The organism is Streptomyces sp. BK239 (assembly GCF_004217285.1).
In the GTDB taxonomy this organism is placed as follows: Bacteria; Actinomycetota; Actinomycetes; order Streptomycetales; family Streptomycetaceae; genus Streptomyces.
In genome coordinates this window covers 283612-340478 of sequence record NZ_SHKS01000001.1, presented here as the reverse complement: position 1 = coordinate 340478, position 56867 = coordinate 283612, and the positions used below count along the sequence as shown (strand labels likewise).

Genomic DNA, 56867 nt, shown 5'->3' with positions numbered 1-56867 from the left:
CCTCCGCGACCCGCCCCGACGACGCCTCGCTCGCGGCCTCCCAGGCGGCCAGCCGCTCGGTGCTGGCCGCCCTGCCGCAGGGCACGCACCCGCAGCAGGCCATGCACGAGGCGATCGTCGCCGCCTCCCACGCCGTCAACGCCCTCGCCCAGGAACCGGCCACCGCCCGCGAGCACGCCCCGCACCAGAACGCCCCCGCCTGCACCATCGTCGGCGCGATCGTCACCGCGGGCCTGCTGGTCGTCGGTTGGGTCGGCGACAGCCGCGTCTACTGGGTGCCGGCGGACCGCAGTTCGGCCCCGGCCCGGCTCACCGAGGACGACTCCTGGGCCGCCCAGATGGTCGCCGCGGGCCTGATGAACGAGGCCGAGGCGTACGCCGACGATCGCGCCCACGCGATCACCGGCTGGCTGGGCGCGGACGCCTACGAACTGGAGCCGCACACGGCCGCGTTCAAGCCCGACCGGCCCGGTGTGGTCGTCGTGTGCACCGACGGCCTGTGGAACTACGCGGAGGCCGCCGAGGAGATGGCCGAGGCGCTGCCCCTCGACGCCTCGGCACGGCCGCTGCACAGCGCCCGCGTCCTGGTCGGACACGCGCTCGACGGGGGCGGGCACGACAACGTAACAGTGGCCGTCGTCCCGTTCCCCGCCCCCGCCCAGGGGGCAGGATCGGCCTGAGGCCGCGCGCCGGACGCACTCGGCGCGCACAGCCGTACACCTGGCTCATGACACGGGGAAGCCGGGCGGACCGGAGGGGACCGGTCCGCCCACAGTCGTCACCCCACGGCCGTGGGGTTCGCGAGGGGGATGTGAGTAGGCATGGCCAATTTCTCGAAGTCGAACGTGCCGCAGTTCTCGGTGGACGTCTACCAGAACGAGTACCTGCCGGAGGGCGGCCGCGAGGTCAACGCGATCGTGACGGTCAGCGCCACCGGCGGCGGCACGATCGGCACCGCCGTCTCCGCGCCGCACCTGTACTCGCCCGGCGAGGGCCCGTCAGCCGCCGTGGCGATCATGGTCGACTGCTCGGGATCGATGGACTACCCGCCCACCAAGATGCGCAACGCCCGGGACGCCACGGCCGCCGCCGTCGACACCCTGCGCGACGGCGTGCACTTCGCGGTGATCGGCGGCACGCACGTGGCCAAGGAGGTGTACCCGGGCGGCGGGCGTCTCGCGGTCGCCGACGCCCGCACCCGCGAGGAGGCCAAGAAGGCCCTGCGCCGGCTCAGCGCGGGCGGCGGCACCGCGATCGGCACCTGGCTGCGGCTGGCCGACCGGCTGCTGTCCAGCGCCGACGTCGCCATCCGGCACGGCATCCTGCTCACCGACGGCCGCAACGAGCACGAGTCGCCGAAGGACCTCAAGGCGGCTTTGGACTCCTGCGCCGGCCGTTTCACTTGTGACGCCCGCGGCGTGGGCACCGACTGGGAAGTGAAAGAAGTCACAGGGATCGCCTCCGCCCTGCTCGGCACCGCCGACATCGTCGCCGACCCGGCCGGCCTCGCCGCCGACTTCACGCAGATGATGGAGACGGCGATGGGCAAGGAGGTCGCGGACGTCGCCCTGCGGCTGTGGACCCCGGTCGGCACCACGATCAAGTTCGTCAAGCAAGTAGCCCCGACGGTCGCGGAGTTGACCGACCGCCGCACCGAGTCCGGTCCGCGCTCCGGGGACTACCCCACCGGCTCCTGGGGCGACGAGTCCCGCGACTACCACGTGTGCGTCGAGGTCCCGGCCGCCCACATCGGCCAGGAGATGCTGGCCGCCCGGGTCTCCCTGGTCATCCCGCAGCCCGAGGGGGCGGCGCAGAGCCTGGGCGCACAGGGACTCGTGAGAGCCGTGTGGACCGACGACATGGCCGCCTCCACCTCGATCAACCCGCAGGTCGCGCACTACACGGGCCAGGCGGAACTGGCCCAGGCGATCCAGCAGGGCCTGGACCTGCGCAAAGCGGGTGATATGGATGGAGCAACGGCCAAACTGGGCAGGGCGGTCCAGCTCGCGAGCGCGTCGGGCAACGCGGATACTGCGAAACTGCTTGCGAAGGTGGTGGACGTGGTCGATGCCACGACAGGTACTGTGCGACTGAAGACGAAGGTCGCGGAGGCCGACGAGATGACGCTCGAAACCCGGTCCACCAAGACTGTCCGTGTGAAGAAGTGACCTGGTCCGACGCCAGTGGGACGCAGAAGGAAGGGGGACGCGCCGACATGCCGACCTGCCCGAACGGACACCAGTCGGGTTCCGACGACTGGTGCGAGGTCTGCGGTCACCGCATGGCCGGTGCCGTACCCCCGCCTCCGCCTCCGCCCCCTCCGGCCGGCGGGGGGTACGGCTTCCCGCCGGCCCCGCCCGGCCCCGGCGGCCGTCAGCAGCCCGGTGTGCCGAACACCGAGCCCGAGCTGTGCCCGCAGTGCCGCACGCCGCGTGAGGGCGGTGCGCCGTTCTGCGAGGAGTGCCGCTGGAACTTCCTGACCAACACGGCGACCTCGTACACCCCGGCCGCGCCGCGTCCGGGCGGGCCCGGTGGCGCGGGCGGTCCCGGTGGGCCTGGTGGCCCCGCGGGTCCGGGCGGGCCCGGCGGGGGCTTCGGCGCTCCGGGGGCCGGCCCCGGTGGGCCGGGTGGCTCCGGCTTCGGCGGTCCCGGTGGGCCTGGCGGTCCCGGTGGCTCCGGCTTCGGCGGTTCCGGTGGGCCCGGGCGTCCCGGTGGTCCCGGCGGTGGTCCGGGTGAGCGGTTCCAGCCGCCGCCCCCGTCGTTCGGCGGCAGCGACTCCTTCGAGTACCAGAGCTCCCGTCCCTCCCAGGTGAACCGTCCCGCCGAGCCGATCCCGCCGGGCCCGCCGTTCGGCGGCGAGCCGTCGCGTCCGCAGGGCCAGGGCGGCCCGGGCGGCGGACAGCCCCCGTTCGGCCGCGAGCCCTCCAGCCCCGGCGGCGACCCCTTCAGGCGCGGCCCCGCCGGCCCGGGCGGTCCTTCCGGTCCCTCCGGCGACCCCTTCGGGCGGGAGCCCTCCGGCGGTCCGGGCGGCGATCCGTTCCGGCGTGATCCCTCCGCCACCTCTCCCGGCGACCCGTTCCGGCGGGAGCCCTCGGGCGGCCCGTCCGGCGACCTCTTCTCGCGTGAGCCGTCCGGTCCGGGCGGCCGTCCTCCGGGTCCGCCCGGCGCGGGTCCCTCCGGTCCCGGCGGCGGCCCGGGCGGTCCGTCCGGCTTCGGCGGTCCCGGTGGCCCGGCCGGTTCGGGCGGCCCTGGCGCGGGTCCCGGCGGTCCCGGCATTCCGCAGGCCTACCAGCCGTCCGGCTTCCCGCAGGAGACCGGCCGGACGCAGCCGGGCGGCGGTCCGTCCGCTCCCCCCGGGCAGTCCTTCGGCGGCGGTGACGACGACTGGGTGATCTCCCCGCCGTCGCACACCGGCCCGAGCGGTCCCGGCGGTCCCGGCGGTGCGCAGGGCGGCGGTTACGGCTACCCCCAGACCGGCGCGACGCAGGCCCCGCCCCCGTCCGGCCCGGCGTTCCCGCAGCAGCCTGCGACGTGGACGGCGACGATAGGCCCCGACCGCGAGTACTTCATGGCGATGATGCACCGCTCGGGTCCCGAGGCCACCGGCCTGAACCTGCCCGCGTACTCCCCCGAGCAGCAGCGCACACTCACCGGCAACCAGATCACCATCGGCCGCCGGCGCCACTCCACCGGCGAGACCCCCGACATCGACCTGTCGGTGCCGCCGGAGGACCCGGGCGTCTCGCACCAGCACGCGGTGCTGGTGCAGCAGCCGGACGGCAGCTGGGCGGTCGTCGACCAGAACTCGACGAACGGCACGACGGTCAACGGCGGCGAGGAGCCCATCCAGCCGTTCGTGCCGGTGCCGCTGCGGGACGGCGACCGCGTGCACGTCGGCGCGTGGACGACGATCACGGTCCGCCGGGGTTAGGTCCCTTCCCGGGGTCGGGTCCCTCGCCGGGGTCCGGCCCCTGCGCGGCGACCGGTTCCGGCGCGAGCGGTTCCGGGAGGGCCCAGGCGTACGGCCCGTCGGGGGCGTCGAGCCACGCCCACGCGTGCTCGCCGTCGACCGTGACGCCGTACCGCTCCCGGCCGGGCCTGTCCTCGCGTTCCCACAGCGCGTACGCCGCCTGCGGGTCGAGGGCGCCCCGGGTCAGGGTCAGCAGGAACCGGAACAGGTCGCTCCCTCGGGCCCGCTGCGGGATCCCGCCCAGCGGCACCGGTTCCGGCTCGGGCCGCCCGCCCCCGCGCAACGGCACGAAGTAGGCCGGGGTGTGCAGGAAGCGCCCCTCGGCGTGCGCGGCGTCCTGGACCGTGAGCGCGACCAGGCCGGTGGCCAGCGGCGCGAGCACGAGCCCGCCCGGACGGCACTGGGCCGTCCACGCGCGCGGGATCGTCGTCAGGGTGCAGGTCACGATGATCCGGTCGAAGGGCGCCCGCTCCGGCACCCCGCGCGCCCCGTCCCCGGTGACGACGGCCGGATGGTGGCCGGCCTCGGCGAGATGCCGGCGCGCCGACGCGGTGATCTCCGGGTCCAGGTCGACGGTGGTCACGTTCTCCTCGCCGAGCCGGTACGACAGCAGTGCCGCGTTGTAGCCGGTGCCGGCGCCGATCTCCAGCACCCGGTCGCCCTCCCCGACCCGCAGCTCCGCCAGCATCAGCGCCATCAGGGAGGGCTGGCTGCTGGAGGAGAGCAGTTCGCCGTCACGCACCCGGGTGGCCAGCGGGACGTCCTCGTACGCGCCCCGCAGCCAGCGCTCACGGCTGCGCGGGTCCGGGCTCCCGGCCCACCGCCGCTCGTAGCCGCGGGGGCCGCTCACGTAGTAGTACGGCACGAAGAGGTGGCGCGGCACCGCCGCGAAGGCCTCTGTCCACCCCGGGTCGGCGGCGAAGGCCCCGTCGGCCTCGATCCGCCGCACCATCGCCGCCCGCTCCGACGCGGCGAGCACCGCGAACCCCCCGCCGTCACCGCCGAGCGCGTCCATGCCCATGCCTCCACTGTCCTGCGGCGGAAGGCCTCACGCGAACACCATGGCTCGCTCGGGACGGGTCCTAGGGCTGGAGACCTCGGTCGGCGCGTCTGAGAGCATGGAGGGCGTGAAAGAGATTCGGCGCGGCACGCTTCAGGAGCAGACCTTCTACGAGCAGGTCGGCGGGGAGGAGACCTTCCGCCGGCTGGTCCACCGTTTCTACGCGGGAGTGGCCGAGGACCCGCTCCTGCGGCCCATGTACCCCGAGCAGGACCTGGGCCCGGCGGAGGAGCGCCTGGTGCTGTTCCTGATGCAGTACTGGGGCGGCCCGACGACGTACAGCGAGAACCGCGGCCATCCGCGGCTGCGGATGCGCCACGCCCCGTTCACCGTCGACCGGGCCGCGCACGACGCCTGGCTGAAGCACATGCGGGACGCGGTGGACAGCCTCGGGCTCTCCGAGGAGCACGAGCAGACGCTGTGGAACTACCTGACGTACGCGGCGGCGTCGATGGTGAACACCCCGGAGTGAACGGGCCTGGACCGGCCGGGACTTGGACCGGCCGGGCTGGGGTTGGCCTGACTGCGGCCGAGGCTGAACGGACCCGTCAGGGCGCCCGCTTCAGCGCACGCTGAGGCCCAGTCCCCCGCTCCCCGCCCGCCGTACGGCGATCGACCCGTAGGGCGTCCGCAGCCGCAGCCACGCCCCGGACGAGAAGAGTGCCGCGTCCTGCGCAGCGCCCCGTGTCCCGCCCGCGGCGGCCGGGCCGGCGGTCGGCCGCAGGAAGCCGAGGGACTGAGCGGCGTGCACCGCCCGCACGGGGAGACCGGTGTCGCCGACCGTCCGGGACCAGATGTCGCGGCCGATCCGGTCGAGTTCGGCCCGGGTGCGCCGCTCGGGCGCCAGCTCCTCCGTACGCCGCCGGAACTCGCCGACCGCCGCGCCGACCATCGCCCGCAGCTCGCCGGCCGCCGGAAGCCCCGCCTCGGGACGCCAGTCGCCGCGCGGCGGCAGCACGCCCGCCCACGGCGGTCCGGTGACCGCGGCGGGCACGGCCGCGGTCACCGCCGTCTCCGCCACGCCCTCCAGCAGCTCACCGGCGGACACCGTCACGTCGAGCGTGACGTCCAGCCCGCTCTCGTACGGCTTCGCCAGCCCCACCGCGCGCACCGCCAGCACCTCGAAGGACGGCGGCCGTCCGAAGACGGCGAGCGCGGTGCCGGCCGCCTGGAGGCGGACCGCGGCTGAACGGTCGTAGTGGAGCAGCCGGGAGAGGAAGGCAGCGAGGTCCGCCGCCTCCCCCTCGTCGGCGAGGTGGAGCACCGTCATGCGGCGACGGCCTCCTCCGCGTCGTCCCGGTACTCCGCCAGGAACTCCCGCTCCTCGGCGGTGATGCGGCGCGGGCGCTGTGCCTCGAAGTCGAACGGCACGATCACCGTCGAGGCGGTCACGTAGACGTGGTCGCCGTCCTTCACCTCATAGGCGATGGTGAAGGACGCCGCCCTGACCTCCGTGACCCACAGCTCGACGTCCACGGGCGTGTGCCGGTGGACGAGCTGCCGCTTGTAGTCGATCTCGTGGCGCGCCACCACGGACCCCTGCTGGAAGTCCTTCTCCGGGCGGAACAGGAAGTCGATACGGGCTTCCTCCAGGTAGCGGAGGAAGACCACGTTGTTGACGTGGCCGTACGCGTCCATGTCCGCCCAGCGCAGCGGGCAGCGGTAGATGTGCCGCAAGACCGATCAGCCCCGGGTCAGCTTCTTGTAGGTGGCGCGGTGCGGACGCGCGGCGTCCGGTCCGAGCCGCTCGATCTTGTTCTTCTCGTACGACTCGAAGTTGCCCTCGAACCAGAACCACTTGGAGTCGCCCTCGTAGGCGAGGATGTGCGTGGCGACCCGGTCGAGGAACCAGCGGTCGTGGGAGACGACGACGGCGCAGCCGGGGAACTCCAGCAGCGCGTTCTCCAGCGAGGACAGCGTCTCGACGTCGAGGTCGTTGGTCGGCTCGTCGAGGAGCAGCAGGTTGCCGCCCTGCTTGAGGGTGAGCGCGAGGTTGAGGCGGTTGCGCTCACCGCCGGAGAGGACGCCGGCCGGCTTCTGCTGGTCGGGGCCCTTGAAGCCGAAGGCCGAGACGTAGGCGCGGCTCGGCATCTCCACCTGGCCGACGTTGATGTAGTCGAGCTCGTCGGAGACGACCGCCCAGAGGGTCTTCTTCGGGTCGATGTTCTCGCGGCTCTGGTCGACGTAGGAGATCTTGACGGTCTCGCCGACCTTGATGTCGCCGGCGTCGGGCGTCTCGAGCCCCTGGATCATCTTGAACAGCGTGGTCTTGCCGGCGCCGTTCGGGCCGATGACGCCGACGATGCCGTTGCGCGGCAGGGTGAAGCTCAGGTCGTCGATGAGGACCTTCTCGCCGAAGGCCTTGTTCAGCTTGCTGACCTCGACGACGACGTTGCCCAGGCGCGGGCCCGGCGGGATCTGGATCTCCTCGAAGTCCAGCTTCCGCATCTTCTCGGCCTCGGCCGCCATCTCCTCGTAGCGGGCGAGACGCGCCTTGGACTTGGCCTGACGCCCCTTGGCGTTGGACCGCACCCACTCCAGCTCTTCCTTGAGCCGCTTGGCGCGCTTGGCGTCCTTCTGGCCCTCGACCTTCAGACGGGTCTGCTTGGTCTCCAGGTAGGTGGAGTAGTTGCCCTCGTAGGGGTAGGCGCGACCGCGGTCGAGCTCGAGGATCCACTCGGCGACGTTGTCGAGGAAGTACCGGTCGTGGGTGATCGCCACGACGGTGCCCGGGTACTTGGCGAGGTGCTGCTCCAGCCAGTTCACGGACTCGGCGTCGAGGTGGTTGGTGGGCTCGTCGAGGAGCAGCAGGTCGGGCTGCTCCAGCAGGAGCTTGCAGAGCGCGACGCGGCGCTTCTCACCACCGGAGAGGTTGACGACCCTCCAGTCGCCGGGGGGGCACCCGAGCGCGTCCATGGCCTGCTCGAGCTGGGCGTCGAGGTCCCAGGCGTTGGCGTGGTCGAGCTCCTCCTGGAGCTTGCCCATCTCGTCGAGCAGCGCGTCGGAGTAGTCGGTCGCCATCAGCTCGGCGATCTCGTTGAACCGGTCGAGCTTGCCCTTGACCTCGGCGACGCCCTCCTGGACGTTCTCCAGGACGGTCTTCTCGTCGTTCAGCTTGGGCTCCTGCATCAGGATGCCGACGCTGTACCCGGGCGAGATGAACGCGTCACCGTTCGAGGGCTGCTCCAGCCCCGCCATGATCTTCAGAACGGTCGACTTACCGGCGCCGTTCGGGCCGACCACACCGATCTTCGCGCCGGGCAGGAAGTTCAGCGAGACGTCGTCAAGGATGACCTTGTCGCCGTGTGCCTTGCGCGTCTTGCGCATGGTGTAGATGTACTCAGCCAAGAGAAACCGTCCGGCAGCTTGAAATCTGGCAGTGGGCAGATACACCCCATCTTGCCGGACGGCCACCCCTGGGGGGAAACCCGTCCGGGCGGGGGGCGCTGACCTGGGCTTTCATCGTTGCAGGTGGGGGCGGCTGTCCGGCGGCGGTCACTGAGGGGCGTCGACAGGTGGCTCCAGATCCCCGGCCGGTTCTTGACGGGTCCCCCCGGCAGGCCCCGTGGGCGGGTGACGCCGGGCGTGTGTCATACGTGAGGATTTTCTGCGGGACGGGACTACTGGCGGTGAATCTGACTTTAATGAAGAAACGCCATCCTCAATGTTTTCACCGTCAGGGTCACTCATTCGCCACGTATCCGGAGCGGAGCGGGCGGCGTTAGCGGGGCATGACGAAAGCTAGGTTCCATGGCTTGCCTCACCGGGGGGTGGGGGAGGGCGATCCGCCCGCGGCCCGTGACGCGGCGGCCGGGAGACGTGCGTACGCCGATGTGACGCGCTCGGCGCTCCAGGCGTGCGGCATCCTGCGCGGGAGCGCCGCGCGGACCGAACCGCGGGTCACCGATTCGCTGCTGCGCGAGTTCATGACTCTGCTGGAGGCCGCGCAGAACGAACTCGATCAGCGGTGGAACAGGCAGGGAAACTCCGGCTGCCGCGCGGACCACGTGTAACGGGGCGGATGTGCATGAATCACGAGTATGCGGATCCCTCTTTTCTACGGAATGAATGGTATGCCGACCCATATTCATATGGGCCGGGCATCGGACAGCCCGGCGGTCCTGTCGACGCGCCGCACACGGGCACTCCGCTCACCCCTCCCGACCCGGGCTGGGACCCGGTGGAGGAACTCGCCTACCTCTTGCAGGAGGCGGTTCCGGCCGAGCAGACGGCCACGGTGCCGGCGCCGCGCAGCGAGTCGCCGCCCGGCGGCGACAGCGCCGACCCGATGGAGAACCTGGCGCACATCACCGCCCAGTTGCCGCCCATCCGGCGTTCCCCCGCCGGGCATCGCAAGATCCGGGTGCACAGGCTCCGGCGCGGGTGGCTGCAGACGGGCAGCCTGGTGATCATCGCGTTCGTCGCCGTCATCGCGGCGGCGGTCAGCGTCTTCTGCGGTGTGGTCGCCTACAGACCGCTGCAGAACATCACGTCGGACCCGGAGAGCGGGGTCACTCCCTGGTGGCCTCTCCTGGTGTACGGGCCCTGGACGGTGGCCTCCCTGTCCATTCTGCGCACCGCCCTGCACCAGCGCCGCGCCTGGCACTCCTGGTTGATCGTGCTGATGTTCTCCTCCGTCGCGATGATGCTGTGCGTGGCCCAGGCCGACAGGACGTTCACCGGCGTCGCCGCGGCCGCCCTGCCCGCTCTCGCCTGCCTGGCGTGCCTGCAACAACTCGTCCGGCAGATCACCCTGACCCTGGCGCCCCGGCAGAGCTCGCCCCGGCCGCGACGCCGTCCGTAGCGCGGAGGTGCGAGGCCCCTGTCAGTCCCGCGCCTCGTTCTCCTTGCGGCCGACCAGCACCAGGGCTGCTCCACCGATCACCACCAGCCCTATCGCGGTGCCCGCGATGTAGGGGGTGGCGTTGGAGCCGCCCGTCTCGGCCAGGTTCGTGGCGGTGATCGAGCCGCCGCCCACGGTGGCGGGGCTCGGCTGGGACAGGGTCTGGGTGGTGAGGCCCGTCCTGGTCTCGGCGGACCTGGTCCGGCAGTCGAGGACGCCGGTGAAGCGGGCGCCGCGGATGGTGAAGTCGTAGGCCTGGTCCTCCTGGAGGGGGATCGTCACCGTCCGCGAGGCGCCTGCCGGGATCGTGTACTCGAAGCCCATCAGCTTGAAGGTGAACGGCGCGTCGCCCCGGTTGGCCGCCGCGATGTCGACACCGTTCGCGGCGCAGTTCTTCGCCGCGGACAGCGCCGGTATCGGACCGCCGGCGGCCCAGGTGGCGCTCGCCCCGGCGGAGACGGTGGACTCGCTGGAGCCGGCCAGTATCTGCGTCTGGCTGCGGCTCTCCGAGGTGAAGGCGCGGCCGACGGGGACGGTCGTCGAGGCCTGCACGGTCAGCTCGGCCGTGCCGGCTGCGGCGTCGGCGGGCACGTCGAAGAAGAGCTGGCTGCCGTCCTGCGCCGAGGTGACGGCCTTGCCGTCCTTGCCGACGATCCGCACTCCGCTGATGGCGGCGTCCGGCGGCGGCGCGACGGTGACCGCGCTCGCGTCGGTCCGCACGGTCACCGGGCCGAGCGGTGCGCCGGGGCGGCCTGAGACCGCGGCCCCTTCGAGGGTGAGCGAGGCCCTGGGTTCCGCCGCGTCGCGGGCGGCTTTCTGGAGGTAGTCCGCGAGCCGTTCGGCCTGCGGGTCGAGGGCGTCCACGTCCGCGCCGTCGGAGTAGCGCCAGATGGCCACCTGGGTACCGGCGGCAGCGTCCTGCTCACTGAGGCCACCGCCGATGCCGGCCTTCTTCGCCAGCGTGGCCAGGTCGTTGACCTGGGGGTAGGAGTTCTGCAGGATCCAACGGACCTTGCCGGCGTCCTTGTTGACGCCGAGCGAGGTGCCGCTCCAGGGCGTCTCGCCGTACTTGGCGTCCCGTTGCGTGGGCGTGTGCAGGTCGACGCAGTACGTCTGCAGCGTGCCGCCGCCCTCGACGGACATCTCGAACAGCCCCGCCGGGACCTCCTGGTCCCCGCTGTCGGCATGGAGGACGGCGGTGCCGTAGGTCTTGAGCCCTCCCATGGTCGCCGTCGCTCCGCCCTGGCTCTGCGGGGTCTCGTCGGCGACGGCCGTGCCCGCGGCGGTGGCGACGACACCGGCGGCGACCACACCGGACACCAGTGTCCCGGCGGCGAGGCGCACCGCGCCCCGACCTCGCGTGAACGGCGCGGCGAACGAAGAAATCACGCAATTCCCCTTCGAGCAGGACCGGTTGTCGTGGGGGGTACGGTCCCACCAGCAGAATCAGGAGCCCCTTGTGCTTTGTTCGGCATCCTAAGGACGCGGCACACCACCCTTCCCGACAAGCTCATCCGATGGGCGATCCGACTCGGAATCGTTATCCCGAAGATCGTCAACAGGCTTGGCTTATCGACAAATCCACCGGCCCGGGCCGGCGCGGACCGGTCGATAAGCCACTGTTCGCCCGTGTGCGGTCAGATGCTGGCGCTTGCTGACATCCCGTCACCGCCGCGTGCTCGGGTCACCGCCGTCCGCTCTCGTCGGCGCCGTCCGCTCTCGTCGGCGCCGTCCGCTCACGTCACCGCCGCCGGTTCACGTCACCGCCGCCGGTTCACGGTGCCGGGTGCCGTCTCGTTCTGTGTGGTCCGCGGCCGGTGTCAGCCAGTCGGGCTCGGGATCGGGCTGCGCTGCCGCCGGCCCCGGCATCCCTGCCACCGCGGCCGCCGGATCCGGCCTGACCGTGCGGCGGAAGGCCGCCGTCCCCCGTGCGAGGTCGTGGCCGATCGACACGGCGTCGATGTCGGCCGAGGTCCAGCTCTGCTGCCCCTCACGCGTCTCCGTGCGCACCTTCAGCCTGCCCTGCACGATCACCGGGTCGCCGACGTTCAGTGAGGCCGTCGCGTTCGTGGCGAGTTGTCGGTTGGCCCACACCGTGAAGAAGTTGGTGTGCCCGTCCGTCCAGGCGCTCTTCTCGCGGTCCCAGTAGCGCGAGGTCACCGCCAGCCGGAACCTCGTCGACGCCCCTGCCGCCAGCTCCCGGAACACCGGCTGCGTCGCCACGTTCCCCACCGCGCACACCATCGTCTCGTTCATTCGAGCCCCTCCCTCGCCCGGTCCACGCCGGGCCGACACACGTACGGGCCCGTCCCGTACGGAAAGCGTCCGGCCGCACCAGCCGCACTCCCGCGGCTGCCGCACCCACCGCGACGGCCGTGTCACCGCGACCGCCGCGAAACCAGACTGCCTCCGTCGAGCCGGGCCCGCCGGGCTCTGTGGACCACCGCCCGCCTGTGGACAACTCCCTCACCTGATCGAGGGGTCGAGAGATCGAGCGGTGAAACCAGAGGTTCCGGGACCGAGGAAGGCGTCACCCCGTCCCGGCAGCCACCCCCGTCGCGCTCGTCATCCCCGTCGCACTCGTCATTCCGGTCACCCGCCCGTACTGCTCGCGGACCTCCCGGTACCGCAGCAACTCGGCGGCCAGGGAGTCCAGGACCCTCGCCCGGCCGCAGCTCGCGGCGGCCTCCCGCAGTCTGCGTTCCGCGTCCTGGCCGTATCTGCGCGCCGGGCCGCGCGCCGCCATCCGGCAGCCCCACTCCACCAGCGGCCCACCGATGATCCCGGCCAGCATCAGCAGCACGGGCACGCCCAGATTGGGGGACATGACCCCGACGATCTGGCCGAACAGCCACAGGCCGCCGATGACCTGAAGGATGGTCATGGACGCCTGCGCCATCACCGCCGCCGGCCACCACCCCGGCCGCGGCGGGCGCCCCGGCGGCAGCCCTGCCTGCGCCGCGAGCTCGTCCAGCGCCTCCGGGAGCCCCTGCGCACCGCGCACGGCCGCTTCCCGTACCGCCTGCGCCCAGGGCGCGGGCAGGCCCGCCGAGGCCCGCTCGGACACCGTGCGCACCGCCTGTTCGACACGCTGCCGCGCCGTGGCCTCCTCGTCGGCCTGCGCGCGGAACGGCATCCGGCCGGTCGGAGGGTCGCACCGGTCCTGGTACCAGCGCCACAGCCGCAGCCACGGCGTGCCGCACGCCCGGTTGGCGTTGCGCAGCCAGGCGCGTTCGGCCGCCTCGCCCGCGGCGACCGCGCCCACCGCGTCGGCGAGCCGGGCGGCGAACTCGTCCCGCGCCTCCTCGCTGAGTCCGGTGCTCCGCCCGGTCACGTACACGGGCCGCAGCTCCCCCGCTGCGGCGTCCACGTCGGCGGAGATCCGCCGTGCCGCGGCGCCTCGCTCGGTGACGAACTGGCCGAGCAGTTCACGCAGTTCGCCCACGCCGTCCCCGGTGAGCCCGGACAGCGCGAGGACGGTCGCGCCCGGTTCGCCGTACTCGCCGAGGGCCACGCCGTCCTCGTCGAGCAGCCGCCGCAGGTCGTCGAGGACCATCTCGGCGGCCTCGCCGGGCAGCCGGTCGATCTGGTTGAGGACGATGAACATGACCTCCGCGTGACCCGCCATGGGCCGCAGATAGCGCTCATGGAGGACGGCGTCGGCGTACTTCTCCGGGTCGACGACCCAGATGACGGCGTCCACGAGTGCCAGGATCCGGTCGACCTGCTCGCGGTGCTGCACGGCCGCCGAGTCGTGGTCGGGCAGGTCGATCAGGACGAGCCCCTGCAGCTGCGCCTCCGCGTCGGCGCTCTGCACCGGACGCCTGCGCAGCCGGCCCGGGATGCCCAGCCGGTCGATGAGGCTCGCCGCGCCGTCGCTCCAGCTGCACGCGATGGGCGCGGCGGTGGTCGGCCGGCGGACGCCCGTCTCCGAGATGTTCACCCCGGCGAGCGTGTTGAACAGCTGGGACTTGCCGCTGCCGGTGGCGCCGGCGATGGCGACGACCGTGTGCTGCCCGGACAGCTTGCGGCGCGCCGCCGCCTCGTCGAGGACCCGGCCGGCCTCGGCGAGCGTCTTGCTGTCGAGCCGGGCGCGGGAGAGCCCGACGAGTTCACGCAGGGCGTCGAGCCGGGAGCGCAGGTGGCCGTCGTAGGCGAGCGGGGGGACGGCCTGGGGGCCGCCACCGGGACGGACCTCACCGACGCCGGGGGCCGTGACGGTGACGGTGGCGGTCTGCTCGGCGGCCGTGGCCTCGTTCACCCGGCGGGCGATCAGTCCGTCGTCCCAGAACTCGCCGCCCTCCTGGGGCGTGGAGGCGTCCCCGGCCGACGGCTGCATCGCCGCGGGAGGCCGCCCGCCGCCTTGGCGCACGCGCGCGGGGCGCTCGTCACTCCGACCACGGGAGGAGGCAGCACCGCCCCGCGCGTGGACGCCGCCTTCCACCTTCCGCACGTGTACGCCGCCGCTGTCATCCCTCATGCGTACGTCCCCGTTGCCCTCACGCGTGCGTGCGGGGCGGTCGTCGTCCTGGGCCCGTACGGAACCGTCGCCGTCCCGGGCGTGTGCGGAGCGCTCCTCATGGCGGTCGCTTCCCGGCGCCGCGCGGTCTGCGGCCGGGGTCCGGGCCTTGCGGTCGCTCGCGCCCTTCCGTGCGGCGCGGTCGCCCTCACGCCAGCGCGCCCACCCGACGCTCATCCGCCCCCGGGTGTGCTCATTGCCCTTCCGCGAGGACGGATGGTCGTCCGCGGGCGGTGAGGCGTCCTGGGCCGCCCCGGACGGCCCCTCGGCGTCCGCGGCGCCCTCACCGCCGTCACCGTCGGAGACCGCTTCCTCCCCCTCGTGCGCTTCCTCGCCCCGCACGGGTGCGCCGTTGGTTCCGGCTTCCCCGCCGGAGGCGCCTTCGCCGGACCCCGCCGGACCGTGATCGGCGTTTCCCGTGTGGTCCTGGTCTGTGACGGCGGTCACCGGTCACCTCTCCTTCTGCAGTACGGACAGCGCGGCGATGAGTTCGGCCTGCGGCTCGACGTGGACGTCGAGGCCGTCGAGCGGGGCGAGACGGCGCTCGCGTTCGTTGTGCATCACTCGGTCGAGGTACTCGGAGAGCAGCCGTCCGGCCCGGTCGCGCAGCCGCAGCGCGCCGTGCGCCCCGAGGCGTTCGGCGAGGCTCTCGCCCGCCGTGCGAGCCCTGCGGGCGCCGAGCAGGGCGGTGGCGACGAGGGCGGCGACGGTCTCGGGGTCGCTGGCGGCCCTGCGGTCCAGTTGGCGCACCTCTTCCTCGGCGCATTCCTCCAGCTCCCGCCGCCAGCGCCGTACGGCCATGCCGATGCGGTGCTCGGCGGTCTCCGGGGAGTCGCCGCGGTCCAGCAGGACCGGCGCGGCCGCGGCCGGTTCGCGGCGCCAGGCCTCGTCGACGCGTTCGTCGGCGGCGGTGACGGCGCACACCAGGAGCGCCGCCAGGCTCTCCATGAGGGCGTCGAGGAGTTCGCCGGCGGTGCAGTCCAGCGGGAAGGCGCGCCAGCGTTTCAGCGCGTCGCCGGCGAGCACGGACCCGTTCTGCAGCCGGCCCCGCACGCGCGTGTACTCGCTGTCGTACGCCCCCTCGACGGCCGAGGTGAGCCGCAGTGCGGCCGCGTACTGTGCGGCGGCGGCGCCGGCCAGCTCGGGCATCCGGGACTTGAGCGAGTCGAGGACGCCGTACGCCGTACGCGCCATCACCGCGTTGCGGGCGGCGGCGTCCTGGGCGTGTTCGACGAGCCAGGTGCGCAGCGGGGCCACCGCGGTGGCGGGGAGCAGGCCGCCGCCCCACGCCGACTCGGGCAGTTCGGGCACCGTGAAGCGGGGGAGGTGGCCGAGTCCGGCCTTGGTGAGCAGCGCGGCGTACTGGCGGGACACCTCGCCGACGACCTGGTGGGGCACCCGGTCCAGGACGGTCACGAGCGTCGCGTCGTACTCCTTGGCCGTGCGCAGCAGATGCCAGGGGATGGCGTCGGCGTACCGCGCGGCCGTGGTGACCATCACCCAGATGTCGGCGGCGCACAGGAGCTGGGCGGCGAGGAAGCGGTTGTCGGCGACGAAGGAGTCGATGTCGGGCGCGTCGAGGAGGGCGAGGCCGGGCGGGAGGGTCTCGGCGGTCTCGATGCGCAGGATTCGTCTGCTGTCCTGCCCGGGGAGCAACAGGTCGTCGTCGCTCGGCTCCTGATGGGGCACCCACACGCGGGTGAGGTCGGGCAGCACCCGCATGCCGCTGAACCAGTGATGGTCCTCCGGGTGGCACACCAGCACCGGGGTCCGTGTCGTCGGCCGCAGCACGCCCGCCTCGCTGATGCGCCGTCCGACGAGGGAGTTGACGAGCGTCGACTTGCCGGCGCCGGTGGAACCGCCCACCACGGCCAGCAACGGCGCTTCGGGTTGCCGCAGCCGGGGCACCAAGTAGTCGTCCAGCTGGGCCAGTAGTTCGTCGCGGTTGGCACGCGCGCGTGGAGCCCCCGCCAGGGGCAGCGGGAAGCGTGCGGCGGCGACACGGTCGCGCAGGGCGGAGAGTGCGTCGAGCAGCTGAGGCCGTACGTCCAAGGTCACCACATGCGAAGAATGCCCAATTTCGGGGGATTTATGAAGCATATAGACATGCCTGCGCGCCGATAGGACACAAGGGACGGAAGGTGCGACTGGGACAGAGGCGCGGCGCAGGCATAACGAGTGCACAACACCCGGGGCCCCGGGGACCCAAAAGCGATGCACGATTCGCACCTGCCTGCGATTATCAGGACCGCTTCACTGAACCTCCACATCGAGCCACGGAGGCGAAGCACTCAGGACAAGGAACCGGGAGCCCTATCCTTGTCCCCGGCAACGTCACGGATCAGCCCACACCAGGGCACCGGGTACGCGGCCACACACCCGGCCCCCGTAGCTCAGTGGATAGAGCAGGCGCCTTCTAAGCGCTTGGCCGCAGGTTCGAGTCCTGCCGGGGGCGCAAGTCTCCGCCCTCCCTATGGGAGGGCGTTTTTGCTGGTCAGCGCACATTCCACTCACCACGCCGAAGCCCCGGGCACTCCCCCGACGATCATGGGGAGGTTCCGGGCTGTCCGGCTGTCACCGGGTTTTCGCGGGTGGCTGTGTCGAATACGTGTCGAAGTTTTCGTCGAGAGCCTCAGCCTGCGTGGGCCGGCTCGGGGAGATCTCCAGCAGCCTCCAGCCGCCTCTTCAGGTCAGGCAGCTGCCCCTCGACACACCGTGCGTAAGTGGCCAGCAGGACCGGCACGCTGTTCCCGGCCCATTCGGCAACTTGAGCGGGCGGGATCCCGTCATTGAGCCACTTGGTAAGGCGCGTGTGCCGGTTGTCGTACACCCGCCTCCCCGGGGGCGAATCGAAGACGTGCGGAGGCAGGACGGCCTTGCGCGCGCTGCGCCACGCCCGGCGGATGACCGAGCCGGCGAGAATGCCGCCCGTCTCCCCCTGGAACAGCAGCTCACCGGGCTTGAGCTGCTCGTCCTCGATGTGCTGCCGCAGAATGCGCGTCTGGGCGGGATGCCCCGGCACAGTGCGCGTCTCGCCCTCGGCGCGGCCCTTCAGATCACGTTCCTCATGGATCTCTCCGGTGTCGGTCCACTGCTTGCCGACCTCCGGGGTCGCCGTGCGGATCAGCAGCTCACACCACTGGGCCCGGACGTCGGGGTCGGGAAGCGTCACGTCCTGCACTCGCATGGCTACGGCTTCCTCCGGCCGCAGAGCGCAGTAGTACAGCGTGGCGAAGAGCGCGTGCAGCCGCTTTCCCCCGCGCGGCCGGCACCGGATCCAGCCGAGGAGTGCCGCCGCCTGGTCCTCGTTCATCAGGAACCGCTTGTCCACGGCGTTGCTGGTCTTGGTGACGGCCGTCGACTCCTTCCCCTTGTGAAGGGGATTGGTCCGCAGGACCCGCCGCCGGATCGCGTGTACGGCTGTTGCCGCCGAGTTCCGACCAACGGGCGTCCACGTACCCGACCGCGAAGGCGTACCAGCTCATCGCAGCCGACTTGGAGCGGTGGGACACCGGCGGTCCGGTCGCGATGACGAAGGCTTCGCCCTTGCCCGTGGCCGCGAAGTACAGCAACCCCAGCAACCGCCAGCGCCCAACACTGGCCCTCACGGTCCTTCCCGCAGCCTGTATGACCTCCAATGACCGATCTCTGTAGAGCACGGATCAGAAGGTCATGCCCTCGGCGTCAGTGATGCCGAGGGCATCGCGGACTTGGCGCCGAGGTTGGGCCGGCGGCCGCCCATGGCGGCGAGACGTGATCAGCTTGAGGCGTGGAGTCCATCATCGCCAGCGCCATAGCCGTTCTCGGCACCCTGCTTGGGTCGGGGATCACTCTGGCGTTTCAGCAGCGCACCACCGACAGGAGCCATCAGTTCACCCGCCGCGAGAAGCTTCGGCAGGAGCGACTCGATGCCTACTCCGCCTACGCCGGCGCGCTGGTCAACTATCGCCGCTGCCTGGTTCATCTGTGGTTCTGTGAGCATGAGCAGCCACCACCGGAGGACCCCGACGCGGTGCGCATCCGCGCCTACGACTTGCGCTCCAGCGCCCAGGAGGCCCTCTTCCGGGTGCAGATGCTGACGGATGACGACCGGCTGAGCCGGACCGCGGAAGACGTGCTTGCGGACATCACGGAGCTGCCCAAAGCGGACGCCAGGGCTGAGCTGGACGAGCTGAGAGCACGGACCCGTGACAACATCAGCCGACTCGTCGGCTCAGCAAAGCAGCACCTTTGAGATACGTGCACAGGCCCCGGGCTGATTCCGAACGCCGACGGCGTTCATCCAGGTCAGCGCGGAAGCCGGGCCCCAAAGGCTCGCGGCTTCCCAAGCTGAGAGCGTCCGTTGCCACGGCGAGCCCTCGTCCTGCCCAGGCCCCCTACGTCGGTGGCACGTGTTTGAGTCACACGTAGTAAGCCCAAGATTGCAAACATGAGCAGCTGGGGAGATCCAGCGGGCCAGACAGCCAGTGTGCACTCATAGGGACCTTGGCCGCGGCGCCATCACGGTGCACGTCGCACGCCGGCAAACCGCTAGGGCCATCGAGGCCCAAGCTGAACTCGCCGCTTCTCAAGAAGCCGCCAACAGCGCGTCAGTCCGCCGACAATGGACGCAGCAACGCAGCGTCGAAGCCGCGCAGCGACTGCTGGAACGGCTTTCTGCGCTTATCGAAGTCGACCGCGCACCGCCGGTTCCTGTTTCTGGTCGCGGGCCGGGGTGTGGGGCCGGCCGCACGAGGCGGTGCTGCACCGACTCGATGACGCCGGCCTCATCGACGTCTCGCGCGTGGTCCTCGACTCCGCTCACGTGGGGGCTGGAAATGGGGGCGAACTCAAGGTCCGGGACCCCCTTTTTCGTGTCGATGTGGCTGCCGTCGATCACCGCCCGGGACCAGTCGATCTCGTTTGCCGCGTTCAGCTGGGCAAGCAGGATCCCATGCGGATCGTCTAACACCCCGACGCCGATCCACCGCTTGATCCGCCGCCAGCACGTCTTCAACGTTCGCCTCAGGTTCGCTCGGTAAGAAGTAGGCATGCGGATAAGCGATGCAACCCGTATGCAGAAGGCTAGTGATGGCAGTCGACGCAGCACCATCGGGGAAAGCGCAGGGCACCCGCACCACAAACCTCATAGTGTCACGACCGTCTCACTGGACTTGAACTCTTCCGGCAGCCCCTGGACTTCGGGCCCAGTTGGAACGGGCCTTGATTTTCGTGCGGGTGTCGAACGGCGCTCCGGAGAGTACTCCCGTCGGAGTAACGTCGTACCGCCTGTCTCCCGCGGGATGACGACCGCAGTATGACGAAACAGAACGGAATCGGGCCTAGCGTTGGGGCCATGCCGGAACTTGGTAGTCCACTGCGGAGGTTCGGGGTGGCCGCCAGGGCGCTGGCGACGGCGTTCCCTGTCGCCTCATGCGGGGTCACACGCCGACAACAGTGTGGGGCCCGCCGCGGCCGGCCCGCACAGTGCGCACGCGGACGGTCGTCAGCTCCACCACAGCCGCTGCGCACCGGCGAGCGGTTCCTCGACCTGAGCGCTGCCGCGGTGCGCGAGCAGGACGCGAAGACCCCCTGACGCATCTCGCAGACGGATGCCGTACGGATACCTCACCACACAAACGCCTGAAGAGAGGCACTGACATGAAGCCCATGGGACGCCGCGGCTTTCTCGCCGCCAGCACGGCACTCGGCATTGGTGCCGGCTTGTCCACGCACGCCATTCTCTCGGAAGCGAGCGAGAACGAGACTTCGGACAAGGCTTCGGACATTTTACGGCGGGACCAGGACCTGCCCTTCATCGGCGCGGAGGAGACCTTTTCGACTCCCACGTTGTTGAAGCTGAACTCCATCAATCAGGATCACATAGCGTTCCTTGAGGAAATTGGCCTTTCGGATCTAGGCCAACGCCGCATCGGCGATATGGATGCGGGGGGACTCAACGTTCAAATCCTCTCTGCTCATACACCCTCCGTACAAAACGTCCCTGGGCAGAGGGGCGTCGACCTTGCCTATCGCCTTAACCGGCAACTTGCAGACGGGCCGATCGCCAAACATCCGGACCGCTTCAAGGCTTTCGCCACCTTGCCCTTGCAGAGCCCGGAGGCGGCGGCGGACGAATTGGAACGCTCGGTTCGGGAAGATGGCTTCCTGGGCGCACTGACCAACGGCCACATCGCGAAGAAGTATCTCGATCATCCCGATTTCGAGCCTGTGCTGGCACGTGCCGTTGCTCTCGATGTGCCGATCTACCTGCATCCCGGCTATCCGGCTGACGAGGTCTTCAAGATCTACTACAGCACCACACGGTCTAAATACACGGAAGAGCACCAAGACTACATTTTCAGTGGGTCTGGATATGGCTGGCACCAGGAGGTGCTGACCCAGTGCATTCGGATGATCGCGTACGGGGTTTTCGACAGATTCCCCAAACTGAAAATCATCATCGGCCACATGGGCGAAGGTCTTCCCTTCTACTACGAGCGGATCGTCAATGACATGGGCGAGCCGACCAAAGACTCGCTCGAGAAGCCCATCGGGCAATACTTCCAGGACAACTTCTGGGTCACAACCAGCGCATTCCCCCAGACCGAACTGCTCGATCTCCTGCTGAAGTACATCAGCGTGGATCGAGTGATGTTCGCAACCGACTACCCGTTCGCGGACATAAAAGAGCAGACCGACTGGTTCCGCGGAGTCGATTTGCCACGCGAAGAGAAGGAAAAGATTGCATTCCGAAATGCAGAGAAACTGTTCAGAATGAAAGTGCCCGTGAAGTGATACGCCGGCGTCGGCCGGAGTGAAAGAATGCTTTGCTGTAAAGAGGATGCCTCACGTGCTCGTGTGGTGAGCTGCGGCATCATTGCTGCTTGTGGGTGTCGATCTGTCGCAGCGGCTGGCTCCTGACGGTCTGTGGGAGCTGGGCGCACCGTTGCTGCCGTCGTTCAACTCCCGTCCGCAGGGCGGCGGGACCGCTCCGTGTGACGAGCGGGCCGTGTTCACGGCGGTCGTGTATGTGCTGACCAGCGGGTGCGCCTGGCGGCATCTGCCGGAGACGTTCGGCGTCTCGCCTGCGACCGCGCATCGCCGGTTCACCGCGTGGACCCCGGCGGGACGGTGGCGTCGGCTCCACCGGGCGGTCCTGGACGAACTCGGTGCGCGGGGCGAGCTGGGCTGGGCCTCGGCGATCGTCGATGCCGCCTCGGTCCGGGCCAAAAGGGGGGCACGCTGACCGGGCCGAACCTGGTCGATCGCGGCAAGAAGGGCAGCAAGCTGCATGTGCCGTCCGAGGCCCAGGGCATCCCGCTGGCCGTCGCGGTGTCCGGTGCGAACACCCACGACAGCCTGGCTCTGAAGCCCGCTATTCCGCGGTATACCCGCCGTCCGCTCCCGCCGCGGGCCGCGACGGCGTCGGCCCGTCGAACTCCGCGCGGACAAGGCGTATTTCGGCAGCGCGTGCGGGTGGTCCGTTCCTCGGCGCGCGAGCAGCCCAACGGCTCGCCCTTCCGCGCGGACATGAAGGCCGTCGGGAGGCAAGGGGACTGGGAGAGCCGGACCGACGCCAAGGTGCCGGCGCCGGCGGAGATCGCGGCACGGCTCGGCATCGACGAGGGCGAGCTGTGCGTCCGTACGACGTACGAGTTCCTGGCCGACGGCAGGCCCGCGCAGTTGTCGACGAGTTGGGAGCCGTACGACCTCACGGCCGGCACTCTCGTCGTCCTCCCCGGGGGAGGGCCGCACGCCGGAGCGGGGGTCGGGAACCGCATGGCCGCGATCGGCATCACCGTCGGCCACGCCGTGGAGCAGCCGGAGCCGCGGCAGGCGACCGCCGAGGAGGCGTCACTCCTGGGCATCCAGAAGGCCGCTCTCGTCACGCACATCCGGCGGACGTACTACAGCGACCAGGGGCGGCCCGTGGAGACGGCGGACATCGTGGTGCCCGCCGCTCACCGCGAGATCGTCTATGAGATCCCGATCAACTGATAGCCGACGACGCTAGGGTCCGCACATGACCAACGACGCCCCGGCCTGTCCTGAGTGCGGCCAGCCCATGGAGTCCGGCGGCTTCGTACTGTCCAGGCGGGAGGACGACGCCCGACGGGCCTGCCGGTCGCTGTGGAGGTGTGCCGGTCGGCATGTCTGGTGGGGCTGGGCCGACCGGCCTGAGGAGCCACTGGAGGCCTGCTCGGTGCCGCAACTGTTCCGCTGACGTCCACCTGCACACGGGGCGCAAGTCTCCGCCCTCCCCTCGGGGAGGGCTTTTTGCTGGTCAGAGCACGTTTCACTCACCGCGCCAAAGCCCCGGACACTCCCCGACGATCATGGGGAGTTCCGGGGCTGTCCGGCTGTGGCCAGCAGGACCGGCACGCTGTTTCCGGCCCGTTCGGCGACCTGCGCGGGCGGGATCCCGTCATTGAGCCACCTCGTGAGACGCCAGTTGTCGTACACCCGCCTCCCCGGGGGCGAATCGAAGACGTGCCGGGGCGGGTCGCATGGATGCTTCCGGGTGATGCACCCGGAAACCCAGCGAGGCGCAGGCGTGGCCCCATGCCGGGGCGGGTCATGCTTCCGGTCGTGCAGACCGGTTCCTGCAGTACGAAACGCGCACAGAGGGGTCTCCCATGTCGAGCGAAGAGAACAAAAGGTTGGTTCGCCGTTTCTACGCGGAGATCGACAAGGGCAACGTGGAGGCCATGGACGAACTCGTGGCCGAGGACTACCAAGACCACTCCCCGCCCCCGTTCCCAGGGCTCGGATCCGGTCGCGAAGGGCTCAAGCAAGCGTTCCGCCTCTTCTGGGAGGCCACTCCCGGGATCCATGAGATCGAGGACCAGATCGCGGAAGGCGACAAAGTGGTCACCCGGCTGACGGCCCGTGGAGTGCACGAAAGGGACCTGCCCGGCATTCCGGCGACCGGACATCAGCTCACGATGACGGCGACGGTGATTCACCGCGTCGAAAACGGCAGGCTCGCGGAGAAGTGGTCGGACAAGGACCTTCTCGGCTTCCTCCAGCAGCTCGGCGTCATGCCGACGCTCGGGGGTACGCCGACTTAGTCCGCACGGCACCCTTGCTCGTGCAGCGGACCGACGGCGCCGATCGCGTCGGCCAGGCATTCGGCAGCGGCCGGGCAGGATGAGCGGTGATGGTGGGCGTCGCTGCTGGGCATCCAGAAGGCCGCACTCGTCACCCACATCCGGCGGACGTACTACAGCGACCAGGGGCGGCCCGTGGGGACGGCGGACATCGTGGTGCCCGCCCCGCGCACCGCGAGACCGTCCATGAGATCCCCAGCAACCGCTGGCGAGACACCTCCACGTCAAGGTTGTGGCCCGTCGGCTCGTATCGTCACGCCATGCGCAATGAGCGGCACGATGAGCAGTTGTCGGACGAGGAGTTGGAGTTGTTCCTCCAGTACCTCCACAGGTTCGCGAACCATGACCTTGACCTCTTCGCCCTCATGCAGGTTGGAGACCCTGAGTACCCCGCGTACGTATCCTTCAGCAGGAAGCCGGAAGCGGGTGTCGACCAGACGGCCTACCGGCGGCCGTAGGCCAGCTCCGGGTCCTGTCGAATGCATGTCGACGGCAGGTGACGGGCTGCCGGCGGAAGGGTTCACTGCCCAGGTCAGCGACCGCTCCCAGGCGAACGCGCCAAGCGCCTACCAAGCGCTTGGCCGCAGATTTCGAGTCCTGCCGGGGGCGTAAGTCTCCGCCCTCCTCACGGGAGGGCGTCTTGCTGGCCGGAGCACGCGTCGTCGAAGCCACTTCCCGCCGCACCAGTGCCTACCGGGCTGACGGCTCGCGCCGCCGGCTGGTCGGCACTTGGGCCCGATACGGGACGCGGTCCGTCAGGGGGGTGGTGGCGAGGTGGCGTACGCCGTCACTGCTGCCGTGCCGTCGTGGTGGTGGAGGCGTAGGGCGGTCGCCCCGGTCGCGGCTGCCGTCGCTGTCGCCGGAAGGCGCCTCGACCCCGTCACCACGTCCACGTCGGCCATCGCCATGGCTTGTGGCGCGGTCCGCTGGTCCGGCCAGGACAGGACCTTCGGGGGGAGTGGGGGTGCCGACACCTCCAGGCGGCGCAGCGGTACGGTCAGGCCCACGCCGAGGGCCTTCAGTACGGCCTCCTTGCGCGTCCACACCCGCAGGAAGGCCGACGCCCGCTCGGCGGGCGGGTGGGCGTTCAGGGCGGCGAGCTCGGCGTCGGTCAGCGCCACGGGCGCCACCGTGTCGACGTCGAGCGCGGCGCCGCTCCCGGTCTCCTCCACGTCGAGTCCCACGTTCGCGCCACGCGCGACGGCCACGCCCACGACGTCACCGCTGTGCGTCACGGAGAAGTCGACGTCGGCGAACGGGGAGCCGTGCGGCGCCGCGAGCCGGGGCTTGCCGTGCGGGCCGCCGCAGCGCGGGCACACGCGGCGCAGCGGGACCTCGGCCGGCGACACGCCGAGCAGCTCCCCCAGGGCGATACGGCTGAGGGCGCAGCCGAGCAGGAACCGGCCCCGGTCGTCGGCCCGGGCGATCGCCTCGTGCCGGGCACGCTCGACGGGGTCGAGCAGCGCTGTGAGCGGGGCCGCCGCCCGGGCGTCCCGCAGGCTCGCCCACCACACCCCGACGCTCACCTCACCGGGCACTCCGTCACCGCCGACCCGGCCCGCGCCTCTTCGTTCGGGAAAAGAACTCAGTGCACCGCGCGCAGCATGCGCGTCACGTTGATTTTCGTCGGGGAGAGGCCGAGTTCCACGCTCTGCATCATCCGCTCGCCGTTCAGGCGGCCGTAGGCGAGCAGGTCGACGTTGGCCAGGCTGAATTCCGGCCAGGTGTGAATGCTCAGATGCGAGGCGGAAAGCAGCAGAATAGCGGTGACCGCACCGTTCGGGAAAACATGCGAGGCCTCTCCGAGAACCTGTGCGTTTCCCTTTTCGGCGGCCGTGCGCAACACCTTGAGGAGGCGCTGTTCATCGGTGAGGATGCTGTGGTCGCTCACCCACACGTCGACGGCGTACGAGCACAAATCGTCGACGTTTATGCCCTCGGTGGCGAGGTTGGCGGTGTCAGTCATGGGGAATCAGGGAAGGCGAACCGCCGCCCCCGTCTCCTTTCATATAGATCTGCGCTGGTCCGTGTGGCCTTAGCGGAAGGTCGCGAGGCCGATATCCGGCACTCGGCGTCGCCCAGCCTAGCATCCGGGGCGCTCCACGGCTCGCGCGTAGTCGGCGCCATTGCCCGCCCGCCCCCCTCTCGCGCACGCTTCGGAATTCCCGTGATTCGCCTTGCGGGGCGGTATCGGATTCGATCTCGCGGCATTTCCGTTCCCCTTCTTCTCTTTCTGTTTTATCGACCGGTCGGGGAGGCCCGTGGGCAGCCCGTATACTCGTTACATCTGGATTCCATACAGCCCGCCCGGAGCAGCATTGTGAAAAACGCGCCTCGACACCGTCGGAGTACGACCGTCGATCAAGTGCTCACGGAAGTCGCGGACGCCGTCAGGCTGCAGGAGGGCCCGCCCGGAGTGCGGTCCGTCCTGCGGGCCCTGCGCCGCCTGGCTCCCGCCTCCACGAAGGACATCAGCCGCGCGACCGGCCTGCCCGTGCCCATCGTGGCCGCCCTGGGCAACGAGCTGCGCCGCCGGGGCCTGCTGACCGAGCAACGCCCCTCGCGGCTCACCCCGGCCGGCCTCGACCTCGTCGCCCGGCTCGGGATGGACCTCACCCTCGACGCCACCTGCACCACCTGCGACGGCCGTGAACTGGTCGTCCCGGAGGTGCTGGACGAGGCGGTGCGGCGGCTGCGCGCGATCATGGAGACCGGGCCGGCCGCAGACATGGCGATCGACCAGTCCCACTGCACGCCCGAAACCAAGGTGCGCCGGGTGCTCGCGCTGCTCACGGCGGGCGCGCTGCCGGGCGGCTCGCTGCTGCTGATCGGCGACGACGACCTGATCTCCCTGGCCGTCGCCGTGGTGGGGGACGTCCTCGGCGGGCCGATCGTCGAGCGGGTGACCGTCGTCGACATCTCCCCCGAGATCCTGGCCTACGTCCAGAAGGTGTCCGCCGGTCTCGGCACCCGCGTCGAGACCGTCGAGCACGACCTGCGCCGGCCGCTGCCCGCCGACCTGCACGGCGGTTTCGACGTGGCGATGACCGACCCGCCGTACACCCCGGAGGGCGCCCGGCTGTTCCTGTCGCGCGCCGTGGAGGGCCTGCGGCCCGGCCCGGCGCACAGCGTCTTCTTCTCCTTCGGTGGCAAGAGCCCCGACGAGATGCTGGAGGTCCAGCGGGAGATCATGGCGCTCGGCCTGGTCACCAACGGCTACATCCGCAACTTCAACGAGTACGAGGGCAGCGGCATCCTCGGCGGGGTCGGCTTCTTCCAGCACCTGCTCACCACCACCTCGACCGCCTCCCGCCAGGGCGACTACGGCGGCCCCCTCTACACCGGCGACAAGCGGACCCGGCAGCGCGAGTACACGTGCGTGGCCTGCGCCGCCGAGCTGCGCGTCGGGCCCGGCGCCCGCTGGACCTCCGTCGCCGCCCTGCGCGCCGACGGCTGCCCCCGGTGCGGCAAGGGCCCGTTCCGGCCGGGCCGACTGGTCTCGGTGGAGGAGGAGACACCGGCGGCGGACCCCGCCGCGTCCCCGGCGACGGCTCCCAGCGGGCAGCCCGCGGCCGAGGACCCGGCCCCGACCCGAGCCGCAGCCACCGCCCCGAGCCCCACCGCCACGCCCACACCCACCTCTCCCCGCCCCGCCTGGCACCCTCCGGCCCCCGAGGCCCGCGCCGCCCTCGCCGAGCGGGCGCAGCCCTACCTCACCCGTCAGGCCGACGAGCGCGACCTGCCCGCCATCGGCGAGTTCGAGGCCGAGATCGCCCGCGTCTCCTTCGGCGAGGACGCCGTCGACGACCCCGGCCGCTGGGCGTCCCGGCTGGGCCGGGCCATGGAGAAGTCGAAGGAAGGCATGATCGTCGCCCACCGGCCGGGCGAGCCGGCGGTCGGCTGGTGCTGGGTGAGCATCAACCAGAACGCGATGACCGGCGACCGTTACGCCAACTTCCGCTCCCTCGCCGTGGCCCCGCTCGACAACCGCGCCGACGTGGCCGAGCTGCTGCTCACCGCGGGCCTGGAGTTCTGCGTGGCGAACGGCATCACGGAGGTCGTCGGGCGTGTCCACGTCGGCAACGTCCCGATGCGCACCGTCTACCGCAAGTTCGGCTTCGACCCGGCCACCCTGACCATGAAGCTGCGTCTCGCGGAGGAGAGCGCCCGATGAGCGGGGCGAGCGGCTACGACCCCGACGGGATCAAGTGCATCGTCTGGGACCTGGACGGCACCCTGTGGGACGAGATCGCGGTCGAGGCGCCCACCGACGAACTGCCCGTGCCCCGGGCCCGGATGCTCGCCGCGATCGATGCGCTGGCGGGCCACGGGGTGCTCAGCAGCCTCGCGAGCCGCAGCGCGCCCGCGGTCCTGGACCGGCTGAACGCCGTACCGGAGCTGCGCGACCGTTTCCTCGCGCCGCAGGTGTCCTGGCAGGACAAGAGCGAGTCGCTGCGCAGGATCGCCAAGGACCTGGGGATCGCGGTCGAGGCGCTCGTCCTCGTCGACGACTCCCCGTACGAGCGCGCCGAGGTGGAAGCGCTGCTGCCGGGGGTGCGCACCCTCGCGCCCGAGGACGTGCCCGCCCTGCTGGCGGCGTTCGAGGGCCGGGAGGTCACCCCCGAGTCGCGGGAACGGGTGCGCCGTTACCGCACGGAGGAGACCCGCCGGGCGGAGGGCGAGCGTTTCCAGGGCACCCGGGAGGAGTTCCTGCGCTGGTGCGGGATGCGGCTCACCGTCGGCGTCGCCGAACCCGACGAGGTACCCCGCGCACTGGAGCTCGCCGCCCGCACCCACCGTCTCAACTCCTCGGGGCTCAGCCCGCGGCGGCTGAGCGGTCTGGCCTCCGAGGAGGGGCACGAGCTGTACACCGCCCGGATGGCCGACCGTTTCGGCGAGTACGGCATCATCGGCGCGGCCCTGGTGGACCGGACCGGCCCGGACCTCTGGTCGGTCCCGCTGCTCGCCCTGTCCTGCCGGGTCGCCGGGCGGGGCGCCGCAGCGGCCTTCCTGTTCTGGCTGATGGAGCGGGCGCGGGAGGCCGGCGCGCGGGAGTTCCGGGTCGTCCTGCGGCCGACCGACGCCAACCTGGAGATGCGGATGCTGCTCCGCCAGGCGGGCATGCGGCGCGTCGACGACGACCCGCGCCCCGGGCGGACGCCGGCGGACGCCGTCGCCGTCCTCGGCCGCTCCCTGCACGGCGACCTCCCGCAGTCCCCCGCCTGGCTGCACGTCAGCACCCGGACGCACCCGGCCCCGGCCTCCCGAAAGGACACCCCAGCGTGACGGACGCCCACATCCCCTCCTCCACGGACCGGACGCCGGACCGGACGGCGGTGGAACGGGAACTCCGCTCGATGATCGCCGAGGCGGCCCGCCTCGACCCCGCCGCGGTCGACCGGCTCCCCGCCGACACCGAGCTGTTCGGGCCGCTGATCGGCCTCACCTCGCTCGCCGGCGTGACCCTGCTGGGCGCGGTCCACACCCGCTTCGGGGTGGACGTCGCCGCGCTGGACCTGAGCCTGGACAGCCTCCAGTCCATCGCCACGCTCACCGACTTCGTCACCGAGCACGTCAAGCACGGCTGACGGCGGCGGGCTCACCGCTGTTCGCAACGGGTGATCCGAGCGGTCACGCCGTGACCTGCCCGGGCGCACGGCGTTGAACGGGGAGTGCGACGGCACGTCCTGCTGTCGCGTGAACCGAGTGAGTTTAAGGAGAACGTGATGTCTCGCATCGCGAAGGCGGCCGCTGTCGCCCTTGGCACCGGCGCCATGGTGGCCGGCGGCGCCGGCCTGGCCATGGCGGACGCGGGCGCGCAAGCCGCGGCCGTGGGCTCGCCGGGCTTCCTGTCCGGCAACGTCGTCCAGGGTGTGCTCCACCTCCCGATCAACGCCTGCGGGAACACCGTCGGCGCCGGCGGGCTGCTCAACCCGGCCTTCGGCAACACCTGCGCCAACGTCGACGGCCACGACTCGGACCGGGACAAGGACGACAGCGACAAGGGCCACCACCACGACAACGGCGGCCACGGCTACGGCAACTGACACCCGTACCGCGCGCAGCACGCGACGGAGCCCCGGCACCTCGAGCGCCGGGGCTCCGCCCGTCTCCGCACCCGCCGACGGCGGTCGACCGGAGGCCCGCCGGACACGGACCTGCCGACGGACGCCGACCGTCTCAGACGTACCGGTAGATCCGGCTCACGTCCTCCAGCCGGTCCGGGGTCACGTCCCACGGGGGCAGCTTCTCGTGCCGGGCGACGACCCGCCGGTACTGCCTGCTGCCCGACGCGGGCGGCTCCGCGGGCAGGTAGCGGTGCTCGCGGTGACGTCGCTGCCAGCGCGTCCAGAGCAGGTCGATGAAGGCGTGGTGCAGCCAGAAGACGGGGTCGTTGACGGAGGCGCCGCCCACCATCACCCCGCCGACCCAGCGGTGCACGCGGTTGTGGTTGCGCCAGGCGGCGCTGCCGGCGCCGCTGCCCCACCCCTCCAGTTTGTTGCGGAAGCCCCGGCGGGACGTGGAGTCCCACGGGGCGGTGTCGTAGACCGGGTCGGCCAGCGCCCAGTCCAGGTCGCTCTTCCTGGGCAGCTCGATCGGGTCGCGGGCGCGCCCCAGGTCCCGGGTGAGGAACCGCCGGTCGGTCACCCCGTCCTTGATGGTCCAGTTTCCCGTGGAGTACGCGAACGGCCCGGTCGTCACCTGGAGGTCGGAGCGCCGCCCGTTGCCGCCGAGCAGGTCGTCGCTCCAGGGCGCGGAGGTCGCGGAGCGGTCCCGGGTCCAGTCCCAGTACGGGATGGTCACCGAGGGGTCGACCCGGCGCAGCGCCTTCTCCAGGTCCAGCAGGAACTGCCGGTGCCAGGGCAGGAACGAGGGCGCCATGTGGGCCGTCCGCAGACCGCCCTCGCCGTCGGAGACGTAGTACTCGATGTGCGTCCGCACGAACTCGTCGTACTCGCCGCGTCGTTTGACCTCAAGCAGCGCCTTGACGAAACGTCTGCGCTCGGCGGCGGTGAGCGCGCTGACGTTCTTACGGGTGTACGCCATGGTGTTCCCCCCTGTGGATGTGCCCTGCTGCGGTGCCGGTGTCGCGGAGCTTCTCCCCGGGGCCCAGCTCGTCGACCGCCGCGCGGGCCGCCTCCAGCGGGGTGGCGTACGAGGCGTAGTGGTCGACCATGCTCAGCCAGGTGCCGTCGGCGCGGCGCATCAGGTGCAGCGGGCGGCCGTCGACGGTGACGCTCCAGCGCTCGCCGCCGACGGCGCGGCCCGACGACATGAGGACGCCCTGCAGGCGCCGGCCCCGGTAGGTCTCGTCGAAGGATGTGTCCGTGTCCGGCCCGGGAAGGTCGGTTCCGGGTGCGGGCCGGGAGGCGGCGACCACCGGCGCGAGCGCGAGCGCCGCCGCCGCGCCGAGCAGCCCGCGCACCACGTCCCGCCGTGTTCTGCCGCGTGCCGCGGGTCCTGTCGCGCCCACCGGCGCTGCCGTCACGGGTACTCCGTCGACGCTGACCATGGCCTGCTCCTCGTCCGGTTCGGTTGTCCACAGCGCTAACCGGCCGACGGGCCGCGGGGTCACGTTGAACGGCGGCGGGCAGGGCCGGAGGAGGGACGCGGACACGGGCAGGGCCCGGACGGAGGCCGTCCGGACCCGCTCGGTCACGCGCGCGGACCGGCGCGGCGGCTTCAGCTCCGCAGGCGGCGGGCGGGCAGGATGACGTGCGCCGCCGCCGTGAGGGTCTCCTCGGCGCCCGCGAACGCCGCCAGCGCCTCGGGCCCGATGTACGTGCCGGGGGCGGCCTCGGGCCAGGGGCGGGTGGTGACGACAAGGTAGGCGTAGCCGCGTGCTTCGGCGGCGGCGAGCCACTCGGCCGGGGGCACGCACTGCGCGGTGAGGCCCCCCAGGGTGAGGACGGCCGCGCCCGACTCCACGAGCAGACCGGCCGCCAGGCTGGGCTTGGCCATGCCGTCGACGAGGTCCCCGCCGACGGGCAGCTTGTTCTCGGTCAGCAGGTGCTCGATGGCGGCGGTGGAGGCTTCGGGGCCGTCCGCGGCGTCCCCGAGGGAGTACGCGAGGAGGTACGGCATGTCGCCGCCGTCAGGGGCCTCGCCGCTCCACGGGACGACGACGAGGGTGCCCAGGTCGGCGGCGCGGGTGGCGCTGGGGGTTGAGGTCATCGCGCGACCATATAGGCGCGACGGCATACGGCCTGACGGGTTCTCACCCGCGCGGAGGACGCCGGACGGGTGCTCCACACGAACGAGGGGACGCGTGCGGCACTGGCCTCGAACAACGGCGAGGGCCGGTCCCGTACGCCGTCGTACGTCAAGGGACCGGCCCTGCGGAAGCCTCTGTGCGGGCGGGTCAGCCCTGCAGCGGCAGTCCGCCGAGGAGCGGGGTGCTGTTGAGGGCGCCGGTGGCCTCTTTGACGGTGTTGAGCGCGGAACCCTTGTTCTCGGTGTTGAGCGCGTTCGACTGGTGCTGCAGCGGCATCACGTCGACGGGCCCCTTGGTGAGCGTGTTCACGGCGCCGTTGAGGCTGGAGGGCGTGAGGTCGGCGGTGCTGTGGGCGAACGCCGGGGCGGCGGCGCCGGCGATCACCATCGACCCGGCAACGACAGCGGCAGCCTTCAGGGACTTCATCGGGTTCCTTTCTGCGGCGACTTCAGTCACCAGGAGGAATGTGACGCCCTGCCTAACGATCCCCACGGCCCGCGGAAACCCCGTCCGGGTAAATTGCCCGCGCCGTGAAGGGGGTGCGGGCAGGCGGGCGTCACCTGGGGGGCAGCCCCTCCGTCGGGCGCGCGGGTGGGACGGCCGGCAGGAGCGGGGCCGCCGGGAGGGCTGAGGGCGCGGGCGGTGCGGGTGGTGCGGGCGGCGTCATCACACCGGTGGCAGTGGCCCCTTCGGTGGGCGTGGTGGCCGGGGTCGCTTCGGTGGCGGCCTGGGGCTCCGCCGGGAAGGCGGGCGGCTCCACCAGGCCGGCCGGGGTCGGGGCGACGGGCTCGTCGTCGGGCAGGGTGGCCGTGACCAGGTCGAGCAGACCGCTCACCACGTCCGTGGCCGCCGACACGACCTGGGCGACGTCACCACGGGTCACCACGGCGAGCAGCGCGTCGAGCGCCGCCCGCAGCTCGGCCAGCGCGTCGGCCCTGCTGTCGGCGGGCCCGGCCGCCGGGCCGGGAACCGCGGCAGTGGCCGTTCCCGTCGCGGGTGTCGCCATGCCGGCGGACGGCGTGCCGGCAGCCGCGCCCCCCGACGACGTCACGACGGAGGACGTCACCGCGCCGCCCCCGGAGACGACCGACGTGGACGTCGACGTCGATGCCGATCCCGACGTGAACGTCGATGTCGTCGCCGACGTCGTCCCGTCGCTCGCCACCGTGATCATGTCGAGCGCCTGCCGCACCGCGTCACTCAGTTGCTTGACCTGATCAGGTGTCATCGGGCGCTGCTCGGAGGGTAGTGCGGAGGTGAGCAGACCGGTGACCGGCGTGAGCACGGCGCCCAGCGAGCCCGGGCCGTCGAGCCGGCGGAGCAGCACGTCGACGCCGGGGGCGGCGGGCGCCGCGGCGGTGGGCTGAATGGTCGCTTCCCCGTCCACCGCGAGGGCGGTGGGAGCGGCGATGCCGAGAACGAGGGTGGCGCAGAGCGCGCAGGACGCGATACGCCGTACGGGGGGCAGACCACGCATGAGGGGTTCCTTTCGAAGTGCGACGGGGCGCACCTCCACGGTGAGAGGGGCGGTCACACTCCGCAACAGGTCGATCGCCGTTCGTGTCGGCGGGGGCGGCCCGGCAACGCGAACGGCCGCCCTTCCGACGGAAGGGCGGCCGCAGACGACCACGTCGAGGACGACCTCGATCGAGGTGAGGTCAGTCGCTGTTGACGCAGGTGTTGCCGAACGCCGGGTTCAGCAGGCCGCCGGCGTCGATGGTGTTGCCGCAGAGGTTGAGCGGGATGTGGGGCGCGACCTGGATGACGTTGCCCGACAGCACACCCGGGGAGTGCTCGGCGACGGCGTTCGCGCCGCTGTCGGCGACGGCGATCCCTGAGGCGCCGGCGACGGCCGCGGCGGCAACGGAGGTCAGGGCCAGGCCCTTAGCGATACGCGACATGGAGAAGTGCTCCTTGGGGTTTCGATCACAACACCCGGGCGGGGATGCCCGACCCTCTGTCAACGCGTGACACGCCCTGGAGTTGTGCCGCCGTTGGGGTGAACCAAGAGAGGCGCGAGCTTGACGATCGAACGTACGTACGTGCGGCCGTTCGGGTGATTCACCGCGCCCTTCCAGCCGCCGGCGCGTTAACGGACGTTTCCATTCCGGCGTCCGCTCCGGCGAACCCCACGCTCAGCGCGCCGGGCCGTCCGCGGAGGCGCGCGTTCCGGCGCACGGCCACCCCTCGGCACCCGATCGGCCCTGTTCGATACCGCGCGCGGGTTTCGAGAAAGGCGGTGACCAGCGGGCCTTCCAGCTCGTTTTTTCGCCCGTACCCCGGCGTCGGCCCGTGAGCGAGGAAACCGCGCGATGCACCAGCCAGAACCTGACTTCGCACCGCGGGTCCTGCACCTCACCCAACCAGTGGACGGTGGAGTCGCCCGTGTGGTGACGGACCTGGCGCGGGCTCAGCTCGCCGCCGGGATGCGCGTCACCGTCGCGTGTCCCGAGAGCGGCCTCGCCCGGGACCTGAGGTCCCTCGGCGCGGACGTACGGCGGTGGGAGGCGACGCGGGCGCCGGGCCCCTCGCTCCCCGGAGAGGTCCGGCGGCTCGGGCGGATGCTGACGGCGGTACGGCCCGACCTGGTCCACGCGCACAGCGCCAAGGCCGGGCTGGCCGGGCGGCTCGCGGTGCGGGGGCGCGTCCCGACCGTGTTCCAGCCGCACGCCTGGTCCTTCGAGGCGGTCGGCGGCTCCACCGCCGCCCTGGCCCTGCGCTGGGAGCGGCTCGGGGCACGCTGGGCCCACCGGCTGGTGTGCGTGAGCGAGGCGGAGCGTACGACGGGCCGGCGGGCCGGGATCGCCGGGCACTGGAGCGTCGTACCGAACGGCATCGATCTGGACCGCTTCCATCCGGCCCCGGTGGACACCGTGCGCGCCGCGCTGCTGCCGGACGCCGACCCGGCCGCGCCGCTGGTGGTGTGCGTGGGACGGCTGTGCCGGCAGAAGGGGCAGGACGTGCTCCTGCGGGCGTGGGACGCCGTGCTGCGCCGGCTGCCCGGCGCCCGGCTCGCGCTGGTCGGCGACGGTCCGGACGGCGAGGAACTGCGCTCCCGCGCACCGGAGTCGGTGGTGTTCGCGGGCTCGGTGGCCGACGCCGTGCCCTGGTACCAGGCCGCCGACCTGGTCGTCCTGCCGTCCCGCTGGGAGGGCATGGCGCTGGCCCCGCTGGAGGCGTTGGCCTGCGGGCGGCCCGTGGTGGTGACCGACGTGGACGGCGCCCGGGAGAGCATGCCGTCCGCGCTCGCACCCCGCTGCGTGGTCCCGCCCGACGACCCCGCTGCGCTGGCCGGGGCGGTCGTCCACCTGCTGCTCGATCCGCTGCTGCGCGAGTCCCTCGGCCACGAGGGGCGCCGGCACGTCGTCGACGCGCACGACGTACGGCGTACCGCGGCCGCTGTCTCGGACCTGTACCGCGAACTGCTCGCCGGGACAAGGCCGTTCGCGCCGCCCGCCACCCGGCTCCCGTCTGCCGCGCACCCGGCAGGACCGGCCGAACCCGATGGACCGACCGGCCTCACCGACCACGCCCCGTCCACCGAGCCGTCCGAACCGTCCGAACCGTCCGGTCCCTGCGATTCCTCCGATCCCTCCGGCCCTTCCCGAGCGCCGCACCCGTCTCGAGCGCCAGAACCGCCCGACCCCGCCCCGTCGGCCGACATCCGGTCGACCGGCGCCCCCGCCGAGCGCCCCACCGCCGCACCACCCACCACCGCGCGCCCCACCGCCGAGCCGCCCGCCGGGCGGTCCACCGACGACATCTCCAACGAGCGCAGGGAGTCAATCCACTCGTGACTGCGGAAAGCACCTTCTCCACGCCCGGAACGCAGCCAGGATTCTCACCCGTCGCGGTCATCCCGCGGCACGACGACCAAGCCGGATTCCGATTCCCTGTCCGGCGGCCCCCGGCGCGGGCCGCCTCCCCCCTTCCCCTCCTGCTGGCCGACGGCCTCGGCGCGCTGGCGGGCGTACCGGTCCTGGCCGGGGCCGGACAGCAGCCGCTGCTGCTCGGCGCGCTGGTCACGACCACGCTGCTGCTGCGCGCGCACCGGCCGCGCCCCGTGCACGGGGTGCTGGACGAACTGCCCTCGGTGTGCGGCCGGATCGCGATGGCGTGGCTGACGCTCGCGGCGCTCGTCGCCGCGTCCACGCCGGCCCACGCGCTCTCCTGGCCCACCCTTCTCGTGGGGTCCGCCGTCCAGGCGCTGGTCTGCTGCGCCGGGCGGGCCCTCGTCCACCAGCGTCGCCGCCGGGCGCTGGTGCGCCGACCGCACGCGGCGCTCGTCGTCGGCCCGGTGCCGACGGCTCGGCGCGTGGCCGAGGCCATAATGCGGCTGCCGCGGTACGGCATCGAACCCGTCGGCATCGTCGCCCGCCACCACCACGACGGCGCCGACGGGCTTCCCGTGCTGACCACCGGCCAGGAGGTGCAGCGGGCGCTCATCCAGAACGGCGTCCGCGACGTCCTGTGCGTGGACCCCGCGGTGCGCTCCACTCAGGGCCCGCTGCTGCGGGCGCTGGCCGAGTCGGGCTGCACGGTGTGGGAGCTCGACGCGGACAGCCCTTCGTACGCGAGCCGTGAGCAGCTCGCCGGGTTCGCCTGCCGTCGCCTCGACATGGGCGTCGGCTACCCGGACAGCCGTGCCAAGCGGCTGCTGGACATCGTCGTCTCCGGGACGCTGCTGCTCGCGATCAGCCCGCTGCTGCTGCTGTTCGCGCTGGTGCTGCGGCTGACCAGCGGGCCGGGCGTGGTGTTCCGGCAGGAGCGCGTCGGCAGGGGCGGGCGGCCGTTCACCCTGCTGAAGTTCCGCACCCACCGGCCGGCCGACGCACGTGAGTCGGCGACCCGCTGGAGCGTGGCGGACGACCAGCAGATGAGCCGCTTCTGCCGCTTCCTGCGGCGGAGTTCGCTGGACGAGCTGCTCCAGCTGTGGAACGTCCTGTGCGGTGACATGAGCCTGGTCGGTCCACGGCCGGAACGGCCCTACTTCGTACGGCAGTTCAGCCAGACCTACCCCGGATACGCGTCCCGGCACCGGATGCGGGTGGGCATCACCGGGCTCGCCCAGGTGCACGGGCTGCGCGGTGACACCTCCATCGAGGACCGGGCCCGTTTCGACAACGCGTACATCGACAACTGGTCGCTGTGGCAGGACGTCTGCATCCTGCTGCGCACCGCGGCCGCCCTCGTGCGACCGACCGGGAGCTGAGCCGTCCGATGAGTCACGCCCTGCTGCCGCCGCGTCTGCGGAGCCTGTCGCCGGTGCTGCCCGTCGTCGCCGTGGTCGCCCTGCTCGCGCTGCCGGTCTCCCCCGGCGGTGAGGGCGGGGCCGGGCCGGCGGACGCGCTCTCCGCGCTCGTGGTGCTGTTCTGCGCGGTCCGGCTGCTGCGGCAGCGGCGGCGTCCCCTGTCCCGTACGGCGGCGGTGGTCCTCGGGCTGCCGGTGGCCGGGCTGGCGCTCGCCGCGATGGGCGCGGGCTCGGCGGGGGCGGGGGTCGCCGGCCTCGGCCGGTACCTCCAGATCTTCGTGATCGTGCCCGCTGCCGTGCTGCTGCTGATCCGCGGCCGGCCCGACTTCCGGCTGCTGGCCTGGTCGTTCGTGGGGCTGGCGGGGTGGCAGGGGACGGTCGGCGTGCACCAGTTCGTCACCGGCACCGGAGCCTCTTACCAGGGCGAGGACATCCGCGCGGTCGGTACCTTCGGCCCGCAGGACGTGATGGGCATGGCGACGGTGGTCTCCTTCGGGCTGGTCTGCGCGGTGGGGCTGTCACTCGGGCAGGGCACCGTGCGGCAGCGGACCGTCGCCGGTCTGTCCGCGCTCGCCCTGCTGGCGCCGCTCGCGCTGTCGTTCAGCCGGGGCGCCTGGATCGCGACCGGGGTGGCCTGCTCGGCGCAGCTGGTGCTGGCCGGGTTGCGGCGGGCGCTGAAGGCGGCCGCGGTGGCGGCGGCGCTGGGCGTGGTGCTGGTGGGCGGCTTCGGGGTCGGCTCGGCGATGCTCCAGGAGCGCGTCGGCAGCATCACGCAGGTCGCGGACGCCCCGGACCAGTCGGTGACCGACCGGTACACGATGTGGGCGGCGGCGCTCGGCATGTGGCGCGAACAGCCGGTGACCGGCGTGGGGTTGAAGGGCTTCCCCGAGCACCGGGACGCGCACGCCTCGCTGGCGCTGTCCGCCGGCAGCGACACCGCCGGCGCCGGGTCGGGGTTCGTCAGGCAGCCGCTGCTGTCCCCGCACAACATGTATCTGCTGGTCCTCGGCGAGCAGGGGCTCGTCGGGCTGCTCGCCCTCGCCGGCAGCTGGCTGGCGCTGCTGGGCTGCGCGCTGCACGGACTGTTCCGGGTGCGCCGGCTCGGCTCGCCCGGTCTCGACTGCGCGCTCGTCGCCTGCGGCCTGCTGATCTGGCAGCTGACCGACTTCCTGTACGCCGACATCGGCGGTCCCTCCACCGTGCTGACCGCGATCTGTCTGGGCCTCGCCGCCTGGTGGGCCCTGGCGGCGCCCGGCACCCCCGAGGAGGCGCCCTCCCGATGACGGTGACCCCTCCCAGAACACCGGGCCCGCACCCCGTCGCGGCCGAAGCCGCCGGCTCCCCCGCCGGCGGCGCCACCGCGTTCACCGTCCGCGGCGGCCCGGACGGCGACGGCGAGCACTCCGGGCGGGAGCGCGCCGCGACCGCGGCCCCGCCCGTGCCGGGTGGCTCGGCGCCCCGCGTGGAAGACGCCCCACCGCCGGGCGTCCCGACCCCGGCCCCGCCCGTGCCGGGTGGCTCGGCGCCCCGCGTGGAAGGCGCCCCGCCGGCCGCACGGGCCGACCCGTGCCCCGAGAAGCCGACCGAGCCAGCCCCACCCACCGAGGACGGCGGCACCGAGCCCGAACTCCCCCCGGCGTCTAGGCGTTTCCTCGCCAAGGCCGCTCTCGTCACCGCCGTGCTCTCCGTCGCCGGGGCGCTGCTCGGGCTGGTGCGGGACCAGGCGCTGGCGCGGCTGTTCGGGGCGGGACGGGACACGGACGCGTTCCTCGTGGCGTGGACCGTGCCCGAGTTCGCGGCCACGCTGCTCATCGAGGACGGGTTGGCGTTCGCGCTGATCCCGGCGTTCAGCGTGGCGCTGGCCCGGCGGGCCGAGGGCACACCGGGCGACCCGGTGCGCGCCCTGGTCGCCGGGACGCTGCCTCGGCTGTCGCTCGCCTTCGTCGCCGTCGGCGCCCTTCTCGTTGGCGTGGCACCGCAGTTGGTCGAGCTGCTCGCTCCCGGCCTGCCCGACCCCGGGCTCGCCGTCGACTGCACCCGGCTCACGGCGACCTGCGCGGTGAGCTTCGGGCTCGCCGGGTACTGCAGCGCGGCCCTGCGCGCGCACCGGCGGTTCGTGGCGCCCGCGGCGATCTACGTGGCGTACAACGTCGGCATCGTCACGGGGATGTTCGTCCTCGGCGGGAGCTGGGGGGTGCGGTCGGCGGCGGCCGGGGTGGCGGTCGGCGGTTTCCTGATGGTCGCCGTACAACTTCCGTCGCTCATCAAGCAGTTGCGGAAGAGGGGCGCGTCCGGGCCCGCCGGTGGGGGCGGTGAGGAGCCTCGGGCGCTCGGCGGGGCCGTCGTGGCGACCGTGCTGCTGTTCGCGCTGTGCCGCCAGTCGCAGGTCCTGGTCGAGCGGTTCCTCGCCTCGCATCTGCCGTCGGGGGCGATCTCGCATCTCAACTACGCCCAGAAAGTGGCCCAGATGCCGATGATCCTGTCGGTGATGCTGTGCACGGTCACCTACCCGGTGGTCGCGAGGGCGCTGGCCGAGGGGGACGTCGAACGGGCCCGGGACCGGGTGGAGCGCGATCTGGCGCTGGCCGTCTGCGTGGTCCTGCTGGGCACGGCCGTGGTGGTGGCCTGCGCACCGCAGATCATCGAAGTCCTCTTCCAGCGAGGCGCGTTCACCGCGCGGGACACGGCGGCCACGGCCGGTGTGATGCGGGTGTACGCGCTCGGGCTGCTCGGCCAGACCATGGTCGGCGTGCTGGCCCGCTCGTACTTCTCGGCGGGCCGCGCCGCGTGGTACCCGTTCGGCGCGATGGCCGTCGGCATCGTCGTGACCGCCTGGTCCGGCGTGCTCGCCGTCGGCCCGTGGGGCGTGTACGGGATCGCCGCCGCCAACGCGGCCGGGATCACCGTCACCGCCCTGGTGCTGCTCGCCGGCGCCCCCGCCGGCCTGCCCGGGCTGCGCTCCGGGCGGCACGGCCTCCCGCGCTGTGTGCCGATCCGCGTCCGGCCCGTGCTGGGCGAGCTGAGCCGCCCGCTGCGGGCGGCGGCGCTCGCCACACCCGCCGGGGCGTTCACCGCGAGCCGGATCGACGGCGCGATACCCGCGCTCGCCGCCGGAACGCTCACGGTCACCGCCGTCTTCCTGCTGGTCGGCCGGGCCCTGAACGCCCAGGGCGTCGACACCGCACTCCGTTTCGTCCGTTCCGCGACCCGAAGGCTCCCGCATGTCCGTTCCCGCTGACACCGCCCGACGACCGGCCCCGGCTCCAGGACCGGCCCCGTGGGTGGCGATGTACCACTCCGTGGGCGACTGCTCCGACGACCCCTACCGCATCACGGTCACCCCCGAACGCCTCGACCGGCAGCTGGCCTGGCTGACCCGGCGGGGCCTGAGGGGCGTGTCCGTGCGCGAGCTGCTCGCCGCCCGCGCGCGCGGCGAGGGCCGCGACCTGGTCGGCCTCACCTTCGACGACGGATACGCCGACTTCCTCACCGGCGCCCTGCCCGTGCTGCACCGCCACTCCTGCACGGCCACCCTGTTCGTGCTGCCCGGCCGGTACGGCGGCGACAACGCCTGGGACCCGCTGGGCCCGCGCAAGCCGCTGCTGAGCGCCGACGGCATCCGGGAGGCCGCCGCCGAGGGCGTCGAGATCGGCTCGCACGGACTGGTCCACCTCGACCTGACGAAGGCCGACGACCCCACGCTGGCCTCGGAGACCGTGGAGAGCCGGATCGCGCTGGCCGAGCTGCTCGGCGTCGACGTCGAGGGCTTCTGCTACCCGTACGGCACCGTCGACCGGCGGGCCGTGGACGCCGTGCGCGAGGCGGGGTACGCGTACGCGTGCGCGATCGACCCGGGTCCGCTGAACGGGGTGCACGCCCTGCCCCGGGTGCACGTCGGCCAGAACGACACCTCCGCCCGGCTGTTCCTGAAGTACCGGCTGCACCGGCTGCGCCGGCGTCCCGTGGAGGGGCTGCGGTGAAGGCCCTGCACATCATCACGGGGCTCGGCGTCGGCGGAGCCGAGCAGCAACTGCGGCTGCTGCTGCGGCACCTGCCCGTCGACTGCGACGTCGTGACGCTGACCAACCCGGGGGCGGTGGCCGACGGTCTGACCGCGGACGGCGTGCGCGTCGTCCACCTCGGCATGACCGGCAACCGCGACCTGGCCGCCCTGCCCCGGCTGGCCCGCCTCGTCCGCTCCGGCCGCTACGACCTCGTCCACACCCACCTGTACCGGGCCTGCCTGTACGGCCGTCTCGCGGCGCGGCTCGCGGGCGTGCGCGCCGTCGTCGCCACCGAACACTCCCTGGGCGACTCGCAGATGGAGGGCCGTCCGCTCACCCGGGGCGTCCGCGCCCTCTACCTCGCCGGGGAGCGCCTCGGCCACGCCACGGTCGCCGTCTCCCCCACGGTCGCCGGCCGCCTGCACCGCTGGGGCGTCCCGCCGGCCCGCGTCGGCGTCGTCCCCAACGGCATCGACCTGGCCCGGTTCCGCTTCGACCCGGGACGCCGCCACCGCACCCGGCGCCACCTCGGCCTGCCGGACCACGCCTACGTCGTCGGCTGCGTCGGCCGGCTCCACCCGGGCAAACGCTTCGACGTCGCCATCCGTGCCCTCGCCGAACTCCCGTCGCACGTGCGTCTGTTGCTGGTCGGCGGCGGCCCCGAGGAGGGCGCGCTGCGCCGCACCGCGCACGAGTGCGGCGTCGCCGGCCGCGTCCTGTTCGCCGGTGAGCGTCCCTACGTCCCCGACGGCGGCCCCGGCCCCGACCTGGCGTCCCTCACCTGCGCGATGGACCTGCTCGCCGCCCCGTCCCCGGAGGAGGCCTTCGGCCTGGCGGTCGTCGAGGGTCTCGCGTCGGGACTGCCCGCGGTGTACGCCTCGTGTCCCGCGCTGGAGGACCTGCCCGCACGCAGCGCGCCCGACGCCCGGCGCGTCACCGGCGGGCAGCGGGCGTTCACGCGGGCGCTGGCCGAGGCGCACGCCCGGGGTCCACGCCCGCGCACGGTCGCCGAGGCCGCCCGCCACTACGACATCACCCGCAGCGCCGCCCTCCTCATGGACGTGTACGCGGCCGCCCTGTCCCGCAAGCCCCTGTCGTCCCCGTCGTCCCCTTCTTCTCAGGGAGTCACTTCCGCATGACCGAGAACTCCGTCCGCCCGCCCCGCCCGGCCGGCGCCGCCACGCGCCGCTCCAGGACGCTCCCGCCCTGGTCCCTGCTCGTCGTGGGCGCCCTCGCGGGCGGCCTGGCCGGCGGGGCGTACGGCGCCCTGAAGCCGCCCGTGTACACGGCCACCGCCTATGTCGTCGCCGTCCCCACCGCGAAGTCGGACCCGGCGTCCGCGCTGGGCTTCGCCCAGGCCTACGGCCGGGTCGCCACCCAGCTCGCGGTGCTCGGGGACGCCCAGGTGTGGGCGGGTGTGCCGGCGCGGACTCTGCGCGACAGCGTGCAGACGGCGACCTCGCCGGACGCGCCGATGGTCGCGATCACCGCGACCTCCTCCCGCCCCGACCAGGCCGCCGACATGGCCAACGCGGTGTCCCGGGCGATGACCCGGCACGCGAAGGACTCGGTGGCCGCCACCAACGTCGAACTCCAGCAGTTCGCGCGCGCCGTCAAGCCGACCGAGCCGTCCTCGGCGTCCCCGACGGTGACCGCCCTGGTCGGGGCGAGCGCGGGCGGGCTGCTCGGCGGGCTGGCGCTGCTGGTGCGGCCGAAGCGGAAACGGGCGGACGACGTGGAAGCGGACCAGGAGGAGCCCGGCCGCCCGGCCGCGGTTCCCGGGCCCGCGCTCGCCGGCGACACCCGCGGAGCGCTGTGAAACCGGCGTACACGACACAGGTCGTCACCGACGAGAAGGCGTTCGCCGCCCTCGCCCCCGCCTGGGGCGAGCTGTACCGGCGGTGCGCCGCGGCCACCCCCTTCCAGAGCCACGCCTGGCTGCACTCGTGGTGGCTGTCGTACGGCAGGCGCGGCCGGCTGCGGGTGCTGGCCGTGCGCGACGCGGGCGGCGAACTCCTCGCCGTGGCCCCGCTGATGGCGGTGCGCCGCCCGCTGCCCACGCTCGTGCCGCTCGGCGGGGCGATCTCCGACTACGGGGACGTGCTGGTCGACGACGAGCGCGGCGAGACGGCCGTGGAGGCGCTCACCGAGGGACTCTCGGCTGCGGCCCGGACGGCGCTGATCGACTTCCGCGAGGTGCGGCCGGGCGGCGCGGTGGAGCAGGTGTACGAGCGCTGGCGCGGGCCCCGGCGGCGGGTGAGCGACTCGGTGTGCCTGGAGCTGCCGGCCGTCGCGATGGACGAGCTGGTGGCCCGGCTGCCGTCGGCGAAGGCCCAGCAGCGGGTGCGGGCCAAGCTGCGCAAGCTGACCGCGCTCGGCGTCGAACGCCGGGTGGTGCGGGCCGACGGCGTCGAGCCGGCGGTACGGCGTCTGCTGGACCTGCACCGGCTGCAGTGGCAGGGGCGCAAGGTGACGGGCGAGCACCTCCAGTCGCGGTTCCGCGAGCACCTGGTGCGCTCGGTCGGGCCGATGGTGCGCTCGGGGGACGCGGTGGTCACGGAGTTCCGTCTCGACGACGACGTGGTGGCCGTCGACCTGACCCTGCTGTCGCGCCGCCTGGCGGGCGGCTATCTCTACGGCGCGCACCCCCGGTTGCGCGAGCGCAAGGCGGACGTGGCGGTGATGCTGCTGGACGCGTGTGCCGAGCACACCCGCGGCGGCGGGCGCGGCACGTTGAGCCTGCTGCGCGGCAACGAGCCGTACAAGCACCACTGGCGTCCCGAACCGGTCGTCAACCAGCGGCTGTTGCTGGCCCGTCGGCGCACCGCCCCGCTGATCTCGGCGGTGACGGGCGATGTCGCGGCGCGGCGACGGGGCAAGGAGCTGCTGCGCCGGTGGGAGGAGCAGCGGGAGCAGCGCAGGCAGCGGGCGGAGAAGGGGCGTGACGGTGGCGGCGGGTCCTGACACGGGCCGGCCGCCGCCGAGGCCCCGCTCAGCGGTCGCGCGACCAACGGGCCGCGGGGAGGCACGACTTGCCGCCGATCCACCGCTCCACCCAGTCCCCGAGGTCCAACTGCGGGCAGTCGGAGACGGATGGGGAGGTCACCGGCGTCGGCTTCTGCGGTGCCTCCCTCGCCGGTTCCGGGGTGGGCGCCGCCGGCGGGGTCTCCTTTGCTGTGCCGGGGAGCGGCGTGCTCAGGGGGGCCGGACCACCGGTCGGTCCCTCGGTCGGTCCTTCGGTCGGTCCTTCGGCCGGTCCTTCGGTCGGTCCTTCTGGGCGGCCGGAGAGCAGCGAGCGGTAGATGTGCGACGCCATCGGGTTCTGCCCGCACTGCCACACGCCGTGCGGGCAGTAGTCGGTCAGCGTGTTGTACAGCGGCCTGTGCTGACCGATCCAACCGAGCATGCTCCGCATGTACTCGGGATTGTCGCCGTTGCGGAACAGCCCCCATTCGGGGTAGGAAATGGGCTTGCCGTGGCTCTTGGCGAAATCCACATGCGCCTGGAGTCCGTAGGGTTCTCTCACCTGTTCGCCGAACGGCATTCCGGTCGGCTGGTCGTAGGAATCCATTCCGATGATGTCGACGGTGTCGTCACCCGGGTAGCACCGGGTCCAGGCGACCGCGTCGAGGCCGCGGTTCGGTGTGAAGTCGAACTTGAACCTCTGGCCCGGCACCGCCCGCATGGCGGTGACGATCCGGTTCCAGTAGGCCTTCCACGCCTCCGGGTCAGGTCCGCAGCGATGGGTGTAGGTGGTGCCGTTCATCTCCCAGCCGAGCACGATCACCGTGTCCGGTGCGTTCAGCCCGACCAGCCGCTCGGCCAGCCGGCGGAAGTGATGGTCAAAGGCGCCGGCCGCACCCAGCCGCAGCAGGATCCGCACCTCGCCGTCGGAGACGCGCGCCTCGTTGCGCTCCAGCATGGGGACGTTGAGGACGAGCATCCGGTCGTCCTTCTCCTCCCGCCAGTTCGCCCACGCGTCGAGGAAGCCGGGCCGGCCCTCGATGTTGCTCCACCGGTCGCCCGGCAAGTACGTGTGCCCCACGCGGAGTTCGGCGCCGTCGAGCCAGGCGCTGAGCTGGGCGATCCGGGCCACGCCCAGGGGGCCGTAGTCGAGGTAGGCGCCGAAGGCGGTGCCGGAGGCGGCGGGCGACGCCGGTGCCGCGCTCCCGCCCGGGGAGGCCGCGGCGGGGCTCTGCGGGGGGTCCGCGCCGGGGCTCCGCTCGGCGGCGGGGGCGGCGGGGCTCTGCTCGGGGGCGGGTACGGCGGGACTCTGCTCGGGGATGGGGGGCGGCCCCGGGGCCGGCTCGGCGGCCGTCACGAGGGGCTCGGAGAGAGGTCCGGGGGAGGGAGCGGCGGCCCGCGCCACCCCCGCGTCCGCGGCGAGTCCAGGACCGGACGCCAGCGCCGCCGTCATCGCCACCGCCGCCGTCACGACGGCGAGCCGTCGGGACGGGGCGCGTCGCTGCTGTGGGGCCATACCTGCTCCTTTCTCCACTCTCACGCGGTCCCGCGTGCTGATTTCGAATGACTGACACTCAGTCATATGTAAGTCAGATGAAAAGGAATCACGCCACCGCCGTTACGGCTTTCGAGTGCACTGATCGCCCGCACCGGTGAACCGACCCGAAGGAAAAAGCCCCGTGTCGCTGCTCGACACCCGAGTCCCCGCCGTACTGCTGCGAATCGACCGGAACCCCTTTCACCACGGAACGCTGGGCGCGGTCCGTTCCCTCGGCCGAGCCGGAGCGGACGTGCACGTGGTCGCCGAGACGACGGGGAGCCCGATCCGCACGTCGCGCCACGTGCGGCGGCTGCACCCCCCGCCGGCGCCGGGCGCCTCCCCCGAGGAGATCGTGGCCCTGCTGCTGCGGGTGGCCGCCCGCATCGAACGGCCCGCCGTGCTGATCCCCATGGACGACGCCGGCGCCGTCGCCGTGAGCCGGCTGCGCACGGAGCTGACCCCCGCCTACCTGCTGCCGCAGCAGTCCCCGACGCTTCCCGAACGTGTAGCCGACAAGAGCGAGTTGGCGCAGATGTGCGCGGCCGCGGACGTCGCTCACCCGTGCACCTTCGTCCCGGAGAGCGCCGAGCAGGCCGTCTCCGCCGCGCGGCGGCTCGGGTTCCCGCTGGTGGCGAAGTGGAGCCGGCCCTGGCTGCTGCCCACCGGATCGGGACTGCGCAGCACGTCGGTGCTGCGCTCCGCGCAGGAGGTGCGGGAGCTGTACCTGCGGCGCGAGGAGGCCGGCAGCCGTCTCCTGCTCCAGGAGTTCCTGCCGCCGGGCGACGACCGCGACTGGTTCTTCCACGGGTACGCCGACCGCTCGGGCGTGATGCGCGCCGGCGGCACGGGCCGCAAGCTGAGCGCCTGGCCACGCGGGGCCGGCCTGACGGCGGTGGGCGAGTGGGTCCCGAACGCCACCGTGCGGGAGCAGTCCGAACGGCTCGCCGAGCTGCTCGGCTACCGCGGCATCCTCGACCTCGACTACCGCCGCTGCGGCACGACCGGGCGCTATCACCTGCTCGACTTCAACCCGCGGCCCGGGGCGCAGTTCCGGCTCTTCACCGACACCGCCGGGCTGGACGTCGTACGCGCGCAGCACCTGGACCTGACGTACCGTCCCCTGCCGGAGGGGGAGGCGCGGCCCGGGCGGGCGTTCGTGGTGGAGAACTACGCGCCGCTGTCGGCGCTGCGCCGGGTCCGTACCGACCGGGAGCTGGCCTGGTACGCGGGGGACGACGCCGCTGCCGGCCGTGCGATGTGGGCGCTGTGGTGCGCCCATGTCACCCGGCGGCTGTGGGGGCGGCTGCGTCGCACCAGGCCGGGGCCGGCGCCGGAGGCGGGTTTCGGCGCGGGGGCCTGTGGTGAGGTTCCTCCGCTTGTGATCCGGCGGGGGGCGGTCCATGAGGGATCGCCGCAGACGGGGCTGCCCGGCGTGCCGGACGCGGGCGGTCACGCCGACGACGAGAAGGCGGGGAGCTGCTGAAGCTCCCCGCCTCGCCGTACGAAGGGGCGCCGGGGGCGTCCGGCGCCCGTGCGGTCAGCGCCGTGAGGCGGCCCGGCCCCGTCGGTAGAGCAGCGCGCCCGCGGTGATCAGCGCCGCGCTCACGCCGGAAGCGGCGAGCAGACTCTCGCTGCCGGTCTCGGGCAGTTGCGGACGAGGCTCGTTGTTCTCCTCGCCGGGCGGAGTGCCGTGGTCGTCGTCACCGGGGGGCGGGGGGTCGTGCGGCGTGGTGTGCCCGCCCTCCGGGGGCGTGACGGGTCCGCCGGGGGGCGGAGGCGTGGACCCGTAGCCCGAGTCGTCGTCATCACCGTAACCGGGGCCGTCGTCACTGCCGTAACCGGAGTCGTCGTCCCCGTAGCCCGGGCCGTCGTCGCTGCCGTAGCCCGAGTCGTCGTCATCGCCGTAGCCGGGGCCGTCGTCACCGCCGTAACCCGGGTCGCCGTCGTGGTGACCGCCGTATCCCGGATCCTTGTCGCCGCCCTGGCCCGGGTCGCCGTAACCCGGTTCGTCGTCTTCGTGAGGTGGGTTTCCGTAGCCCGGGTCCTCACCGTAGCCCGGGTCGGCGTGGTCCGAGTCCGAGTCGGCCCCGGCGGAGGTGGCCTCGTCGGCGCGGGCCGCGCCGTCGGCCGGGGCGGACGTGCTCGCGTCCTCGGTGGTTTTCGCCTCGTCTGCGGTGTCCTCCGCGTCGGATGTGTCTGCGGCGTCCGAGGTGCTCGTCTCGTCGGAGGTGTCCGCGCAGAAGTCGCCGAGGGCCTGGCCGAACGCGGCGGCGAGACCGGCCGTGTCGCCGCACAGGCTCGCCGGCAGGGTCACCGGGGACTGGACGCCGGCGCCCGACACGGCGCCGGGCGAGCCCGTGGCGGTCCCGTCCGCGGACGAGTCGGCGTAGGCGGCGCCGCCGCACAGGGACAGAAGACTCGTCGCGGCGGCCGCCGCGATCATTCCCCTGGTCAGGGTCTGTCGCATCTGATCGTCTTCCTGGTGGGAGAAACGGGAAAGGCCGACCTGGAACAAGGGAGCAGTCGTCCAAGGCCGGCCTCGACCCAGCCGTCGGCTGGTGGGGGCATCGTCAGTCGTTGACGCACAGGTTGCCGAAAGCCGGGCTCAGCAGGCCGGTCGCACCGAACGTGTTCCCGCAGACGTTCGCCTGGATGTGGAACGAGTACTGCGTCACGTTGCCGGAGAGGAACCCGGGGGAACCGATGGCCACAGCTTCGGCGGTGGAGTCCGCGAAGGCGGGGGCGGCTCCGCCCAGACCAAGGATCAGGCCCGCGACGACGGCGGCGGTCTTCTTCATGACGTTCCCTTCTGTGCGGTCATGCCTGGCGGCCGGAACCGAGCGAGCGCAGCCGGATCAGCTCGCACCATGACCTGCAGGCTGCACACGACAGATAGACGGCGGAGGAAGCCGGCGAACGCGGGTCGCAGGTCAATTCACCCGAACGCGTTCGCGGCGTTCATACGACTGGGCCCCCTGGGGAGGGAAACGATTCGGCGGAGAACGGACGGCGGATCGGTGGTCCGGTGTGAGCCATCGGGGTGAATCACAGCAACCAAGCCCTCCCGGCCGAGTTGACCAAGACGCTCCGGTGGACGGGGTTTTTTCAGAAGGGACAAGCAAGTGATCAAGAAGGTTCTGGCCGCAGTCACGGTCGCCGCCTCCGCCATGGGCGCCTCCGTCGCGGTCGCGGCCCCGGCGCTCGCCATCGGCAACGACAGCGGCACCACGTCCGCCAGCGGCAACGGCGCCTCCCAGGTGTTCGGCAACTCGGCCACCTACGGCAACATGAGCCCGCAGATGGCGCTCGTCCAGGGCTCCTTCAACAAGCCCTGCATCGGTCTGCCGGCCAAGCTCAACACCCAGGCGGTGACCACGGTGATCGGCGCCCAGGACGTCCCGATCCTCTCCGCCCCGCAGAACCAGCAGTGCGTCGAGAACTCCACCCAGGCCAAGGGCGACGAGCCGCTGTCGCACATCCTGGACGACCTCGCGCTGCTCTCGGGCAACGGGGTGGGCAACGAGTGAGGGTCTGACCGTACGACCGACGAGGTGAACGGGCTCGTCCTGCGAGCCCTCGGGGCCGTTTCGGGCCCCGGCAGCGGGCCGCCGATCCACCGGCGGCCCGCTCCTTCGTGTGCGCGCCCACGCGTCGGTGAGGGGCGCATGCGCGGGCACGCCGATGCGCTGGGCCGATCGGGGCACAGCACGCAACCCGGGCCGGTGCCCCGACGTTGACCAGCACGCAACTCCTCACCGGAGTCCGCTTTTCGAAGGGAACGAACATGAAGAAGCTGTGGGCAACCGCGGCTGTCGCCGCCTCGCTCGCCGGATTCACGGCGGTGACCGCCCCCCAGGCTCTCGCCATCGGTGACGACAGTGGCACCACCTCGGCCAGCGGCAACGGCGCCAGGTCGGAGTTCGGCAACTCGTCGACCTCCGGCGACATGAGCCCGCAGCTCTCGCTGGTCCAGGGCTCGCTGAACAAGCCGTGCCTCGGCATTCCCGTGAAGGTCAACACTCAGGGCGCGAGCCCCGTCGCCCTGCAGGACGTCCCGATCCTCTCGGCCCCGCAGAACCAGCAGTGCGTCGAGAACTCCACCCAGGCCAAGGGCGACGAGCCGCTGTCGCACATCCTGGACGACGTCTCGCTCCTGACCGCCAACGGCGCGCACAACGGCTGAGCCCTCACGGCGCCGCGACGGCGGGTCACCGGTCCTCCGGTGACCCGCCGTTCCCGTGCGCCCCGAGGTGTCGAGCCGCGGCGTCCGTCGCGGCCCCGGAAGGCGTCGCCTCAGCCGCGGAGCCGGCTCGCCTCGCCGATCGCCTTGGCGAGGGCCCGTACTTCCTCGTCCTCCGTCTTCCTCGCGAGGCCGTCGGCGCTCTCCTTCAGCCGGCTCAAGGGCGGGGAGTCCGGCAAGGCACCGCTCCCGCCGACTCCTTGGCGCAGGAGGTCGGCGAAGTAGGCTGCGGTGGCGGTGACTTGGAAGCGGGTGGGGGCGTCGGCCAGGGAGTCGTGCAGGGCGGCGGTCTCCAGGCGGCCCGAGGTCTCGTGCGGGGCGCGGGTGGCGGGGTCGAGCCAGCGGACGGTGGCCGTGGCGAGGCGGCCCCGCGCGCCCGGCGCAGTGCGGACGGCGTAGAGGGCGGTGACCGTGTGGCCGGGTCCGACCTCGCCGCCGTCGACACGGTCGTCGCGGAAGTCCTCGTCGGCGACCCGGCGGTCGTCGTAGCCGACGAGCCGGAACTCCTCGACCGTGTGCGGGTCGAAGGCGACCTGCGCCTTGGCGTCACGGGCGGTGAGGTCCACGTTCCGCGGGAGTTGCCCGGCGAAGACCTTCTCGGCGTCCTTCTCGTCCGACACGTAGACGGTGTGGCCGTCGCCCTTGTCGGCGAGGCGTTCCATGAGGGCGTCGCCGTAGTCGCTGCCGACGCCGACGCCGAAGAGCGTGACGCCGTGCTCGCGGCGGGCCGTCGAGACGCGTTCCAGGATGGAATCGGCGTCGGTGTCACCGGTGTTGGCGAGGGCGTCGGAGACGAGGACGACCCGGTTGGTGGCGCCCTCGCGCAGACCCTCGACCGCGGTGGCGTAGCCGGTCTCGACGCCCGCGCCGAGGTCGGTCGAGTCGGCGGGCTCCAGGCTGTCGATGGCGTCGTGCACGCGGGCGCGGTCGCCCGCGTCGCCGAGCCGGGTCATCGGCAGGACGGTCTCGGCCTCCTCGCTGAAGGTGACGAGGGCGACGGAGTCGTCGTCGCGCAGGCGGTCGGTCATGGTGCCGAGGGCCCGCTGGGCGAGGTCGAGGCGTCCGGGTTCGGCCATCGAACCGGAGACGTCGATGACGAAGGTGAGGGCGGCGGGCGGGCGTTCGCCCGTGCTGCTCGCGGTGCGGGTGGCCAGGCCGACACGGACCAGGGACCAGTCGTCCTCGCCGGTGCGGGCGCCGTCGACGGTCACGGAGAAGCCGTCGCCGTCGGGGCGTTCGTAGTCCTGGCGGAAGCTGTTGACGAACTCCTCCGGGCGGATCGTCGACGGCTCGGGCAGGTGGCCGTCGGCGAGGGCGCGGCGCGCGTAGCCGTAGGAGGCGGTGTCGACGTCGAGGGCGAAGGTGGACAGGCGGCCGGCGGACGGGTCGTCTCCCCGGGCGGCGCCGTCGCCCTCCGGGCGGGGCGCGCTCGGGGCCGGGAAGCCGCCTTCGTGGTCGGCCCGTTGGGCGCCGCCCCCGTCCGGGGCGCCCGAGCCGCCCGCGGCGCAGCCGGTGAGCAGCGCCAGCGCGGCGGCCGCGCCGGCGATCAGTCGTCGCGTCCGATGGTGGTCCATCTCCCGTGCCCCCTTGGTCCGTTGACCTCGCCGTACGTGACTGTGACGGCACGGGGGCCCGGAACGTGCGTCACGGGGCGTTGCGGAAGGGTCTCGAAGAGGGCACGGCGGACACCCGTCGAGACCGGCGGGTGATCTTCCGTTGACCTAGGAGACGACGTCCTTGCGGGCGAAACCCCTGAAGGCCAGGGCGAACAGCACGAGCGCGTACGTTATCGACAGGGACATGCCCTGGATCATGTCGGTCCAGTCGAGCTGGGGCCGTACGGCGTCGAGCCAGGCGTACTGCCAGTGCGCGGGCAGGAAGTGGCGCCAGTCGCCGAGGGCCGTCACCTCGTCGAGGACGTTGCCGACGATGGTCAGTCCGACCGCGCCGCCGACCGCGCCGAGCGGGGCGTCGGTCTTGGTGGAGAGCCAGAACGCGAGGGCGGCGGTGACCAGTTGGGACACGAAGATGTACGCCACGGTGACGGCCAGGCGCTGGGCGGCGGTGCCCGCGGGCATCGAGCCGCCGGTGGGCAGTTCCAGCGGGCCCCAGCCGTAGGCGGCCGTGCCGACGGCGAGGGCGACCACGGGCAGCAGCACCATCGCCACCAGGCTGAGGCCGAGCCCGACGACGAGCTTGGACCACAGCAGGCGGGCGCGGGGCACGGGCGCGGCGAGCAGGTAGCGCAGCGAGGACCAGCCGGCCTCGGAGGCGACGGTGTCGCCGCAGAACAGCGCGACGGGGATGACCAGCAGGAAGCCCGCCGCGGCGAAGAGGTTCACCGCGGCGAAGTTGGTGCCGGACAGCGTCGCCGTGTCCATCAGGTTGACGCGGTTGTTTCCGGAGCCGGGGTCGCCGCCCACCTGGAAGGCGACGAGCAGCACGAACGGCAGGGCGAACAGGACGCCGCCCATGACCATGGTGCGGCGCCGCTTGAGCTGGCGGACCAGTTCGACCCGGAGGGGCAGAGTGCGCCCGGCGCGGTAGCCGTCGGCGACCTCGACGGGCTCGGCGCGGTCGGTCACCGTGCTCATCTTCAGTCTCCGATCAGGGTGAGGAAGGCGTCTTCGAGGCGGCGGTGCGGGCCGACCGACTCCACCGGCACCTCCAGGCGCACGAGTTCGGCGACCAGGCCCGACGCGCTGCCGCCGGCGTCCAGGCGGACCAGCAGTCCGGCGTCGGCGCGGACGGCCGAGGCCACGCCGGGCAGCGCGGCGACCTTGTCGACGACCGGGTCGTCCACCGGCGTCGCCGTGCCGACGAGGAGGGTGTCGCCGGAGCCGACGATCTCGGCGACCGGGCCGGCCTGGACGAGCCGCCCATGGTCCATGACGACCAGGTGCGTGCAGGACTGCTCCACCTCGGACAGAAGATGGCTGGAGACGATCACCGTGCGGCCGGCCGCCGCGTAGCGGATCATCACCTCGCGCATCTCGCGGATCTGGGGCGGGTCGAGTCCGTTGGTCGGCTCGTCGAGGATGAGCAGGTCGGGCAGGCCCAGCATCGCCTGGGCGATGGCGAGGCGCTGGCGCATGCCCTGGGAGTACGTGCGCACCGCGCGGGCGAGGGCGTCGCCGAGGCCCGCGATCTCCAGGGCCTCCTCCAGGTGGGCGTCCTGCGGTGGGCGGCCGGTGGCCCGCCAGTACAGGTCGAGGTTCTCGCGGCCGGTGAGGTGCGGGAGGAAGCCCGCGCCCTCGACGAACGCGCCGACCCGGGACAGGACCGGCGCGCCGGGCGCGATGGCGTGCCCGAAGACGCGGATCTCGCCGCCGTCCGGCCTGATCAGCCCCATCAGCATGCGCAGGGTGGTCGTCTTGCCGGCGCCGTTGGGGCCGAGCAGTCCCAGCACCTGGCCCTTCTCCACGCGGAAGGACAGGTCCTTGACGGCGTAGCGGTCGGCCGCCTTGGCGTACCGCTTGCTCAGGCCGGTGATCTGGAGGGGCACGTCGGCCAGCGCGGGGTCCGCCGGGGCGGGCGCGGCGGTGCGGCGGCGGGCGGTCAGCAGCAGGGCGAGGGCGACGCCCGCGCCGGCGAGCGGAAGCCACCACACCCATGCGGGCAGCGCGGGCGGGACGTCGGAGCGGCTGAGGGCGGTCGGCACCGTCAGGTCGCTCTTCAGGGAGACGGTGTACGTCGCCGGGGCCGCCGGGGAGGCGTAGCCGAGGTCGGTGGAGGCGAGGACGAGGCGCAGGCGGTGGCCGTCGTCCACCTCGTGGTCGATCGCGGGCAGGGTGAGCGTGACGTCCTTGCCGGCCTTGGCGCCCGTGACGCGGACGGGCTGCACCAGCTGGGACGGCAGCACCTGCTGCCGCTGACCGCCGGGGCCGACGTCGTACACCTTGGCGAAGAGCACGGCGTCGTCGGCCGTCGACCTCACGTGGACGGTGACCTCGGGCGAGCCGGTGATGCGGACGTCGTCGCGGAAGGGCGCCGACTCGAAGGCGGCGAACTGGCCGGGGAAGTCGAGGGAGACGCCCACGCCGAGGGAGGACAGCTGGGAGAGGCCGCTGCCCGCGCCGAGGCCGGGCAGAGCCGACACGGCGGGCGGGGAGGCGCCGGCCGGGTTGTCGACGCGCTGTTCGCGTCCGCTGAGCGGGACCGGGCGGGGCTTGCCGTCAAGGCCGGGGTAACTGTCGGCGCTCACGCCGCGCAGACGCGGTTCGCCGTCGCCGGTGCCGGTGCCGGTGCCGAGGGTGCGGGTGACGCGGAAGGCGGGGCCGGTGTCGGCGCTTCGGTCGTCCTTGAGGTACCGGTCGAACCAGTCGGTGACGCGGGCCTGGACGCGCCCGCTCTCCATGTCCCCGCCGTCGTGACCGCCCGCGATCCAGTCGACGTCGACGGGGGCGCCGTTGGCCTTGATCGCCTTCGCGGCGGCGTCGGACTGGGCGAGCGTGAAGAGGGAGTCGGTCTGCCCCTGGAAGAGGAGGGTGGGCACCTTGACGCGATCGCCGACGGCGGACGGCGAACGCGCTTCGAGCAGTCGGCGTGCGGCCTCGTCCGGGACGCCGGACTCGGCGACCCGCTGGTACATCGCGCACAGCGCGGGCTCGAACCGGTCGCACCCCCCACCGCTGTTGAAGAACACGCCGGCCCACAGCTTCTTGAACACGCCGTCGGGGAACAGGGCGTCGGCGAGGTTCCAGTAGGTGATCGACGGGGCGATGGCGTCGACCCGGCGGTCGTGTCCGGCGGCCAGCAGCGAGACGGCGCCGCCGTAGGAACCGCCGGCCATGCCGACGCGGGGGTCGCCCGCCTTGTCGAGCCGCACCTGCGGCTGCTTCGCCAGCCAGTCGATCAGCTTCGAGACGTCGGCGACCTCGGCCTTCGGGTCGTTGAGCCCGATCCGCCCGGTGGACGTGCCGAACCCGCGCGCGGACCAGGTCAGCACGGCGTACCCGTCCCGCGCGAGATCCTCGGCCTGCCGCCGCACGTCGTCCTTGCTGCCCCCGAAGCCGTGCGCGAGCAGCACTGCGGGCCGGCGGCCGTCGCCGCCGGCGGTGAAGTACGAGGTGTCGAGCCGGACTCCGCCGCCCATGTCCATGACCTGCTCGGCCCGCCGCACCTTCGGCGGGTCGTCGTCGGCGACGGCCGTCCAGGTCCCCGCACCGACGAGCACGACGACGGCGGCAGCGGCGCCGACGAGCGCACGCCGGGACCGCCCGAGCAGTCGAAGATCCATGCTTCAACGGTACGGGGTCAACCTGTCGGAGAGTTGTCACCCGAAGACCGAGGCCGGGTGCTCCTGAAGGCGGACACGGCTGCCCCGGCATACCGCGGACGCGGTATGCCGGGGCAGCCGTGCGGTCGGGCGTCAGTGGTTGCGGGGGAAGCCCAGGTCGACGCCCGCCGGGGCGTCGGCCGGGTCGGGCCAGCGGGTGGTGACGACCTTGCCCCGGGTGTAGAAGTGGGTGCCGTCGTTGCCGTAGATGTGGTGGTCCCCGAAGAGGGAGTCCTTCCAGCCGCCGAAGCTGTGGTAGCCGACGGGGACCGGGATCGGGACGTTGACGCCGACCATGCCGGCCTCGACCTCCAGCTGGAAGCGGCGGGCCGCGCCGCCGTCGCGGGTGAAGATCGCGGTGCCGTTGCCGAAGGGGGAGCTGTTGATCAGCGCGACGCCCTCCTCGTAGGTGTCGACGCGCAGGACGCACAGCACCGGGCCGAAGATCTCGTCCTGGTAGGCCTTCGCCGACGTGGGCACCTTGTCGAGGAGCGAGATGCCGATCCAGTGGCCGTCCTCGTGGCCCTCCACCGTGAATCCGGTGCCGTCGAGGACCACCTCCGAGCCCTCGGCCGCCGCGCCCGTGACGTAGGACGCCACCTTGTCGCGGTGGGCCGCGGTGATCAGGGGGCCCATCTCCGACGTGGGGTCGTTGCCTGGGCCGATCTTGATCTTCTCGGCGCGTTCGCGGATCTTCTCGACCAGTTCGTCGCCGACGGCGCCGACGGCGACGACCGCGGAGATCGCCATGCAGCGCTCGCCCGCCGAGCCGTACGCGGCGGACACCGCGGCGTCGGCCGCCGCGTCGAGGTCCGCGTCCGGCAGCACCAGCATGTGGTTCTTCGCGCCGCCGAGAGCCTGGACGCGCTTGCCGTTCGCGGAGGCGGTGGTGTGGATGTAGCGGGCGATCGGGGTGGAGCCGACGAAGGAGACCGCCTTGACGTCCGGGTGCTCCAGGAGGCGGTCGACGGCCACCTTGTCGCCGTGGACGACGTTGAAGACGCCGTCGGGCAGCCCGGCCTCCGACAGCAGCTCGGCGAGCTTCAGCGACGCCGACGGGTCCTTCTCGCTCGGCTTCAGCACGAAGGTGTTGCCGGTCGCGATGGCGATCGGGAACATCCACATCGGGACCATTGCCGGGAAGTTGAACGGCGTGATGCCGGCGACCACGCCCAGCGGCTGGCGGATCGAGGAGACGTCCACGCGGCTCGCGACCTGCGTCGACAGCTCGCCCTTCAGCTGCACGCTGATGCCGCACGCCAGGTCGACGATCTCCAGGCCGCGGGCGACCTCGCCCAGCGCGTCGGAGTGCACCTTGCCGTGCTCGGCGGTGATCAGCTCCGCGATCTCGTCGCGGTGCTCGTCCAGCAGCGCGCGGAACTTGAACAGGATCGACGTGCGCTGCGCCAGCGAGGACTGGCCCCAGGTGGCGTAGGCGTCCTTGGCGGCGGCGACGGCGGCGTCCACCTCGTCCACCGTCGCGAACGCGACCTTCGTGGTGACCGCGCCGGTGGCCGGGTCGGTGACCGGCCCGTACGTACCCGACGCGCCTTCGACGGTCTTGCCGCCGATCCAGTGGTTGACGATCTTCGTCATGACCGAGTGCTCCTTCACAGATGGCGGCGTCGGGTTGAGACGTGCCGTTCGTACAGCTCACGGGCCTTGACCGCCGACGGGCGGGTCGCGGTCTCGGCCACGGGTACATCCCACCAGGCCTGCGCCGGGGGCGGGCCCGACACTGTGTCTGCCGTTCGGGTCTCGACGTAGACACAAGTGGGAGTGTCGGCGGCGCGCGCCTCGGCGAGCGCCTCGCGCAGGTCGTGGACGGTCTTCGCCCGCAGCACCCGCATGCCCAGGCTGGCCACGTTCGCGGCCAGGTCGACGGGCAGCG

Annotated in this window: 50 protein-coding genes, 1 tRNA gene and 4 pseudogenes (2 of these 55 only partly in view); 30 read left to right on the top strand and 25 right to left on the bottom strand. The window is 72.5% G+C overall.

What is annotated here, in order from left to right:
* The 3 genes from EV567_RS01540 to EV567_RS01530 all read left to right on the top strand — a co-directional run.
* Positions 1–680, top strand: the end of a protein-coding gene (locus EV567_RS01540) for a protein phosphatase 2C domain-containing protein (protein ID WP_407071558.1). Its footprint begins 904 nt before the window's first position; the window shows 680 of its 1584 coding nt (coding positions 905–1584); its start codon lies beyond the left edge, outside the window; the stop codon is at positions 678–680.
* Positions 681–821: 141 nt separating this feature from the next.
* Positions 822–2168 carry a VWA domain-containing protein gene (locus EV567_RS01535; protein WP_130436733.1) on the top strand — a complete coding sequence of 449 codons (1347 nt, stop codon included), beginning with the start codon at positions 822–824 and terminating at the stop codon, positions 2166–2168.
* A 47-nt stretch (positions 2169–2215) separates the two neighbouring features.
* The gene (locus EV567_RS01530; RefSeq protein ID WP_130436732.1) at positions 2216–3931 is read left to right on the top strand and encodes an FHA domain-containing protein; all 1716 of its coding nucleotides are present in this window, start codon (positions 2216–2218) and stop codon (positions 3929–3931) included.
* On the opposite strand, the gene EV567_RS01525 is transcribed toward EV567_RS01530, so the two are convergent.
* A complete protein-coding gene (locus tag EV567_RS01525; protein ID WP_407071557.1) occupies positions 3912–4991 on the bottom strand; it encodes a methyltransferase domain-containing protein in 1080 nt (359 codons plus the stop codon). The two genes, EV567_RS01530 and EV567_RS01525, sit on opposite strands and share 20 nt — an antisense overlap.
* Before the next feature lie 97 nt (positions 4992–5088).
* On the opposite strand from EV567_RS01525, the gene EV567_RS01520 reads away from it, so the two are divergent.
* On the top strand, positions 5089–5502 hold the full coding sequence (locus tag EV567_RS01520) for a globin (protein ID WP_130437528.1): 414 nt from the start codon (positions 5089–5091) through the stop codon (positions 5500–5502).
* A 90-nt stretch (positions 5503–5592) separates the two neighbouring features.
* Here the strand turns inward: EV567_RS01520 and EV567_RS01515 are convergent, their stop codons facing one another.
* From EV567_RS01515 to ettA, 3 genes are read right to left on the bottom strand one after another with little or no spacing between them, the layout of a single operon-like run.
* Positions 5593–6300: a hypothetical protein gene (locus EV567_RS01515; RefSeq protein WP_130436731.1), complete on the bottom strand. Its 708-nt coding sequence runs from the start codon at positions 6298–6300 to the stop codon at positions 5593–5595.
* Positions 6297–6707 (bottom strand): thioesterase family protein, encoded by a 411-nt coding sequence (locus EV567_RS01510; protein ID WP_130436730.1) that lies wholly within the window; start codon positions 6705–6707, stop codon positions 6297–6299. Before EV567_RS01510 ends, EV567_RS01515 begins: the two co-directional genes overlap by 4 nt.
* 6 nt (positions 6708–6713) lie before the next feature.
* Positions 6714–8378: an energy-dependent translational throttle protein EttA gene (gene ettA / locus EV567_RS01505; RefSeq protein ID WP_130436729.1), complete on the bottom strand. Its 1665-nt coding sequence runs from the start codon at positions 8376–8378 to the stop codon at positions 6714–6716.
* A 407-nt stretch (positions 8379–8785) separates the two neighbouring features.
* Here ettA and EV567_RS01500 point away from each other — a divergent pair, with 407 nt between their 5' ends.
* Positions 8786–9043: a hypothetical protein gene (locus EV567_RS01500; protein WP_130436728.1), complete on the top strand. Its 258-nt coding sequence runs from the start codon at positions 8786–8788 to the stop codon at positions 9041–9043.
* Positions 9044–9210: 167 nt separating this feature from the next.
* Entirely contained in the window at positions 9211–9834 is a 624-nt protein-coding gene (locus tag EV567_RS01495) for a DUF2637 domain-containing protein (RefSeq protein WP_347400475.1), read from the top strand.
* Between the two features lie 21 nt (positions 9835–9855).
* On the opposite strand, the gene EV567_RS01490 is transcribed toward EV567_RS01495, so the two are convergent.
* The 4 genes from EV567_RS01490 to EV567_RS01475 all read right to left on the bottom strand — a co-directional run bounded on the left by EV567_RS01490 (position 9856) and on the right by EV567_RS01475 (position 16453).
* Entirely contained in the window at positions 9856–11262 is a 1407-nt protein-coding gene (locus tag EV567_RS01490; protein WP_130436727.1) for a Cys-Gln thioester bond-forming surface protein, read from the bottom strand.
* 366 nt (positions 11263–11628) lie between these two features.
* Positions 11629–12129 (bottom strand): single-stranded DNA-binding protein, encoded by a 501-nt coding sequence (locus EV567_RS01485; protein ID WP_130436726.1) that lies wholly within the window; start codon positions 12127–12129, stop codon positions 11629–11631.
* 274 nt (positions 12130–12403) lie between these two features.
* Positions 12404–14839, bottom strand: a complete 2436-nt coding sequence (locus EV567_RS01480; protein WP_130436725.1) for a GTPase — start codon at positions 14837–14839, stop codon at positions 12404–12406.
* Positions 14840–14842: 3 nt separating this feature from the next.
* Complete coding sequence (locus tag EV567_RS01475) at positions 14843–16453, bottom strand: dynamin family protein (RefSeq protein WP_130436724.1); 1611 nt, start codon at positions 16451–16453, stop codon at positions 14843–14845.
* 321 nt (positions 16454–16774) lie between these two features.
* Between EV567_RS01475 and EV567_RS01470 the strand changes: the two genes are divergently transcribed.
* Positions 16775–16847: transfer RNA gene (locus EV567_RS01470), tRNA-Arg, on the top strand.
* 177 nt (positions 16848–17024) lie between these two features.
* Here the strand turns inward: EV567_RS01470 and EV567_RS01465 are convergent.
* A complete protein-coding gene (locus tag EV567_RS01465; RefSeq protein ID WP_242620641.1) occupies positions 17025–17723 on the bottom strand; it encodes a site-specific integrase in 699 nt (232 codons plus the stop codon).
* Between the two features lie 438 nt (positions 17724–18161).
* On the opposite strand from EV567_RS01465, the gene EV567_RS01460 reads away from it, so the two are divergent.
* The 8 genes and pseudogenes from EV567_RS01460 (at position 18162) to EV567_RS01420 (ending at position 23942) form a co-directional block, all read left to right on the top strand.
* Positions 18162–18626, top strand: a complete 465-nt coding sequence (locus EV567_RS01460) for a hypothetical protein (protein ID WP_130436723.1) — start codon at positions 18162–18164, stop codon at positions 18624–18626.
* Between the two features lie 428 nt (positions 18627–19054).
* Positions 19055–19247, top strand: a pseudogene (locus EV567_RS28550) (IS5/IS1182 family transposase); the annotation flags it as partial.
* A 785-nt stretch (positions 19248–20032) separates the two neighbouring features.
* A complete protein-coding gene (locus tag EV567_RS01450) occupies positions 20033–21169 on the top strand; it encodes an amidohydrolase family protein (protein ID WP_165430284.1) in 1137 nt (378 codons plus the stop codon).
* 91 nt (positions 21170–21260) lie between these two features.
* Entirely contained in the window at positions 21261–21620 is a 360-nt protein-coding gene (locus EV567_RS01445; RefSeq protein WP_165430283.1) for a transposase, read from the top strand.
* A 215-nt stretch (positions 21621–21835) separates the two neighbouring features.
* Positions 21836–22372, top strand: a pseudogene (locus EV567_RS01440) (UTRA domain-containing protein); the annotation flags it as partial.
* A 638-nt stretch (positions 22373–23010) separates the two neighbouring features.
* Entirely contained in the window at positions 23011–23445 is a 435-nt protein-coding gene (locus EV567_RS01430; protein ID WP_130436720.1) for an ester cyclase, read from the top strand.
* A gap of 96 nt (positions 23446–23541) precedes the next feature.
* Positions 23542–23690: pseudogene (locus tag EV567_RS01425) on the top strand (GntR family transcriptional regulator); the annotation flags it as partial.
* Positions 23691–23744: 54 nt separating this feature from the next.
* Entirely contained in the window at positions 23745–23942 is a 198-nt protein-coding gene (locus EV567_RS01420; RefSeq protein WP_130436719.1) for a hypothetical protein, read from the top strand.
* Positions 23943–24239: 297 nt separating this feature from the next.
* Here the strand turns inward: EV567_RS01420 and EV567_RS01415 are convergent, their stop codons facing one another.
* Both EV567_RS01415 and EV567_RS01410 read right to left on the bottom strand, forming a co-directional pair.
* Positions 24240–25010: a 4'-phosphopantetheinyl transferase superfamily protein gene (locus tag EV567_RS01415; protein WP_130436718.1), complete on the bottom strand. Its 771-nt coding sequence runs from the start codon at positions 25008–25010 to the stop codon at positions 24240–24242.
* 59 nt (positions 25011–25069) lie between these two features.
* On the bottom strand, positions 25070–25450 hold the full coding sequence (locus tag EV567_RS01410; RefSeq protein WP_130436717.1) for an S-adenosylmethionine decarboxylase family protein: 381 nt from the start codon (positions 25448–25450) through the stop codon (positions 25070–25072).
* A gap of 399 nt (positions 25451–25849) precedes the next feature.
* Between EV567_RS01410 and EV567_RS01405 the strand changes: the two genes are divergently transcribed.
* The 4 genes from EV567_RS01405 to EV567_RS01390 all read left to right on the top strand — a co-directional run bounded on the left by EV567_RS01405 (position 25850) and on the right by EV567_RS01390 (position 29531).
* Positions 25850–27658, top strand: coding sequence for a GNAT family N-acetyltransferase (locus tag EV567_RS01405; protein ID WP_130436716.1), 1809 nt, complete (start codon positions 25850–25852; stop codon positions 27656–27658).
* Complete coding sequence (locus tag EV567_RS01400) at positions 27655–28770, top strand: HAD-IIIC family phosphatase (protein WP_130436715.1); 1116 nt, start codon at positions 27655–27657, stop codon at positions 28768–28770. The genes EV567_RS01405 and EV567_RS01400 overlap by 4 nt, the downstream gene beginning before the upstream one ends.
* Positions 28767–29072 carry an acyl carrier protein gene (locus tag EV567_RS01395; protein ID WP_242620640.1) on the top strand — a complete coding sequence of 102 codons (306 nt, stop codon included), beginning with the start codon at positions 28767–28769 and terminating at the stop codon, positions 29070–29072. Before EV567_RS01400 ends, EV567_RS01395 begins: the two co-directional genes overlap by 4 nt.
* A gap of 138 nt (positions 29073–29210) precedes the next feature.
* Complete coding sequence (locus tag EV567_RS01390) at positions 29211–29531, top strand: chaplin (protein ID WP_130436714.1); 321 nt, start codon at positions 29211–29213, stop codon at positions 29529–29531.
* A gap of 133 nt (positions 29532–29664) precedes the next feature.
* Here the strand turns inward: EV567_RS01390 and EV567_RS01385 are convergent, their stop codons facing one another.
* The 6 genes from EV567_RS01385 to EV567_RS01360 form a co-directional block, all read right to left on the bottom strand.
* Positions 29665–30531: a tyrosinase family protein gene (locus EV567_RS01385; protein WP_130436713.1), complete on the bottom strand. Its 867-nt coding sequence runs from the start codon at positions 30529–30531 to the stop codon at positions 29665–29667.
* Positions 30515–30997, bottom strand: coding sequence for a tyrosinase cofactor (locus EV567_RS01380; protein WP_130436712.1), 483 nt, complete (start codon positions 30995–30997; stop codon positions 30515–30517). Before EV567_RS01380 ends, EV567_RS01385 begins: the two co-directional genes overlap by 17 nt.
* Positions 30998–31167: 170 nt before the next feature.
* A complete protein-coding gene (locus tag EV567_RS01375; RefSeq protein ID WP_130436711.1) occupies positions 31168–31659 on the bottom strand; it encodes a DUF5949 family protein in 492 nt (163 codons plus the stop codon).
* Between the two features lie 187 nt (positions 31660–31846).
* Entirely contained in the window at positions 31847–32125 is a 279-nt protein-coding gene (locus EV567_RS01370) for a hypothetical protein (protein WP_130436710.1), read from the bottom strand.
* Between the two features lie 130 nt (positions 32126–32255).
* Positions 32256–33176, bottom strand: a complete 921-nt coding sequence (locus EV567_RS01365; protein ID WP_130436709.1) for a hypothetical protein — start codon at positions 33174–33176, stop codon at positions 32256–32258.
* Between the two features lie 181 nt (positions 33177–33357).
* Positions 33358–33600 (bottom strand): chaplin, encoded by a 243-nt coding sequence (locus EV567_RS01360; RefSeq protein WP_130436708.1) that lies wholly within the window; start codon positions 33598–33600, stop codon positions 33358–33360.
* Between the two features lie 411 nt (positions 33601–34011).
* On the opposite strand from EV567_RS01360, the pseudogene EV567_RS01355 reads away from it, so the two are divergent.
* From EV567_RS01355 to EV567_RS01320, 8 genes and pseudogenes are all read left to right on the top strand, one after another.
* A pseudogene (locus tag EV567_RS01355) lies at positions 34012–35142 on the top strand (glycosyltransferase); the annotation flags it as partial.
* Between the two features lie 350 nt (positions 35143–35492).
* Positions 35493–36911 (top strand): exopolysaccharide biosynthesis polyprenyl glycosylphosphotransferase, encoded by a 1419-nt coding sequence (locus EV567_RS01350; protein ID WP_130436707.1) that lies wholly within the window; start codon positions 35493–35495, stop codon positions 36909–36911.
* Positions 36912–36919: 8 nt separating this feature from the next.
* Positions 36920–38233, top strand: coding sequence for an O-antigen ligase (locus tag EV567_RS01345; protein WP_130436706.1), 1314 nt, complete (start codon positions 36920–36922; stop codon positions 38231–38233).
* A complete protein-coding gene (locus EV567_RS01340; protein WP_242620639.1) occupies positions 38230–40188 on the top strand; it encodes a lipid II flippase MurJ in 1959 nt (652 codons plus the stop codon). Before EV567_RS01345 ends, EV567_RS01340 begins: the two co-directional genes overlap by 4 nt.
* Entirely contained in the window at positions 40172–40930 is a 759-nt protein-coding gene (locus EV567_RS01335) for a polysaccharide deacetylase family protein (RefSeq protein WP_130436705.1), read from the top strand. Before EV567_RS01340 ends, EV567_RS01335 begins: the two co-directional genes overlap by 17 nt.
* Positions 40927–42093, top strand: coding sequence for a glycosyltransferase (locus tag EV567_RS01330; protein WP_130436704.1), 1167 nt, complete (start codon positions 40927–40929; stop codon positions 42091–42093). The genes EV567_RS01335 and EV567_RS01330 overlap by 4 nt, the downstream gene beginning before the upstream one ends.
* Positions 42090–42773, top strand: coding sequence for a lipopolysaccharide biosynthesis protein (locus EV567_RS01325; protein ID WP_130436703.1), 684 nt, complete (start codon positions 42090–42092; stop codon positions 42771–42773). The genes EV567_RS01330 and EV567_RS01325 overlap by 4 nt, the downstream gene beginning before the upstream one ends.
* Positions 42770–43918 (top strand): GNAT family N-acetyltransferase, encoded by a 1149-nt coding sequence (locus tag EV567_RS01320; RefSeq protein WP_130436702.1) that lies wholly within the window; start codon positions 42770–42772, stop codon positions 43916–43918. Before EV567_RS01325 ends, EV567_RS01320 begins: the two co-directional genes overlap by 4 nt.
* Before the next feature lie 28 nt (positions 43919–43946).
* Here EV567_RS01320 and EV567_RS01315 read toward each other — a convergent pair whose 3' ends face one another.
* Positions 43947–45434 (bottom strand): glycoside hydrolase family 26 protein, encoded by a 1488-nt coding sequence (locus EV567_RS01315; protein WP_130436701.1) that lies wholly within the window; start codon positions 45432–45434, stop codon positions 43947–43949.
* A 163-nt stretch (positions 45435–45597) separates the two neighbouring features.
* Here EV567_RS01315 and EV567_RS01310 point away from each other — a divergent pair, with 163 nt between their 5' ends.
* On the top strand, positions 45598–46941 hold the full coding sequence (locus EV567_RS01310) for an ATP-grasp domain-containing protein (protein ID WP_242620638.1): 1344 nt from the start codon (positions 45598–45600) through the stop codon (positions 46939–46941).
* 54 nt (positions 46942–46995) lie between these two features.
* On the opposite strand, the gene EV567_RS01305 is transcribed toward EV567_RS01310, so the two are convergent.
* Both EV567_RS01305 and EV567_RS01300 read right to left on the bottom strand, forming a co-directional pair.
* A complete protein-coding gene (locus EV567_RS01305; protein ID WP_130436700.1) occupies positions 46996–47925 on the bottom strand; it encodes a chaplin in 930 nt (309 codons plus the stop codon).
* A 103-nt stretch (positions 47926–48028) separates the two neighbouring features.
* Positions 48029–48256, bottom strand: a complete 228-nt coding sequence (locus tag EV567_RS01300; RefSeq protein ID WP_130436699.1) for a chaplin — start codon at positions 48254–48256, stop codon at positions 48029–48031.
* Positions 48257–48580: 324 nt separating this feature from the next.
* On the opposite strand from EV567_RS01300, the gene EV567_RS01295 reads away from it, so the two are divergent.
* Both EV567_RS01295 and EV567_RS01290 read left to right on the top strand, forming a co-directional pair.
* Complete coding sequence (locus tag EV567_RS01295; RefSeq protein ID WP_130436698.1) at positions 48581–48985, top strand: rodlin; 405 nt, start codon at positions 48581–48583, stop codon at positions 48983–48985.
* 257 nt (positions 48986–49242) lie between these two features.
* Entirely contained in the window at positions 49243–49641 is a 399-nt protein-coding gene (locus EV567_RS01290) for a rodlin (protein WP_130436697.1), read from the top strand.
* A 110-nt stretch (positions 49642–49751) separates the two neighbouring features.
* Here the strand turns inward: EV567_RS01290 and EV567_RS01285 are convergent, their stop codons facing one another.
* The 5 genes from EV567_RS01285 to iolD all read right to left on the bottom strand — a co-directional run.
* The gene (locus EV567_RS01285) at positions 49752–51272 is read right to left on the bottom strand and encodes a VWA domain-containing protein (protein WP_130436696.1); all 1521 of its coding nucleotides are present in this window, start codon (positions 51270–51272) and stop codon (positions 49752–49754) included.
* A 147-nt stretch (positions 51273–51419) separates the two neighbouring features.
* On the bottom strand, positions 51420–52292 hold the full coding sequence (locus tag EV567_RS01280; RefSeq protein WP_130436695.1) for an ABC transporter permease: 873 nt from the start codon (positions 52290–52292) through the stop codon (positions 51420–51422).
* Between the two features lie 2 nt (positions 52293–52294).
* On the bottom strand, positions 52295–54937 hold the full coding sequence (locus EV567_RS01275) for a CocE/NonD family hydrolase (protein ID WP_130436694.1): 2643 nt from the start codon (positions 54935–54937) through the stop codon (positions 52295–52297).
* A 132-nt stretch (positions 54938–55069) separates the two neighbouring features.
* Complete coding sequence (gene mmsA / locus EV567_RS01270) at positions 55070–56572, bottom strand: CoA-acylating methylmalonate-semialdehyde dehydrogenase (RefSeq protein WP_130436693.1); 1503 nt, start codon at positions 56570–56572, stop codon at positions 55070–55072.
* A gap of 14 nt (positions 56573–56586) precedes the next feature.
* Positions 56587–56867, bottom strand: the 3' portion of a protein-coding gene (gene iolD, locus EV567_RS01265; protein WP_130436692.1) for a 3D-(3,5/4)-trihydroxycyclohexane-1,2-dione acylhydrolase (decyclizing). It continues 1597 nt past the right edge of the window; the window shows 281 of its 1878 coding nt (coding positions 1598–1878); the start codon falls outside the window, past its right edge — the gene reads right to left on this strand; the stop codon is at positions 56587–56589.

What these genes read in the sequence shown, in the direction of transcription:
- EV567_RS01535 (WP_130436733.1), top strand. Translation starts at nt 822, where the DNA reads ATGGCCAATTTCTCGAAGTCGAACGTGCCGCAGTTCTCGGTGGACGTC.
- EV567_RS01530 (WP_130436732.1), top strand. Translation starts at nt 2,216, where the DNA reads ATGCCGACCTGCCCGAACGGACACCAGTCGGGTTCCGACGACTGGTGC.
- EV567_RS01525 (WP_407071557.1), bottom strand. Translation starts at nt 4,991, where the DNA reads ATGGGCATGGACGCGCTCGGCGGTGACGGCGGGGGGTTCGCGGTGCTC.
- EV567_RS01520 (WP_130437528.1), top strand. Translation starts at nt 5,089, where the DNA reads ATGGAGGGCGTGAAAGAGATTCGGCGCGGCACGCTTCAGGAGCAGACC.
- EV567_RS01515 (WP_130436731.1), bottom strand. Translation starts at nt 6,300, where the DNA reads ATGACGGTGCTCCACCTCGCCGACGAGGGGGAGGCGGCGGACCTCGCT.
- EV567_RS01485 (WP_130436726.1), bottom strand. Translation starts at nt 12,129, where the DNA reads ATGAACGAGACGATGGTGTGCGCGGTGGGGAACGTGGCGACGCAGCCG.
- EV567_RS01450 (WP_165430284.1), top strand. Translation starts at nt 20,033, where the DNA reads ATGAAGCCCATGGGACGCCGCGGCTTTCTCGCCGCCAGCACGGCACTC.
- EV567_RS01430 (WP_130436720.1), top strand. Translation starts at nt 23,011, where the DNA reads ATGTCGAGCGAAGAGAACAAAAGGTTGGTTCGCCGTTTCTACGCGGAG.
- EV567_RS01420 (WP_130436719.1), top strand. Translation starts at nt 23,745, where the DNA reads ATGCGCAATGAGCGGCACGATGAGCAGTTGTCGGACGAGGAGTTGGAG.
- EV567_RS01410 (WP_130436717.1), bottom strand. Translation starts at nt 25,450, where the DNA reads ATGACTGACACCGCCAACCTCGCCACCGAGGGCATAAACGTCGACGAT.
- EV567_RS01400 (WP_130436715.1), top strand. Translation starts at nt 27,655, where the DNA reads ATGAGCGGGGCGAGCGGCTACGACCCCGACGGGATCAAGTGCATCGTC.
- EV567_RS01390 (WP_130436714.1), top strand. Translation starts at nt 29,211, where the DNA reads ATGTCTCGCATCGCGAAGGCGGCCGCTGTCGCCCTTGGCACCGGCGCC.
- EV567_RS01385 (WP_130436713.1), bottom strand. Translation starts at nt 30,531, where the DNA reads ATGGCGTACACCCGTAAGAACGTCAGCGCGCTCACCGCCGCCGAGCGC.
- EV567_RS01380 (WP_130436712.1), bottom strand. Translation starts at nt 30,997, where the DNA reads ATGGTCAGCGTCGACGGAGTACCCGTGACGGCAGCGCCGGTGGGCGCG.
- EV567_RS01375 (WP_130436711.1), bottom strand. Translation starts at nt 31,659, where the DNA reads ATGACCTCAACCCCCAGCGCCACCCGCGCCGCCGACCTGGGCACCCTC.
- EV567_RS01370 (WP_130436710.1), bottom strand. Translation starts at nt 32,125, where the DNA reads ATGAAGTCCCTGAAGGCTGCCGCTGTCGTTGCCGGGTCGATGGTGATC.
- EV567_RS01365 (WP_130436709.1), bottom strand. Translation starts at nt 33,176, where the DNA reads ATGCGTGGTCTGCCCCCCGTACGGCGTATCGCGTCCTGCGCGCTCTGC.
- EV567_RS01360 (WP_130436708.1), bottom strand. Translation starts at nt 33,600, where the DNA reads ATGTCGCGTATCGCTAAGGGCCTGGCCCTGACCTCCGTTGCCGCCGCG.
- EV567_RS01345 (WP_130436706.1), top strand. Translation starts at nt 36,920, where the DNA reads ATGAGTCACGCCCTGCTGCCGCCGCGTCTGCGGAGCCTGTCGCCGGTG.
- EV567_RS01340 (WP_242620639.1), top strand. Translation starts at nt 38,230, where the DNA reads ATGACGGTGACCCCTCCCAGAACACCGGGCCCGCACCCCGTCGCGGCC.
- EV567_RS01335 (WP_130436705.1), top strand. Translation starts at nt 40,172, where the DNA reads ATGTCCGTTCCCGCTGACACCGCCCGACGACCGGCCCCGGCTCCAGGA.
- EV567_RS01325 (WP_130436703.1), top strand. Translation starts at nt 42,090, where the DNA reads ATGACCGAGAACTCCGTCCGCCCGCCCCGCCCGGCCGGCGCCGCCACG.
- EV567_RS01315 (WP_130436701.1), bottom strand. Translation starts at nt 45,434, where the DNA reads ATGGCCCCACAGCAGCGACGCGCCCCGTCCCGACGGCTCGCCGTCGTG.
- EV567_RS01305 (WP_130436700.1), bottom strand. Translation starts at nt 47,925, where the DNA reads ATGCGACAGACCCTGACCAGGGGAATGATCGCGGCGGCCGCCGCGACG.
- EV567_RS01300 (WP_130436699.1), bottom strand. Translation starts at nt 48,256, where the DNA reads ATGAAGAAGACCGCCGCCGTCGTCGCGGGCCTGATCCTTGGTCTGGGC.
- EV567_RS01290 (WP_130436697.1), top strand. Translation starts at nt 49,243, where the DNA reads ATGAAGAAGCTGTGGGCAACCGCGGCTGTCGCCGCCTCGCTCGCCGGA.
- EV567_RS01285 (WP_130436696.1), bottom strand. Translation starts at nt 51,272, where the DNA reads ATGGACCACCATCGGACGCGACGACTGATCGCCGGCGCGGCCGCCGCG.
- EV567_RS01280 (WP_130436695.1), bottom strand. Translation starts at nt 52,292, where the DNA reads ATGAGCACGGTGACCGACCGCGCCGAGCCCGTCGAGGTCGCCGACGGC.
- EV567_RS01275 (WP_130436694.1), bottom strand. Translation starts at nt 54,937, where the DNA reads ATGGATCTTCGACTGCTCGGGCGGTCCCGGCGTGCGCTCGTCGGCGCC.
- mmsA (WP_130436693.1), bottom strand. Translation starts at nt 56,572, where the DNA reads ATGACGAAGATCGTCAACCACTGGATCGGCGGCAAGACCGTCGAAGGC.